This is a genomic window from Streptomyces sp. SudanB25_2051, from assembly GCF_964272635.1.
Taxonomy (GTDB): domain Bacteria; phylum Actinomycetota; class Actinomycetes; order Streptomycetales; family Streptomycetaceae; genus Streptomyces.
The window spans coordinates 4,763,415-4,819,868 of record NZ_OZ186787.1 but is presented as its reverse complement, the minus strand read 5'-3'; the positions used below and the strand labels follow the sequence as shown (position 1 = coordinate 4,819,868).

Genomic DNA, 56,454 nt, shown 5'->3' with positions numbered 1-56,454 from the left:
GGAGGGCGACGTCCGCCTCGAGCAGGGCGATCCGGATCTCACGGGCGGTGGCGTCGATGTCCGCCTCGCTGAGCCTCCCTTTGCCACGGAGGCCTTTGAAAGTGGCTGCAAGGCGGTCGGAGAGGGTATCGAACACGGCGGTCGCGGATCCTCGGGTCTAGGGAGCGGGCGGACAGTTGCCACCCAAGGGTATCGGGCCGGGTGGGCGAGCCGCCCCGCCCACCGGCGGCGGGCGGGGCGGGCCCGGTCACGACAGCGCCCGCTCCACGCCCCGTGCGACCTCCGCCGCCTCCGCGCCCGGCAGCGGCGCGCCGCCCGGCCCGGTCACGTACACGGTGTCCACCGCGTTGGCGCCCAGGGTGCTGACGTGGGCGCTGCGCACCCGCACCCCCGCGTCCTCCAGCGCCCGCCCGATCCGGAACAGCAGGCCGGGGGCGTCCTGGGCGCGGACCTCCAGGACGGTGGCGCGGGCGGCGGAGCCCGCGGGGGCGACCGTGACGCGCGGCGGCGGGGCCTGCACACCGCGGCGCCTGGGGTAGGCGGCGTCGCGTGCGGCGAGCCGGGCGGCCACGTCCAGGGAGCCGTCGAGGGCGCGGACCAGGTCGGCGCGCAGCCGGGCGGGCTGCGGGAGGGAGCCGTACTCGGCGGCGACGCGCCAGTTGAGGACCAGCACGGAGCCGGTGGCGCCCAGTTCGGTGGGCAGGTCGATGGCGCGCAGGTCGGCGGAGCGGACGGTGAGCCGGTGCAGGGCGAGGACGCCGGCGGCGGCGGGGAGGACGCCGGGCTGGTCGGGCAGGGCGATGAGCAGTTCGACGCCGACCGGTTCGGGTCCCCCGTCGTCGGGGGCGGTCTCGGCGTGCAGGCCCAGCACCGGCCCTCCGGTGCGCAGCGCCTCCATCGCCAGCCGCTCCTCCTCCGCGCCGGGCGCCGCGGGTTCGGCGGCGGGCGGGGCGTCCCCCGCGAGGGCGGCGGCCACGCGTTTGACCAGGTCGGCGACGAGCGAGGCGCGCCAGGTGGACCACGCGGCGGGGCCGGTGGCCAGGGCGTCGGCCTCGGTGAGGGCGTGCAGCAGTTCCAGGGTGGCGGCGGTGCCGACGACGCGTGCGACGGACTCGACGGTGGCGGGGTCGTCGAGGTCGCGGCGGGTGGCGGTCTCCACGAGGAGGAGGTGGTGGCGTACGAGGGTGGCAAGAACGGCGGCGTCCGCCTGGTCGAAGCCGACGCGGACGGCCACGTCGCGGGCGATGGTCTCACCGGCGACGGAGTGGTCGCCGGGCCATCCCTTGCCGATGTCGTGGAGGAGCGCCGCGACGAGCAGCAGGTCGGGGCGGCCGACACGGCGGGTGAGGGAGGAGGCGCGTACGGCGGTCTCGACGAGGTGCCGGTCGACGGTCCAGGTGTGGACGGGGTTGCGCTGGGGGCGGCAGCGTACGCGCTCCCAGTCGGGGATGAGCCGGGTGATGAGCCCTTCGGCTTCGAGGGCCTCCCAGACGGCGCGGGTGGGTTCGCCGGCTCCGAGGAGGGTGACGAGCTGTTCGCGGGCGTCGGCGGGCCACGGCACGGGCAGGGGGCGGGCGGTGGTGGCGAGGTGGCGTACGGCGTGCCGGGAGAGGGGCAGGCCGGCCTGGGCGGCAGCGGCGGCGGCCCGCAGCGGCAGGACGGGGTCGCGTTCGGGGCGTGCGGTGCGGGCCAGTACGGCCTCGCCGTCCATCTCCACGACGCCCTCGGCGAGCGGGGTGCGTTCGGGCTGCGGGCGGCTCGCGCGGGAGCCGAGGAGGGAGCGCAGGCGGGGGCGGGCGGAGCGGGCGCGCAGGACGCGGTGGACCTCGCGCCAGGTGACGTCGGAGGCGTACGCGATGGTGCGGGCGGCCTCGTAGACGTGGCGGAGCAGGGTGTCGGCGTCGAGGAGGCCGAGGGCGCGGGCGACCTGGTCCTGTTCCTGGAGGGCGAGGCGGTCGGTGGCGCGGCCGGTGGTGAGGTGGAGGGCGTCGCGTACGTCGAGGAGGGTGCGGCGGGCCTCGGCGAGGCCGTCGCGGGGGGCGTCGGCGAGCCAGGAGGCGGCGACGGCCCGCAGGGCGGTGGTGTCGCGCAGGCCGCCGCGGGCCTCCTTGAGGTCGGGTTCGAGGAGGTGGGGCAGTTCGCCGTGGCGTTCGGCGCGTTCCTCGCACAGTTCGCGCAGTGCGGGCAGGCGCCGGGGGGCCTGGTTGCGCCAGTCGGCGAGGACGGCGGTGCGCAGGGCGGCGACGAGGCCGAGGTCGCCGGCGAGGGGGCGGGCGTCGAGCAGCCCGAGGTGTGCCTTGAGGTCGTCGGCCGCGGTCCTGCGGGCCTCGGCGGGGGTGCGGACGGAGTGGTCGAGGGTGAGGCCGAGGTCCCAGACGGGGTACCAGAGGCGGTCGGCGAGCGCGGCGATCGCGGCGGGGTCGGCGGTGCCGTCGTGGAGGAGGAGCAGGTCGAGGTCGCTGCGCGGGGACAGCTCGCCGCGTCCGTAGCCGCCGACGGCGACGAGCGCGGTGCCGCGGGGCGGGTCGGCGGCCGCGTGGAGGGCGGCGAGCCAGTCGTCGGTGAGCCGGGCGAGGGCGGTACGGCGCGGCGGCCCGGGCCGCGTCTCCTGGTCCAGGAGGCGCAGCCGGGCCGCCGCGTAGCCTCCCCCGGGCTCTCGGCTTCGCTCGAGCTGGGGGGACCCCCAAGGTCCCGGGTCTTCCGTTGTGCGGTGGGGGTCGGTGCTCGTCACCCGGCTGCTCCTCTACAGTGCGTCGGGTCCGCGCTCGCCGGTGCGGACGCGTACGGCGGTGTCGACGGGGACGCTCCACACCTTGCCGTCGCCGATCTTGCCGGTGCGGGCGGCTTTGACGATGACGTCGATGAGCTGCTCGGCGTCGTCGTCCTCGACGAGGACCTCGATGCGGATCTTCGGTACGAGGTCGACGGTGTACTCGGCACCGCGGTAGACCTCCGTGTGGCCGCGCTGGCGTCCGTAGCCGCTGGCCTCGGTGACGGTCAGTCCCTGGACTCCGAAGGCCTGGAGGGCTTCCTTGATCTCGTCGAGCCGGTGGGGCTTGACGATCGCGGTGATGAGCTTCATGCGTCCACCTTCTTCTGCTGCGCCTTCTTCTGCTGCCCCGCCGCGGCCGTCTCGGCGGTGGCGGGTACGGCCTTGCGGGGAGCGGTGCCGCCGCCGGCGCCGCTGAAGTCGTACGCGGTCTCGGCGTGCTCGACCTGGTCGATTCCGGAGATCTCGTCGTCCTCGCCGACGCGCATGCCGATCGTCTTGTGGATGACCAGGGCGAGGACGGCGGAGACGACCAGGGAGTAGGCGAGGACGGCGGCGACGCCGATGACCTGCTTGACCAGCTGCTCGGCGCCGCCTCCGTAGAAGAGGCCCTTCGCCTCGGACTGGACGCCGCCGGTGGCGAAGAAGCCGACCAGTACGGAGCCGACGATGCCGCCGACGAGGTGGACGCCGACGACGTCGAGGGAGTCGTCGTAGCCGAACTTGTACTTGAGGCCGACGGCCATGGCGCACAGGACGCCGGCGACCGCGCCGATGGCGATGGCGCCGAGCGGGGAGCAGGAGCCGCCGGCGGGGGTGATGGCGACGAGGCCGGCGACGGCGCCGGAGGCGGCACCGAGGGTGGTGCAGGCACCGTGGCGGATCTTCTCGTACGCGAGCCAGGCGAGCATCGCGGCGGCGGTGGCGACCTGGGTGTTGACGAACATCACCGCGCCGACGCCGTCGTCGTTGCCGAGCCAGGAGCCGGCGTTGAAGCCGAACCAGCCGAACCAGAGGAGGGCCGCGCCGAGCATGACGAGCGGCAGGCTGTGGGGGCGCATGGGGTCCTTCTTGAACCCGACGCGCTTGCCGATGACGAGGATCACGCCGAGGGCCGCGGCGCCGGCGTTGATGTGGACGGCGGTGCCGCCCGCGAAGTCGATGACGCCCATCTCGAAGAGCCAGCCGCCGGAGCCCCAGACCCAGTGGGCGACGGGGAAGTAGACGACGGTGGCCCACAGGGCGATGAACAGGGCCCACGAGCCGAACTTCACGCGGTCGGCGAGGGCGCCGCTGATCAGCGCGGGCGTGATGACCGCGAACATCAGCTGGAAGACGGCGAAGACGAAGACGGGGATCGTGTAGCCGTCCCAGAGCTGGTCGCGGCCGATGCCGCTGAGGCCGACGTAGTCGGAGGACCAGCCGACGACCGATCCGGTGTCCGTGCCGAAGGCGATGCTGAAGCCGTAGAGGACCCACAGGACCGTGACGATCCCAAGGCTGATGAAGCTCATCATCAGCATGTTGAGGGTGCTCTTGACGCGGACCATGCCTCCGTAGAAGAAGGCGAGGCCGGGGGTCATCAGCATCACGAGGGCGGAGCAGATGAGCATGAATCCGGTGTTGGCGGCAGAGAGCGCGGGTGCTTCCTCTGCGGCGAGCGTCAGGATGCCTGGGGGCATCGGCGTCTCCTCGTCGTCGGTCGGCCTGTGCGGGGCGCGGAGCCGGGGCTGCGCGGCTGTGAGGGATGGCCGGTTATGACGCAGGAGATTCGCGCAGCGCCGTTTCGGACGATGCCGCCCGGTGTTTCTGCGCGGTGACGAAGGGGCGGGGCGTGTTACGCGGGGGTGAACCGCCGGTTCACGGGACCGTTGCGGGGATACCCTTCGCCGGGCGTGGACCGGCCGCGGCAGCCGCGCCCGTCGACCTGGCGGTGGGGGAACCGAATCGGACTGTACGGGCGGCTGCCGCGGCCGGGGTCTGGGGCCGGGGCGGGTGCTCGGATGCCGGTGCTCCGGCGGGTCGCCGGTGGCCGCTGTGCCGGCGGGTCGCCCGCGGGCGGTGCGCCGGTGGGGCGCGGGGCACGGCGCGGTGCGCGGGGCCGGGGGTGTGCGGTGACCCGGCGGGCGGGGTGTGTGCGGTTGCCGGGGGTGCGGCTCAGACGGCTTCGGCGGTCTCCGGGAGCGTCTTGGCGAGGAGTTCGGTGATGTCGGTGACCTCGGGGACGTCGCCGAAATCCCGTACGGCGGAGTCCACGGTCTTGCGGAGCCGGGTGTTCACCCGCTCGGAGCGGATCCGGCCGGCGACGGTGAGGGCCTGCCGCGCCTTGTCCATGGCCTGCTCGGGTTCGCGTTGGAGCAGGTGGACCGTGGCCATGCCGACGAGGTTGAGGGCGTAGGAGCGCTGGTGCTCCCGGTCGACGGCGAAGAGGTCGACGGCGCGCTGCATCACCGGTTCGGCGAGGGAGGCGTAGGCGGGGTTGCGCCCGGCGAAGTAGGCCAGGTCGCGGTAGGAGTGGGAGTTCTCGCCGTTGAGCTCCGCCTCGTTGAAGAAGCGGATCCAGTCGGGGTCCGGCTCGTCGTCGAGGCCCGCGTCGGCGAAGGTGTCCTCGGCCATCCGCACGGCCCGCTTGCACTTGCCGGGCTGGCCCATGTTGGCGTAGGCGCGGGCCTCCATCGCATACAGCATGGCCTGGGTGCGGGCGGTCGCGCAGTCGCGGCTGCCGTACTGCGCGAGGTGGATGAGTTCAAGGGCGTCGTCCGGCCGTCCCAGATGGATCATCTGACGGCTCATGGAGGACAGGATGTACGAGCCGAGGGGCTTGTCGCCGGCCTCCTTCGCCGCGTGCAGGGCGAGGACGAAGTACTTCTGGGCGGTGGGCTGCAGGCCCACGTCGTAGCTCATCCACCCGGCGAGTTCGGCCAGTTCGGCGGCGCAGCGGAAGAGGCGCTGGGAGATCGCCGCCGGCTGCGGCTCCTGGAGGAGGTCGGTGACCTCGTGGAGCTGGCCGACGACGGCCTTGCGGCGCAGTCCGCCGCCGCTCTGGGCGTCCCAGGTGCGGAACATGGCGGTGGTGGACTCCAGCATGTCCAGCTCGGCCTTGGACAGCCGGTGCGGGCGCCGGGCCGGCGGGGGCGGGTCGGCGCGGTCGGCGGCCGGGGTGGGGACGAGCCAGCGCTGCATCGGCTCGATGAGGGAGGGTCCCGCCGCGAGGGTGAGGGAGGTGCCGAGGAAGCCGCGCCGGGCCAGCATCAGGTCGCTGCGGGAGAACTCGCTGAGCAGGGACACCGTCTGCGGGCCCGCCCAGGGGAGGTCCACACCGGACACCGAGGGTGACTGGTGGGCGGCGCGCAGACCGAGGTCCTCGACGGCGACGACGGTGCCGAAGCGCTCGGAGAACAGCTCGGAGAGGATGCGCGGGATCGGCTCGCGCGGCTGTTCTCCGTCGAGCCACCGCCGTACGCGGGAGGTGTCGGTGCTGATGTGGTGCGCGCCCAGCTGGCGGGCCCTGCGGTTCACCTGGCGGGCGAGTTCGCCCTTGGACCAGCCGCTGCGCACGAACCACGAGGCGAGCTGCTCGTTCGGGCGCTTTCCGGCATTCGTACCGTCTGTGCCGCTGCCGCCCACTGGAAGGCCCCCATCCGCCGAATCTCCGTGTTGCCGAACCCTGGTCAGAATGCCGTGGATCGCGCCCCGCTGTCCGGGCTTCGCACGCTTTGGTACACGCCCGTCGGCGGACGCCGCATTGCCTCCGGCATACCCACGAGTGCGGACGCTACCCGGGGTTCGGGTACTGAAAGTAATCCTACGATCACCCGTCCCGCGAGGGCCTTCGCAGAAACGCCACCATTCGCCACCCCTTCGAACGAACTCGCCCGGCGCCGGGCGCGATTCACTTGACACATGACCCTCGCAGGCCCGACGCACTGAGGCACGGGACGGCGCACGGACGGGGCTCGCACCACCCTGCCGGCGCCCGTGCGCCGTCCGTACGGGTTACGGCGTGACGGTGTGTCACGTCGGCGCTCCGGGTCGTAACCACCGGCGAGTTCCACCCGTTGGAGGGGGCATGGGCTTCACGATCGGCGGCACGCGCATCCGGGGGATGCGGTCCGGGTGGACGGGTTTCACCGGCCTTGCCGGGTTGACGTTGTCGGGCTCCCGTCGTCGCGCCACGCGGGCGGCGGAGTGCACCGTGGTGGCGGAGTACACCGGCTTGTGGGGCTGGGACGTGGTGCCCGGCGCCCGCGCCGCGAACGGCGCCTGCTCCTGCGGTGACGCCGCCTGCGCGGCTCCGGGGGCGCATCCGCTGGGGTTCGCGCCGGAGGTGGCGGCGGGCGCTTCGCTGGACGAGGTCGCCGAGGTGTGGTCGCGCTTCCCCGGCGCGTCCCTGATGCTGCCGGTCGGGCGGGCGTTCGACGTGCTGGAGGTCGCGGAGCCGGCGGGGCGGAGGGCGCTGGTGCGGCTGGAGCGCATGGGGCTGCCGCTGGGGCCGGTGTGCGTGACGCCGACGGGGCGGGCGCGGTTCTTCGTGGCGCCCGGGGCTTCGCGGGAGCTGCCCGGGCTGCTGTACCGGATGGGCTGGGACGACGCCGAGCTGGACCTGCGGTGCCTGGGGCCGGGCTCCTGGATCACGGCGCCGCCGTCGGACATGGGCGGCCTGGGCCCGGTGCGCTGGCTGCGCCCGCCGTCCCCCGACGCCCCGCACACGGCGCCCCAGGCCCGCCTGCTGCTGGGCACCCTGGCGTACACCAGCCACCGGGTGGCGGCGGCCTGAGGCCCGCGGCGGCGCCGGTTCGCGGCGGGCCGGGGCCGGGCGTGGGGATCTTGCCGTTCGCGGCGCCGGGTGTACGACCCCGCTGGCGGCGGCCGGGCCCGGGCGTGCGGCGCTCCGCCTGTCGCGGCCCGCGACGGACTCGCGCCCTGGCGGTGGCCCCGGCAAACGGCAGCGGGGCGGCCCGTCGGCGCTGACGCACCGGGGGACGCCCCGCTCGCGGGAGGGGTGGGGTCAGGCCGGGTCGCCGATCAGTGCGTCGACGAAGGCCTCCGGCTCGAAGGGGGCCAGGTCGTCCGGGCCCTCGCCCAGGCCGACCAGCTTCACCGGGACGCCCAGCTCGCGCTGGACGGCGATGACGATGCCGCCCTTCGCGGTGCCGTCCAGCTTGGTGAGGACGATGCCGGTGATGTTCACGACCTCCGCGAAGACCCGCGCCTGGATCAGGCCGTTCTGGCCGGTCGTGGCGTCGAGGACGAGGAGGACCTCGTCGAGCGGGCCGTGCTTCTCCACGACGCGCTTGACCTTGCCGAGCTCGTCCATGAGGCCGGTCTTGGTGTGCAGGCGGCCCGCGGTGTCGATGAGCACGACGTCGGCGCCCTCCGCGATGCCCTCCTTCACCGCGTCGTACGCGATGGAGGCGGGGTCGCCGCCCTCGGGGCCGCGCACCGTGCGGGCGCCGACGCGCTCGCCCCAGGTCTGGAGCTGGTCGGCGGCGGCGGCGCGGAAGGTGTCGGCGGCGCCGAGCACGACGGAGCGGCCGTCGGCGACGAGGACGCGGGCGAGCTTGCCCGTCGTCGTGGTCTTGCCGGTGCCGTTGACGCCGACGACCATGACGACGCCCGGCGTCTCCAGGCCGCCCTCCGTCTTCACGGAGCGGTCGTAGTCGGTGCCGACGAGGGCGAGCAGCTCCTCGCGGAGGAGAGCGCGCAGCTCCTCGGGGGTGCGGGTGCCGAGGACGCGGACGCGCTCGCGCAGGCGCTCCACGAGCTCCTGGGTGGGGGTGACGCCGACGTCGGCGGTGAGGAGGGTGTCCTCGATCTCCTCCCAGGTCTCCTCGTCCAGGTTGTCCCGCGAGAGCAGCGTGAGCAGGCCCTTGCCGAGGGAGTTCTGGGAGCGGGCGAGCCGGGCGCGCAGCCGGACGAGCCGGCCCGCGGTGGGCGCGGGGATCTCGATCTCGCGGACGGGGGGCTCCGCGACGACGGGGTCCTCGACGGCGGCCGGCGTCTCGACGGCCTCCTCGGCCGTGGGCAGTCCGACTTCGTCGATGGTCCGGCGTTGCTCGTCGCGGGGTGTCTCCGCCTCCTCGCCGACGCGGGGCTCGGCTGGCGGGGCGGTGATGGTCGGCGTGGTCGAAGGGGCCTCGGGCGGCGGCAGCTTCTTCCGGCGTCCGCCGACGACGAGGCCGCTGATCACGCCGACCGCGACCAGGGCGATGACTACAGCAAGGATGACGAATTCCATGGTCCGTCCAGTATGCGCGACGCCCTTGCCGCGCCCCCGTGCCGGAATGCGGGGTTTCGGGGGTTACGAGGCGAGAAGCGCTGGTTCGGGGGCTTGAGCCCGGGAGGCCGGGGCCTGGGACGCGGGCCCAGGGGGCGTACAGAGGCCGGCTGCCCCGGTCCGCGCGGAAGGGGCGGGGCCGGGGCAGCCGGAAGTCGAGGAGAGGGGCAGCGGGGATTAGCCCATCTCCTCCAACGCCTTGCCCTTGGTCTCCTTGACGTACTTGAGCACGAAGGGGATGGAGAGCACGGCGAAGACCGTGTAGATGACGTACGTGCCCGACAGGTTCCAGTCGGCGAGCGACGGGAAGCTGGCGGTGATGAGCCAGTTGGCGAGCCACTGGGCGGAGGCGGCGACACCGAGGGCGGCGGCGCGGATCCGGTTGGGGAACATCTCGCCGAGGAAGACCCAGACGACCACGCCCCACGAGAGGGCGAAGAAGAGGACGAAGGCGTGGGCCGCGACCAGCGCGACGACGCCCTGGGTCTCGGGCAGCTTGCCGTCCACGAGGTCGGCGGAGAAGGCCCAGGCCTCGAAGGCGAGGGCGATGGCCATGCCGGCGGAGCCGACGAGGGCGAGCGGCTTCCGGCCGACCCGGTCGACCAGGACCATCGCGATCACCGTGCCGATGATGTTGATGATCGACGTGGTGAACGAGTAGAAGAACGAGCCGGACGGGTCGACGCCGACGGACTGCCACAGGGTGGCGGAGTAGTAGAAGGCGACGTTGATGCCGACGAGCTGCTGGAAGACGGACAGGCCGATGCCGACCCAGACGATCGGCAGCAGCGCGAAGCGGCCGCCCATCAGGTCCTTGAAGGTCGACTTGTGCTCGCGGCGCATGGCCGCCTCGATCTCGGCCACCCGCGCGTCGAGGTCGACGCTGTGGCCCTCGACCTCGCCGAGCACCTCGCGGGCGCGGTCCTTGCGGCCGACGGAGATCAGGAAGCGGGGCGACTCGGGGATCGCGAAGGACAGCAGGCCGTAGAGCAGGGCGGGGACGACCATGACGCCGAGCATCCACTGCCAGGCCTCCAGGCCGGCGATCTCGCCGCGCTGGTCGCCGTCGGCGAGGTTGAGGATCGCGTAGTTGACCAGCTGCGAGACGGCGATGCCGATGACGATCGCGGCCTGCTGGAAGGCGCCGAGGCGGCCGCGGTACGCCGCGGGGGCGACCTCCGCGATGTAGGCGGGGCCGATGACGGACGCCATGCCGATGGCGAAGCCGCCGACGACGCGCCAGAACGCGAGGTCCCACAGGGCGAACGGCAGGGCGGAGCCGATGGCGCTGACCGTGAAGAGCGCGGCGGCGATCTGCATGCAGCGGATGCGGCCGATGCGGTCGGCGATGCGCCCGGCGGTCGCGGCGCCGATGGCGCAGCCGATCAGGGCGACGGCGATGACCTGGGCGAGGGTTCCGGAGCCGATGTCGTAGCGGTCCCGGATGGCCTCGACGGCGCCGTTGATGACGGAGCTGTCGTAGCCGAAGAGGAAGCCGCCCATCGCGGCGGCCGCCGTGATGAAGATGACATGGCTGAGGTGGTCGGGGTGGGCCTGGCGGGCTCCCGACGCGGGGGGCTGCGTGGCGCTGGTCACGAGGTACTCCTGGGCCCGGCTCCGTCGCCGGGCGTGGGGGGTCAGCCCTTCCAGTGGCGCACAACCTCATGCCGCCCACCACTTGAAGGTGAATGAATCGGTGCCGAGACTATGCCTTCAACACCCGAAGTCAACAGTCCGAGTCGTGTGACGTGAAGCGCAATTCCGAAGGGATTGTGTTCAAGACTTGGACTTGATCATGCGGATGTTGATCAGCGGAGCCTCTGGCTCACGACCTTCGATACCCCGTCGCCCTGCATCGACACCCCGTACAGCGCGTCCGCGACCTCCATGGTCCGCTTCTGATGCGTGATCACGATCAGCTGGGAGCTCTCCTGGAGCTCCTGCATGATCCGGATGAGCCGCTGGAGGTTGGTGTCGTCCAGCGCGGCCTCGACCTCGTCCATGACGTAGAAGGGGCTCGGCCGCGCCTTGAAGATCGAGACGAGCATGGCGACGGCCGTCAGGGAGCGTTCGCCGCCGGACAGCAGGGACAGCCGCTTGACCTTCTTGCCCGGCGGGCGGGCCTCGACGTCCACGCCGGTGGCCAGCATGTCGTCCGGGTCGGTCAGGACGAGCCGCCCCTCGCCGCCCGGGAACAGCCGCGCGAAGACGCCCTCGAACTCGCGTGCCGTGTCCCGGAAGGCCTCCGTGAAGACCTGCTCGACCCGCTCGTCGACCTCCTTGACCACCCGCAGCAGGTCCGCGCGGGTCTTGCGCAGGTCGTCCAGCTGCTCGGCCAGGAACTTGTGCCGTGCCTCCAGCGCCGCGAACTCCTCGAGCGCCAGCGGATTCACCTTCCCGAGCTGCTGGTACGCCCGTTCGGCCGCCTTGAGCCGCTTCTCCTGCTCGGCGCGTACGAAGGGCCGGCCCGGCCCGGCGTCCCCAGTCCCGCCGTCCCCGGCATCGCCCGGCCCGCCCTCCCCGGTCTCGCGCGGTTCGCCGTCGGCGGGCGGCGGGGGCGGTACGGGCTGGTCGGGGCCGTACTCGGCGACCAGCGCCGCCGGGTCCACGCCGAGCTCCTCCAGGGCGCGGCTCTCCAGCTGCTCGATGCGCAGCCGCTTCTCGGCGCCCAGGACCTCCCCGCGGTGGACCGAGTCGGTGAGCTTGTCCAGCTCGGCCTTGAGGTCCCGGCCGCGGGCGCGGGCGGCGGCCAGGTCCTGTTCGCGGGCGGCCCTGGCGGTCTCGGCGGCGTTCCTGTCCTGTTCGGCGCGTACGAGGGAGACCTCGATGTGCGCGAGGAGCGTGCGGGCCCCGGAGGCGACGGCCGCGGCGACCTCCGCCTCGTGGCGCAGCCGGGCGCGGCGCCGCTCGGCGCGGGCGCGGGCCTCGCGTTCGGCGCGGGCGGCGCGGTCGAGGGATTCGGCGCGGCCGGCGAGGCCCTTGACGCGTTCCTCGTGGGTGCGCAGCTGGAGGCGGGCCTCCATCTCGGTCTGGCGGGCGTTGGCGCCGTCGGCGGACAGGCGGTCCCGTACGGAGGTGTCGGGCTCCTCCTCGGCGGGGGCCTCCTGGGCGACGCGCAGCCGTTCGGCCAGCTCCGCGGCCTCTTCGGCGGCCCGGTCGAGGGCTTCCCGGGCGCGGGCGACGGCGGCCGCGGCGCGTTCGGCCTCCCCCGCGGCGCCCCTGGCCTGCCCGGCGAGCCGGCCGAGGCGCTGGGCGACGTCCGACTTCTCCCGGTCGGCGGCCCGGCGCCGCTCCCCCAGCCCGGCCACGCGCGCGGCGAGGGTGCGGCGCCGCTCCTCGGCCTCGTCGTGGCGTGCGGCGAGCTCGTCGCACCGCACGGCCAGGTCGGCCAGCTCGGCGGCGGCCTCGTCGACGGACGCCTGGACCTCCAGGAGGCTGGGCGCCCCGGCGGAGCCGCCGTGCGCGAGGTAGGCGGACAGCAGGTCGCCGTCGCGGGTGACGGCGGTGAGGCCGGGGCGGGCGCGCACCAGCCGCTCGGCGTCCTGGAGGGTGGCGACGACCACGACGTCCCGCAGCAGGCGCCGTACGGCGGGCATCAGGTCGTCGGGGCCGCGCACGAGGCCGGCGGCGTGGAGTGCGCCGTCCGGGAGCGGGGGGAGCCCGTCGCGGGGCGGGGTGTCCGGGTGGTCGCCGGCGATCAGGAGGGTGGCGCGGCCGGCGTCCTGTTTGCGCAGGAGGCGCAGCGCGTCGGCGGCGGTGGCGGTACCGGTGACGGCGAGGGCGTCGGCGGCGGCGCCGAGGGCCGTGGCGAGCGCGGCCTCGTGGCCCGGCTCGACGGTGAGGAGGCCGGCGGCGGGGCCGAGCAGTCCGGTGAGCCGGTCGGCGGCGTCGAGGAGGGCGCCGGTGCCGTCCTTGCGGCGCAGGCCGAGGGCGAGGGCGTCGTGCCGGGCGCGGGTGGCGGCGCGGCGGCGTTCCGCGTCGGTCGCGGCCTCGCGGACGGCGGCGAGGGCGGCCTCCGCCTCGGCGAGCTCCTGCTGGGCGGCCTCGTGGGCCGCGGTGAGGGCGGCGTCGTCGGCGTCGAGTCCGTCCACTTCCGCCTGGAGCCGTTCGTACTCCTCCTGGGCGGCGGCGGCGCGTTCGCGGGCCTCGTCGTGCGCGGCGGTCAGCCGGTCGATCTCGGCCTGGGCCGCGGCGGCGCGGGAGCGGGCGGCGCCGACCTGCCCGGTGAGGCGGGCGAGGCCCTCGCGGCGGTCGGCGATGGCGCGGGCGGCGTCCCGGAGGCGGCGCTCCTCGTCGGCGAGGGCCCGCTCCAGCTCGGCGCGGTGGGCGACGGTGTCCTCCAGGGCGCGTTCGGCGGCCTCCAGCGCGGCGGTGAGCTCCGCCTCCTGTTCCCGTACGCGGGCGGCCTCGCGCTCCAGGTCCTCCGGGTCGCGGCCCCGGCGTTCCTCCACGGGCCCCTCGGTGGCGCTCCTGACGCGGGCGTCCGCCAGGGAGATCGTGCCGCGCACGCGTTCGGCGAGCCGTGACAGCTCGTACCAGGTGTGCTGGGCGCGTTCGAGGCGGGGCGTGAGGCGCCGCACCTCCTCCTCCAGGGCGGCTTCGCGCGCGGCGGCGTCCCTGAGCTCGGCCTCGGCCCGGTCCTTGCGCTCCTTGAGGGCGGCCTCGTCGGCGAGTTCGGCGGCGAGCGCCTCCCGGAGGCGTACGAGGTCGTCGGCGAGGAGCCGCAGCCGGGCGTCGCGCAGTTCGGCCTGGATGACGGCGGCGCGGCGGGCGACGGCGGCCTGCCGGCCGAGCGGCTTGAGCTGGCGGCGCAGCTCGTCGGCGAGGTCCTGGACGCGCGAGAGGTTGGCCTGCATGGCGTCGAGCTTCCGCAGCGCCTTCTCCTTGCGCTTGCGGTGCTTCAGTACGCCGGCGGCCTCCTCGATCAGGGCGCGGCGGCCCATGGGGTCGGCGTGGAGGACGGAGTCGAGCTGGCCCTGGCCGACGATGACGTGCATCTCGCGGCCGATTCCGGAGTCGCTGAGGAGTTCCTGGATGTCCAGCAGGCGGCAGGTGTCGCCGTTGATCTGGTATTCGCTGCCGCCGTTGCGGAACATGATCCGCGTAATGGTGACTTCCGCGTAGTCGATGGGCAGGGCGCCGTCGGAGTTGTCGATGGTGAGGGACACCTCGGCGCGTCCGAGGGGCGGCCTGCCGGTCGTACCGGCGAAGATCACGTCTTCCATCTTGCCGCCGCGCAGGGATTTGGCGCCCTGTTCGCCCATGACCCAGGAGAGCGCGTCGACGACATTGGACTTTCCGGAGCCGTTGGGGCCGACGACGCAGGTGATGCCCGGTTCGAACCGCAGGGTGGTGGCGGAGGCGAACGATTTGAATCCGCGCAGGGTCAGGGCCTTGAGGTGCACGCTCCCGGACTCTACCGGGCGGGTTTCGTTTGGCCGCTGAACAAGGGGGGCAGATCAGTCGGTAAGCATGTGGCGTCCGCTGGAGAACGCCCAGGTGAACACGGGGGGCGGTAAAGAAAGAAGGGACGCCGGAGCGTCCCTTGCATATCTGTTCGCGAGAGTGTTTCTCACCATCCCGCAGGCCCGAGTGCCACGGGGTTCCCTGGCGGGAGTCAGGTGAGCGCAGGCTCGCCCTTGGGTACGTCGATGTCGATGCCGTCGAGCAGCGGCTCGCGGTGAGCGGCGGCAGCGGCGAGCGCGTCCTTCTCGGACTGGATCCGGACCAGCTCGGATTCGAGGTCCTGGACGCGCTGCTGAAGCCGTCGCATCTCGGCGAGCAGTCGCGGGTCGGTACCGCCGACATAACCGAGAAGCGCCTTTGCCATGATGGATGGTCCTCCACACTGAGTGACCGACCGAAGCGGTGTGGGTCGTGAGGGATTTCCGCACCCGCGATGCCCGGCGGTGGGGGTGCCGCTGCGGTTCTTACCGCCGAACAACTAAGGTGCGCGGGGCTTCCAGGGTGTCACCAAAAAGTTTGACGGTCAACACGATCACGCCCTGGATCGACGGGCGACCGGGGGCGCCACGGCCGCGGAACGTGCGGCGGCGCCTCTCGCGCGGTACCCGGAGGGCTTGGAGATCATCCTTGCGCGCCGGGGTCCGCTTCACAACCCCTTCTCGGCAATCACCTGGTCATTTCTGTCTCCGCAGGCCGCGCGCACGGCTGCGGCAAGCGCCGTCTTTCGCCTCGCGCGCCCCCGGAATGGGGGACGCGTCAAGATCGCTTTCAGCGGACCTGGAATCCCTCGTATCCGCCGCGCGGCGTGTCCCAGATCTCAGTGACGCCGTCGACGCGTCCGGGTGTGTCGCCACCGCGCAGCCACTCCAGGAGACGGTGGCAATTCTCACGCGGGCCTTCGGCCACGACCTGGACGCGGCCGTCGTCGAGATTGAGGGCGAAACCGGTGAGACCACCGATCTCCAGTGCGTTCTCCCTGGTGAACCAGCGAAAGCCCACTCCCTGTACTCGTCCGCGTACCCATGCCGTGAGCCGTGCCTCGTCGTTCATGGCTGCACGCTAACCGGCCAATGGCTCCGGCGGCACGTCGCGCCCGGCGCCTCATGGCGTACAGTCCCGAGCCAATGAGCCTCACCCGTTCGGGGGAATCGACGGACGGCTCACAAGGGGACCGCACGACCGCCCCGGACGACCGGCACCGACCGGGCCTCGCGACCGGCACAGCAGGACCGACCCGGCCGGCGACCGACCCGGCCGGACAGCACCGACCACAGCACACAGCACACTGCACGACGCAGGAGCAGGGAGGCAGAGCAGATGGGACGCCATCGACGCTCCGGCGCCGCACCCGCCGCCGACGCGCACGCGGCCGGTGCCGCCGGGACGCCCCGCGGTCACCGCGGCGAGCGGCGCAGGAAGCGGGGGCTGCCGCTGCGCGGAGGGCTGCTCGGCGCCTCGGCCGCCATGGCGGTGGGCGCCGTCGCGGTGACGTCGGGCATCCTGCCCGGCGGCGAGACGTTCACGCTCGGCGGCGGCGCGACGCCGCAGGAGATACGTTCCAGCGGTCCGTCGGACCTCGACGCCCAGGGCCGCGCCGACGCCGTACCGAGCGCCGGGACGCCGTCCGCGCCGGCCGAGCGGAGCGCGGCGCCGTCGCTCGCGGCCCCCTCGAAGTCGCCCTCCCCCAAGCCGTCCACCGCCTCCCCGTCGCCGACGCCGACCAGGACCGCCTCCCCGGCCCCGGTGAAGACCAGGACGCCCGCGCCCCCGCCCCGCACCGAGGCGGCGCCCGCGCCGGAGAAGACGACCGAGACCCCGGTCCCCCGGCTCGACACCACCAGCAGGGCGGCGGCCGCCGAGGCGGCGGTCCTGGAGCTGGTCAACCAGGAGCGCGCGAAGGCCGGCTGCAGCCCGGTCCGCGCCTCTACCGAGCTGGGCGACCTGGCACGGGCCTTCAGCCAGGACATGGCCGCGCGGGACTTCTTCTCCCACACGGACCCCGACGGCGACGGCCCGTGGGAGCGGGCGGCGCAGGCGGGCGTCGAGGGCCTGGGCGGCGAGAACATCGCCCGCGGCCAGGCGGACGCGGCGGCCGTGATGGAGTCCTGGATGAACAGCGAGGGCCACCGCGCGAACATCCTGAACTGCGACTTCAAGCGCCTCGGCGTCGGCGTCCACATCGCCGGGGGCGGCCCGTGGTGGACGCAGAACTTCGGCTTCTGAGGTCCCGCACCGGCTCACGGCGCCTCCCCGGCGGCCTTGAGCGCCGTCACCGGTGGGATTCAGTCGTCTCCCCAGCCGCAAAACGTCCCCGAGCCGTCGGACGCGTCCGCGAAGTCGGCGAAGTCCAGATTCGCGATGGTCAGGTTGGCCGAGACCTCGGGGTACCACCGGGCCGGGACGCGGAACGTCCGTCCGGGCTCGTCGTAGAGGTCGACGGCCAGGAGCGGATGTGAGGGGTCGGTCATCGTCGCCGCGTCCGCCAGGAACACGTAGGTGAGCTTGTCGTCCTCCCCGGCGGCGGCCTCCTCGTCGATCAGCGCCCCGACGCCCGCGCCCGCGAAGCGGGGGTCGCTGACGTACGTGGCGTGCGGGGAGCCGTCCGCGGCGTCGATCGCCGCTCTCACCGCGGCCCAGGCCGCGTCGTCGCCGAAGTCGGTGCGCAGGACCGTCGACGTCAGGTCCTCGGGTGCGGGCAGGGGCATGCGGGCCATCCTGGCATCCGCACGCGCGGGCCGGAGTCCCGGCCCCCGCCGGTGCCGTGCCCGCGCGGGCACGCGTGTGGCCGCGGGTCAGGCGCGGGGTCTGGCGGTGGGACGCGGGGGGCGCTGGCAGCGGGGGCAGAAGTAGCTGGAGCGGTTCATCCAGGGGCGGCGGCGTATCGGGGTGCCGCAGCGGCGGCAGGGCTCGCCCTCGCGCCCGTACGCGTCCAGGGACCGGTCGAAGTAGCCGGACTCGCCGTTCACGTTGACGTACAGGCTGTCGAAGCTGGTGCCGCCGACCGCGAGCGCCGCGTTCATCACGTCCCGGACGTGCCCCAGCAGTTCGTACGAGCGGGGGCGGGTGAACAGGGCGGTGGGGCGGTCGTAGTGGAGGCGGGAGCGCCACAGCGCCTCGTCCGCGTAGATGTTGCCGACGCCGCTGATCAGGCTCTGGTCGAGCAGGGCGCGCTTGATGGTGGTGCGCCGCAGCCGCAGGGCCGTGTGGAACGCCGCGTCGTCGAACGCCGGGTCCAGCGGGTCGCGGGCGATGTGCGCGATGACGTCCGGCAGGCCGTCCGGGGTGTTGTCGTGCAGGGAGAGCCCGCCGAAGGTCCGCTGGTCGACGAAGCGCAGTTCGGTGCCGAGGGCGTCGGCGAAGCGGACGCGGATGCGCAGGTGCTTCTCGTCGGGGGCGTCCTCGGGCTGGACGAGGAGCTGGCCGCTCATGCCGAGGTGGCCGAGTACGGAGGCGTCCGTGTCCTCCAGCGGCAGCCACAGGTACTTGCCGCGCCGCCGGGCCGCGCCGATCCGGTGCCCGGTGAGCCGTGCCGCGAAGTCCGGGCCGCCGCCGATGTGCCGCCGCACGGCGCGCGGGTGCAGCACCTCGACGGCGGCGACGGTACGGCCGCTCACCCAGCGTTCGAGACCCCGCCGGACGACTTCGACCTCGGGCAGCTCGGGCACGGCACTCCTCGCGGGAAGGGAAGGCTGGGGCGGGAACGCGGACGCACCCCCGGTGGCGGCCGTCGGCGGCCACCGGAGGTGCGGCGGTTCGGGGACCGGGGGCGGTGCGCCCGGCCCCGGCGGTGATCAGGACATGGCGGTGCCGGCGGCGGCCGGCGTCAAGCCGTGGCCGATTCCGCCGTCGCGGAGCCCGTCGTCGCCGGGTCCGCCGCGGACGGCGTGTCCGCGGCCGCGGCGGACGAGGCCGCGGTGACCTCGGCTGCGACGGCTTCGGAGGACGCCCCGGTGGCGGCGGCCTCCCGTGCCGCCGCCTCGCGTTCGTCAGCGGCCGCGCGGATGGCCCGCCAGGCGGACTCCGCCGCCTGCTGCTCCGCTTCCTTCTTGCTGCGGCCGGTGCCGGTGCCGTACGAGACACCACCGACGCGGGCAGCAGCAGTGAAGGTCTTCTCGTGGTCCGGACCCGTCTCCGTGACGAGGTACTCCGGCACACCGAGACCCTCGGCCGCGGTGAGCTCCTGGAGACTGGTCTTCCAGTCCAGGCCCGCACCGAGGTTCGAGGACTTCTCGATCAGCGGGTCGAAGAGCCGGTGGACCAGCTCCGACGCCGCTTCGAGACCCTGGTCGAGATAGACCGCGCCGATCACCGCTTCGAGGGTGTCGGCGAGGATGGACGCCTTGTCCCGGCCGCCCGTGCCCTCTTCGCCCCGGCCCAGCCGGATGAAGGAGCCCAGGTCGAGGCCGCGGCCGACCTCCGCCAGCGCACGCGAGTTGACCACCGCGGCCCGCAACTTGGCCAGCTGGCCTTCGGGCAGGTCCGGGTGGGTGCGGTACAGCGTGTCCGTGACCACCAGGCCGAGCACGGAGTCCCCGAGGAACTCCAGCCGCTCGTTGGTGGGCAGGCCGCCGTTCTCGTACGCGTACGAGCGGTGGGTCAGCGCACGCACCAGAAGGGCGGACTCGACCTGGTAGCCGAGCCGCCCTTCCAGAAGCGTGTGGGACGAGGCCGTGTTGTCCGCCGGCTTCCTGGCGTCATCCGCCGTTGTGTGGCTAGACACGGTGCCTCTCACCTAGCCGCTCAGACCGCGAGGACCTGGCGCTTGTTGTACGTGCCGCAGCTGGGGCACGCGATGTGCTGCTGCTTCGGCTCCTGGCAACGCTCGCACGAAACCAGGGTGGGGACCGCAGCCTTCCACTGCGACCGGCGGTGGCGCGTGTTGCTGCGCGACATCTTCCGCTTCGGAACAGCCACGGCTACTTCTCCTGCTTCTCGTCGACGCCCGGTTCGGCGCCGCTCATGTCGTCCTTCTCGTCGGTCCCGAGTGAACCGGCGAGTCCCTGCAGTGCCGCCCAACGGATGTCGACGGCTTCATGGTGGTGGTCCGGGTCGTCGTTCAGGTTGACCCCGCATTCGGGGCACAGTCCCGCACAGTCCTCCCGGCACACCGGCTGCATCGGCAGTGCGAGCACCACCGCGTCACGCAGCACGGGCTCGAGGTCGAACATGCCGTCCTCGAGGGGGATGATGTCCTCGTCGTCCTCGGCATCGTCGCCGGATGCCGCGTGGCGGCCCCGGTCGTCGGTGTCGGGGTACGAGAACATCTCCTGGAAGTCCGCCACGACCTCTCGGCGCAGCGGCTCCAGACACCTTACGCACTCCCCCTCGGCCGACGCACGGGCGGTGCCTGTGACGAGCACCCCTTCCATGACCGACTCGAGGCGGAGTTCAAGCTCGACGGGCGAGCCCTCCGGTACGCCGATGACTCCGTCGATGCCGAGGTCGGCGGGGGCCGCCACCTCGCGGGTGAGCCGCTGGAGCGCACCGGGACGCCGCCCCAGCTCGTGCGTGTCGAACACGAGGGGGTTGCGGTGGTCGAGGCGCGTACTCAGGGCTCTTCCTGCTTTCGGAATCGTGGAGGGGGCCGCACCGGCCGTGCCATGGGGCCAAGCGGGCAGCCAGGATCGCGGACGTACTCGCGACCGAACAGCCAGGATACTGGACGCTTCGCCCAGGGCCCAATCGGGTCGGCCGCCGCGGGAACGGACGGCGCGGGGACGGCCACCCCGCGGGGCGTGGACGGCGCGGGGGTGGACGGCCAGCCCTCCCGCGGCGCGCCGGGCGACCCGCGCGGGCGGGCGGAATCCCGGGTCAGTGGCCCTGGCCGTGGCCCTGCTCGTACCGGCGCAGCTGATCCAGGTCGATCATGCTGGTGTCGAAGAAGCTGGTCTCGTCCAGCGCCGCCGACTGCTGGTGCGGCAGCTGGGGCTGCTGCGCGGCGGGCTGCTCGTGGGGCTGCTGGTAGCCGTACGGGTCCTGCGGGGCGCCGTAGCCCTGGGCGTAGCCGCCCTGGTCGTAGCCCTGCTGGTGGTACGCGTAGGGGTCCTGCTGGTAGGCGTAAGGGTCCTGCGGCTGGGCGGCCGGGTAGCCGTACGGGTCCGGCTGGTGGGCGGGCGGCGGCGGCGCCTGCGGGGGCATCTGGTGCTGGTGGGGCTGCTGGTGCGCGGCGGCCGGGGCCGCGGGCCGCGCCGGCGGTTGCGGCTCGGGGTCGGCCAGCTCGGCGAGGCCCGCCAGGTAGTCGGCGTCGCTGGTGTGGAGCTGGCGGGGGCCCGCGGCGTCCTGGGCGGCCATGTGCTCGCCGAGGTCGTCCGTGGCGGTCCGCCCGTGGAGCTTCTGGCGGCCGCGGCCGACGGCCTCCAGGGTCTTGGCGAGCACCGCCTCGAAGGCGCTCAGCTTGGCGTCCACGTACGCGTCGGCGCGCTGGATCAGGGTCTGCGGGTCGGCGCTGTACTCGGGGGCGTCCTCGTCGGCGTACCCCTGCTCGTCCAGGCCGGGGCCCCGGCCGAGGAGCTTCTCGCGGCCCCGGTCGACGGAGCCGATGGTCTTGGTGAGGACGACCTCGAAGTTCGCGAGCTTGGAGTCGACGTAGTCGTCGGCCTCGGCGCGGATCTCCTCGGCCTCCCGGCGGGCCTCCGCGAGGATGCGGTCGGCCTCCTCCTGGGACTGGCGGGCGATCTGGCTGTCGGAGATCAGGGAGCCGCGCTCGGCGTGGGCGGCGGCGATGATCCGCTCGGCCTCGCGGCGGGCCTCCTCGACCATCTGCTCGCGGCCGCCGATGAGCTCCCGGGCCTGGGCGAGGGAATCGGGGAGGGCCTGGCGGACCTCTTCGAGCATCGCGAGCAGTTCGGCGCGGTTCACCACGCAGGAGGCCGACATGGGCATGGACCGGGCGTTCCCGACCGCCTCGACGATGTCGTCGAGTTTCTTCTGCACGTCCACCGTGTGCTCGCCACTCTCTACAGCCGGATGGGAAGACGGACGGGACGACTCTACGGCCAGTCAGGCCCCGTCCGACACCGCTCCCCCGGCCCCGGTCCGGCCCGCCCGGGGGCCGGGCGGCGGTCCGTCAGGCGGTCACTTCTCGCGCAGGCGGGCGACCAGTGCCTCGTGCACGGCGGGCGGCAGCAGGTGGGAGACGTCGCCGCCCCAGGCCGCGACCTCCTTGACAAGCGAGGAGGAGAGGAAGCTGTAGGTGGGGTTGGTCGGCACGAAGAGGGTCTCGACGCCGGTGAGGCCGTTGTTCATCTGGGCCATCTGGAGTTCGTAGTCGAAGTCGCTGACGGCGCGCAGGCCCTTCACGATGGCCGGGATGTCGCGCTCCTTGCAGAAGTCCACGAGGAGGCCGTGGTGCGACTCGACGACGACGTTGTCGTACTCGGCGGTGACCTGGCGGATCAGGTCCATCCGCTCCTCGACCGTGAACAGGCCCTTCTTCGACTGGTTGATCATCACGGCCACGTGCACCACGTCGTACAGCTTGGAGGCGCGGGCGATGATGTCGAGATGTCCGTTGGTGATGGGGTCGAACGACCCCGGACAGACTGCTCGGCGCAACTGAAGTCCCTCGCTCTCCGGTCCGGTCATGGTGCGTCTTCGCACGTAGAGGCGGCGCGACCGTACCAAAACGTTCCCTCGCCGTAGCGACGGGCCCGCAGGGGCTCGAACCCCTCCGGCCAGCCGAATGCGCCGCCTCTGGTGCTGCGCTCCACGGTGACGAGGGCGTCGGCCGCGAGCCAGCCCTGGAGGCGGAGTGTGAGGAGTATCTCGCGAAGATCGTCGTCGGAGACGGCGTACGGCGGGTCGAGGAAGACCGCGTCGTACGGCTCGGCCGGCGGCGGGCCGGCGACGACCTGCTCGGCGCGGCCGGTGCGGACCTCGGCGCCCGGCAGGCCCAGCGCGCGGACGTTCTCGCGGACCGTGCGGGCGGCGCGGGCGTCGGCCTCGACCAGCAGGGCGTGGGCGGCGCCCCGCGAGAGGGCCTCCAGGCCGACCGCCCCGGACCCGGCGTACAGATCGGCGACGCGGATGCCGTCGAGGGTGCCCAGGAGCGACTGCCAGGTGGAGAACAGGCCCTCGCGCGCCCGGTCGGAGGTGGGCCGGGTGCCGTTGCCCGGCGGTACGGCCAGGCGGCGTCCGCCGGCCGCTCCGGCGATCACGCGGGTCATGTCAGTCCTTGTCGGTCGTTCGCGGGCTTGCCTCGACTCCACGATATGGGCTGGTGGGGCCCAAAGCGCCCGGGCCCTCCGCCCGGCGGGCCGCGCGGGGGCCGGTCAGCCCTTCTCCAGGTACCGCTCGCGCTCGGCGTCCAGCAGCGCGTCCAGGGCGGTGCGCAGCTCGGGGTGGCGCTCCAGGTCGGGGTCGGCGGCGACGACGGCGGTGGCCTCGGCGCGGGCGGCGGCGATGACCTCCTCGTCCTCGATGACGGTGAGCATCCGCAGGGAGGAGCGGACGCCGGACTGGGCCTGCCCCAGGACGTCGCCCTCGCGGCGCTGTTCGAGGTCGATGCGGGAGAGCTCGAAGCCGTCGAGGGTGGCGGCGACGGCGGCCAGGCGCTGCCGGGCGGGGGTCGCCTCGGGCATGTCGGTGACGAGGAGGCAGAGCCCGGGGGCGGAGCCCCGGCCGACGCGGCCGCGCAGCTGGTGGAGCTGGGAGACGCCGAAGCGGTCGGCGTCCATGATGACCATGGCCGTGGCGTTGGGGACGTTGACGCCGACCTCGATGACGGTGGTCGCTACGAGTACGTCCGTCTCGCCGGCGGCGAAGCGGCGCATGACGGCGTCCTTGTCGTCGGGGTGCATCCTGCCGTGCAGGATCTCCACGCGCAGGCCGGCGAGGGGGCCCTTGGCGAGCTGCTCGGCGACCTCGGTGACGGCGAGCGGCGGCCGCTTCTCCGCCGCGTCGGCTCCCGCGTCGTCGGCGGCCTCGTCGGCGCTGCGGGCCTTCTTCGCGGACTTGCCGCCCGCGCCGGTCTCGTCCTCGTCGTCCCCGATGCGCGGGCACACGACGTACGCCTGGTGGCCGTTCCCGACCTCCTCGCGGACGCGCTCCCAGGCGCGGGCGAGGAAGTGCGGCTTGTCGCGGGACGGCACGACGTGGGTGGCGATGGGCGAGCGGCCGGCGGGCAGCTGGTCGAGGACGGAGGTCTCCAGATCGCCGAAGACGGTCATGGCGACCGTGCGCGGGATGGGGGTCGCGGTCATGACGAGCAGGTGGGGCGGTTGCTTGCCCTTGCCGCGCAGGGCGTCGCGCTGCTCGACGCCGAAGCGGTGCTGCTCGTCCACGACGACGAGCCCCAGGTCGTGGAACTGGACCTTGTCCTCGATCAGGGCGTGGGTGCCGACGACGATCCCCGCCTCGCCGGTGACCAGGTCGAGCAGGGCCTGGCGGCGGGCGGCCGCGCCCATGGACCCGGTGAGCAGGACGACCTTGGTGGCGTGTTCGGCGCCGCCCAGCATCCCGCCCTGCGCGAGGTCGCCCATCATCTCGGTGATGGACCGGTGGTGCTGCTGGGCGAGGACCTCGGTGGGGGCGAGCATCGCGGCCTGTCCCCCGGCGTCGACCACGGCGAGCATGGCGCGCAGGGCGACCATCGTCTTGCCGCTGCCGACCTCGCCCTGGAGGAGGCGGTGCATGGGGTGGTCGGTGGCGAGGTCGTCGAAGATCTCCCCGGAGACGGCGCGCTGGCCGTCGGTGAGGGTGAACGGCAGGCGGGCGTCGAAGGCGTCGAGGATGCCGCCGGGGACGGGCTTGCGGGGTACGGCGGGCAGCTGGCTGTCGGCGTGGCGGCGGCGGGCGAGGGCGACCTGGAGGACGAACGCCTCGTCCCACTTGAGGCGTTCGCGGGCGTCGGCGATGTCGGCCTTGGTGCGCGGGCGGTGGATCTTGTGGAGGGCGTCGGGCAGGTCGGTCAGGCCGCGGCCCTCGCGCAGGGCGGGGGGCAGCGGGTCGACGGCGTCCTGGGCGCGCGGGAGGACCGCGTCGACGGCTTTGGCGATCTTCCAGGACTCCAGCTTGGTGGTGGCCGGGTAGATCGGGATGAGGGCGTTCGCCCAGCTGTCGACCGCCGTGTCGCCGTCGCCGCGCAGGAGTTCGTAGGCGGGGTGGGCGAGCTGGAGCTTGCGGTTGAAGAGGGAGACCTTGCCGGCGAACATCGCGCGGGTGCCCGGCAGGAGGTCCTTGTGGGGCTTGTGGACGCCCTTGCCGAAGAAGACCAGTTGGAGCCGGCCGCTGCCGTCGGTGATGGTCACCTCCAGCCGCTGGCCGCGCCCGCGCGAGCCGTTGTACGTGTGGAGGCGGGCGTCCGCGACCTGCGCGACGACCGTGACGTGCTCGTCCAGGGGGAGGTCGGCCAGGGTGGTGAGCTCGCCTCGCTCGGCGTACCTGCGCGGGTAGTGGTGCAGGAGGTCGCCGACGGTGTGCAGGTCGAGGGTCTCGGCCATCACCTTGGCGGTGGCCGGTCCGAGGACCTTCTTCAGGGGTTCGCTCAGCACGGCGGCCTCCTCCTTCCGTACCCCGTCCTGGTCGCATGCCCATTCCACACCACGCCACTGACAGCGGGCGGCAACCGGGCGGGCCCCGGCCGCCGCCGGGGCCGGGTCACTCGACCCCGATGAGGAGCGGTGCCCGCTGCCGGCCGCCGTGGTGGACGCAGGTGTCGACGGCGAGGTACCGCTCCCGCACGTGGCGCTCCAGGTCTTCGGCGAGGCCCTGGGGGGCGTCGGCGGCGAGGACCAGGGTGACCAGCTCGCCGCCCCCGGAGAGCATGCGGTCGAGGACGTCGCGGGCGGTGCCGGCGAGGTCGTGGCCGATCACGGCGACGTCGCCGTCGATGAGGCCGAGGACGTCGCCGGCCTGGCAGACCCCGGCGGAGGTGAACGACTGGTGCTCGGCGACGGCGAGTTCGCCGTAGCGGGTGGCTCCGGCGGCGGCGGTCATGGCGACGACGTCCTCGTCGAAGCGGCGGCCCGGTTCGTGGACGGCGAGCGCGGCGATGCCCTGGACGGCGGCACGGGTGGGGATGAGGGCGACGCGCACGCCTTCGGCGCGTGCCTGTTCGGCGGCCGCCGCCGCGGGGTGGCGCAGGTCGGTGGAGTTGGGCAGGAGGACCACTTCGCGCGCGTGGGCGCGGCGGATCGCGTCGAGCAGTTCGCCGCTGGCGGGCGGGCGGCCGGGCCGGGCGAGGACGGTGGTGGCGCCCGCCTCGGCGCACAGCGCGGCGAGCCCCTCGCCCGGTACGACGGCGACGACCGCCCGCTGGGCCCGTTCGGCGGGCCCGTCGCGGTCCTCCGTGCCGGAGCGCGCGGCGGATGTCCTCGCCGCGTCAGCGGCGAAGTGGGTGACGCGGATGCGGTACGGGCGTCCCGCCTCCACGCCGGCCTCCACGGCGGCGCCCGCGTCGTCCACGTGCACGTGGACGTTCCACAGGCCGTCGCCGCCGACCACCACCAGGGAGTCCCCGAGCCGGTCGAGGCGGTCGCGCAGCACCGCGACGGCCTCGTCACCGGCCTCCAGCAGGTAGATCACCTCGTACGCGGGCCCGCCCTCCCCGCACGGCCGGGCGGGGTCGTCGCCGGCGGGCCCGGCCGCGGGCGCGGCGCGCCGGGCGCGGGGCATGGGCAGCGGGGCCTGGCCGGACAGCGCCTCCACGAGCGCGCCGAGCACGGTGACGAGACCGCGCCCGCCCGCGTCGACGACCCCGGCGCGGGCCAGCACGTCCAGTTGCCCGGGGGTGTCCTCCAGCGCGGCGCGGGCGCCGTCGTACGCGGCCCTGGCGACCGTCTGGAGGGCGGGGCCCGCGTCGGCGGCGGCCCGCGCGGCGGCGGCGGCGACGCTGAGGATGGTGCCCTCGACGGGGTGGGCGACGGCCCGCCGGGCGGCGGCGGACGCGGTCCGCAGCGCCTCGGCCAGGTGGTGTCCGTCACAGCCGCGGGCCAGCACCTCGGCCATGCCGCGCAGCAGCTGCGCCAGGATGGTGCCGGAGTTGCCGCGGGCGCCGATCAGCGCGCCGTGCGCCAGGGCCCGCACGGTGTCGGCGCGGGCCGGGGCGGTGCCGTCCTCGTCGTGGGCGGCGAACAGGGCCTCCACGGCCTGCCGGGCGGCCTCCACGGTGAGGTACAGGTTGGTGCCGGTGTCCCCGTCGGCGACCGGGTACACGTTGATCGCGTCGATCTCCTCGCGCTCCCGGCCCAGCGCGTCCAGCGCCAGTGAGCACCAGGCTCGGACCGCTGCGGGGTCGAGGTCGCGTCCCGACTTCTCCGGCACCTGGTGATCCTCCTCGTATGGGCTGCACCGCAGGGTAGACCGAGGGAGGCGGGGAGGGCCGGGGCGGGGGCCCGGCGGTCCGTGGTAGTTTCGTTCTACCGAAGTGGCCGTTGTATGCTGCTCCGGTTGCCCGATGAAAGTCGGGCCGTTCCCCGGCAACGCCACTTCAGTCACCGACCTGTATGTCACCGATCTGATTCCGGCTCGCCGGATTTCACTGTAAGTGCATCTGAAGTCTTTGGAGTGACCCGTGGCTGCCAACTGCGACGTCTGCGGCAAGGGGCCGGGCTTCGGCAACAACATTTCGCACTCGCACCGCCGTACGTCCCGTCGCTGGAACCCGAACATCCAGCGCGTGCGTGCCGTGGTCGGTCGGACGCCGAAGCGGCTCAACGTCTGCACCTCGTGCATCAAGGCCGGCAAGGTCTCGCGCTAAAGTCGACGTTTCGTCGTAGCGCAGCCTCTGCGGTTGCCTTGGAAGCCGGTCCACCCTCGGGTGGGCCGGCTTTTCGCCGTACCCGGAGCCCTGTGGGGCCGCGCGGGCGGGGCGGGTACGGGAAAGGGGCGCGTCCGCTCCGGGATCGCGCCCCCTGTCCGCGGCGCCGTGGAAGCGCCGCACCGGGCCGGGCGGTCTCAGCCCCGCCACTCCCAGCCGTGGTCGACCGGGCCGATGCCGCCGCCCAGCGCGAATCCGGCGGCGATGGCCCCCGTCACGTACTCCTTGGCCCGCGCCACCGCGTCGGGCACCGCGAGGCCGCGCGCCAGGCCCGCGGCGACCGCGGAGGCCAGCGTGCAGCCGGTGCCGTGGGTGTGCCGGTTGTCCAGGCGCGGCGCCCGGTACCAGTGCTCCTCGCGGCCGTCGGTCAGCAGGTCGACCGCCTCGCCGGACAGATGACCGCCCTTGATCAGCGCCCAGCGCGGCCCGAACGCCAGGACCGCGTCGGCCGCACGCCGCATGTCCTCCTCGCGCTCCACCCGTACGTCCGTGAGCTGCGCCACCTCGTCCAGGTTCGGCGTCGCGACGGTCGCCACGGGCAGCAGCCGCTTGCGGACCGAGTCCAGCGCCGACGCGGCGAGCAGCGGGTCGCCGTGCTTGGAGACGCCGACCGGGTCCACGACGACCGGCGCGTCCGTCGCCGCGAGCAGTTCGGCGACGGTCTCCACCAACGTGGCCGAGCTGAGCATCCCGGTCTTCACGGCCTGGACGCCGATGTCCCCGACGACGCTGCGGTACTGCGCGCGCACGGCCTCTTCGGGCAGCTCCCAGGCCCCCTGGACGCCCAGCGAGTTCTGCGCGGTGACGGCCGTGAGGACGCTCATGCCGTGGACGCCCAGGGCGAGCATGGTCTTCAGGTCCGCCTGGATGCCGGCGCCGCCGCCCGAGTCGGAACCGGCGACGGTGAGCACGCGCGGCGGGGCCTGGCGGGCGGGCGCGCTCATTCGGCCTCCCCGTACGGTCCGCCGAAGTGGTCCCAGCCGCCGGCCGTGTGCCAGGGGGCGCCGTCGACGGTGACCTGGGGCAGCGCGGACGGGTGGAGGACCTCGCCGATGACCTTCCACCGGGCGGGCAGCTTCACGTCGGGCGGGAACGTCGCCACGATCGCGTGGTCCTCTCCCCCGGTGAGCACCCACTGCAGCGGGTCCACGCCGACGGCCTGCCCGATGTCGTTCATCTGCGTGGGGATGTCGATGGCGCCGGACCGCAGGTCGATGCGGACCTTGCTGGCCTCGGCGATGTGCCGGAGGTCCGCGATGAGGCCGTCGCTGACGTCGCACATGGCGGTCGCGCCGAGGTTCGCGGCGGCGGGGCCCGCGTGGTACGGGGGCTCGGGCCTGCGGTGCGCCTCGACGAACGCGCGCGGGGAGCGGAAGCCGCGGGACAGCACGGCGTACCCGGCGGCGGACCAGCCGAGCCAGCCGGTGTAGGCGACGACGTCGCCGGGCTGGGCGCCGCCGCGGGTGACGGGCTCGTGGTTGCGCAGGTCGCCCAGGGCGGTGATGGACACCGTGATCGTGTCGCCCCGTACGACGTCCCCGCCGACCACGGCGGCTCCCGCGACCTGGCACTCGTCGCGCAGCCCGTCCATCAGCTCGGTCGGCCAGGTGGCGGGGAGTTCGGCGGGGACGACCAGGCCGAGGAGGAGCGCGGTGGGCACGGCGCCCATGGCGGCGATGTCCGCGAGGTTCTGCGCGGCGGCCTTGCGGCCCACGTCGTACGCGGTGGACCAGTCGCGGCGGAAGTGGCGGCCCTCCAGCAGGATGTCCGTGCTGGCGACGACCCGGCGGTCCGGCGCGGCCACGACGGCGGCGTCGTCCCCCGGGCCGATCCGTACCGCCGGTGTGGTGGTGAGCCGGGAGGTGAGCTCCCTGATGAGCCCGAACTCCCCGAGCTCGCCGACAGTGCCCTTCACCGAGGTTCACCTCTCCATGTCGTCATGGGCTCACCGTACGACCGACTGGTCCTGGTGCGGTTGCGGTCGCGAGCCGTCACTGCTGTAGGTACGGTCAATGAGACGGACGAAGCCGTCAACTTCTGTCTCTCGTACGCCACGCTCCGGTCACCCCCGGCCCCGTGGTCTCCCCGCCGCACGTGGCGACGCGATACCGTGGCGTCCCTTTCTTCCCTGGGTCGGAACGAGCCCAGGATGATCCCCGCGGCCGCCCTGGAGGTTTCGTGGTACAGGCGTACATCCTGATTCAGACCGAGGTGGGGAAGGCGTCGCTCGTCGCCGACACCATCGCGAAGATCCCCGGCGTGATCCAGGCCGAGGACGTGACGGGTCCGTACGACGTGATCGTGCGCGCCCAGGCGGACACGGTCGACGAACTCGGCCGCATGGTCGTCGCCAAGGTCCAGCAGGTGGAAGGCATCACCCGCACCCTGACCTGCCCGGTCGTCCACCTGTAGCCCCCGTCTACGCTGAGCCGGTGAAGTCCACCCACCGGTTTCCCCGCCTGCCCGCCGCGGTCGGCGCCGTCGCCGGGGCCCTGCTGCTGGCGGCGGCCCCGGGGTGCGCCCTGACGGACCCGGAGACGCCCGTCCCGGCGCCCAGCCCGGCCGCCGAGGCGGCCGCGTACTGCCGGGCCCTGCACCGGGAGTTGCCGGACAAGGTCGCGGGGCTGGCCCGGGACGCGACACAGCCGCGTTCCGAACTGACCGCCGCATGGGGGGACGGGGCGATCGTACTGCGCTGCGGGGTTCCCCGGCCCGACCGGATGAGCGATCCGCAGGCGCAGGCGATCGAGGCGGACGGCGTCAACTGGCTGCTGGAGCAGCGGGAGGGCACCGGTCCGCGCTTCACCACCACGTACCGCAAGGCGTATGTCGAGCTGTCGCTCGACGAGCGGTTCGCGCACGACACCGGGCCGCTGGTGGACTTCGCCGGCCCGGTGAGCAGGACCGTCCCGCCCAGCGTCTGAGGCGCGGCGGGGCGGACCCGCGGCGGCGGGGCCCCGGGGGCGTCGGCCACCCGCGGCCCCGCCGTACGCGTGTGCCGCTCTACCGGCCCCCGGCTAGCGCAGCCCGGTCGGGCGGCGCAGGGCGGCCTGGATGAGGCGGTCGATCAGCTCCGGGTAGTCGACCCCGGACGCCTCCCACATGCGCGGGTACATCGAGATCGGCGTGAACCCCGGCAGGGTGTTGATCTCGTTGATGACGAACTCGCCCTCGTCGGTGAGGAAGAAGTCCGCGCGCACGAGGCCCTCGCAGGAGGCCGCCTCGAACGCCTCGATCGCCAGCCGCTGCACCTCGGCGGTCTGCTCCGGGGTGATCGGGGCGGGCACGACACCGGCCGCCGCGTCGATGTACTTGGCCTCGAAGTCGTAGAAGTCGTGGTCGCTGACGGGCGGGATCCACGCGGGGGCGCTGGCGCGCGGCCCGTCCTCGAACTCCAGGACGCCGCACTCGATCTCGCGGCCCGTGAGCAGCGACTCGACGAGGATCTTCGGGTCGTGGCGGCGCGCCTCGGCGATGGCCGCGTCGAGCCCGGACTCGTCGTCCACCTTGGTGATGCCGATGGAGGAGCCGGCGCGGGCCGGCTTCACGAACAGCGGCCAGCCGTGCTCGGCGGCGAAGTCGGTGACCTTGCGGCGGGCGGCGACCGGGTCGCGGTCCCACTCGCGGGGGCGGACGACCTCGTACGGGCCCACGGGCAGGCCGAAGGAGGTGAAGACCCGCTTCATGTACTCCTTGTCCTGGCCGACCGCGGAGGCGAGGACTCCGGCGCCGACGTACGGGACGCCGGCGAGCTCCAGGAGGCCCTGGAGGGTGCCGTCCTCGCCGTACGGGCCGTGGAGGACGGGGAAGACGACGTCGACCTCGCCGAGCGCCTTCGGCACGGAGCTGGGCTCCGTGTAGACGATCTCCCGCGTGGTGGGGTCGGCGGACAGCACCACGCTGCCCTCGGCGGACTCCGCGAGGTCGTCGACGCTGGGCAGCGTGCGTTCGGAGATGGCCATCCGCTCCGGGGCGTCGGCGGTCAGCGCCCAGCGGCCGTCGGTGGTGATGCCGATGGGCAGCACGTCGTACTTCGTCCGGTCGATGGCGCGCAGGACGGCGCCGGCCGTGACGACGGAGATGGCGTGCTCGGAGCTGCGTCCGCCGAAGACGACGGCCACGCGCGGCTTACGCCCGGGGCTGGTGGGGAGGTTCTCGCTGCTCATATCGCGATGAGCGTACCCGCTCGCCCCGGGTGCGTCAGCGCCGCTCGGGCTTGGCGCTCCGCGACATCAGCTCCTTGAGGGCCACCATCGGCGGCTTTCCCTCGTGGACGATGCCCACGACGGTTTCCGTGATGGGCATGTCGACGCCGTGCCTGCGGGCCAGGTCCAGGACGGAGCGGCAGGACTTCACGCCCTCGGCGGTCTGCCGGGTGACCGCGATGGTCTCCTCCAGCGTCATGCCCTTGCCGAGGTTGAAGCCGAAGGTGTGGTTGCGGGACAGCGACGAGGAGCAGGTGGCCACCAGGTCGCCGAGGCCGGCGAGGCCGGAGAAGGTCAGCGGGTCGGCGCCCATGGCGAGGCCGAGGCGGGTGGTCTCGGCGAGGCCGCGCGTGATGAGGGAGCCCTTGGCGTTGTCGCCGAGGCCCATGCCGTCCGCGATGCCCACGGCCAGGCCGATGACGTTCTTGACGGCGCCGCCCAGCTCGCAGCCGACCACGTCGGTGTTGGTGTAGGGGCGGAAGTACGGGGTGTGGCAGGCGGCCTGGAGCCGCCGGGCGACTGCCTCGTCGCGGCAGGCGACGACGGCGGCGGCCGGCATGCGGGCCATGATCTCCTTGGCCAGGTTGGGCCCGGTGACGACGGCGACCCGCTCGGCGGGGACCTGCGCGACCTCCTGGACGACCTCGCTCATCCGCTCGCACGTGCCCAGCTCGATGCCCTTCATCAGGGAGACCAGGACGGTGTCCGGGGCGAGCTTCGGCGCCCAGGCGGCGAGGTTGCCGCGCAGCGTCTGGGAGGGGATGGCGAGGACGGTGAAGTCGGCGCCCTCGGCGGCCTCGGCCGGGTCGGTGGTGGCGCGCAGGTTCGCGGGCAGCTCGACGCCGGGGAAGTACTCCGGGTTGGTGCGCGTCGTGTTGATGGCGTCGGCGACCTCGGCGCGGCGGCCCCAGAGGGTGACGTCGCAGCCGGCGTCGGCCAGCACCATCCCGAAGGCCGTACCCCATGAGCCGGTTCCGTAGACGGCTGCCTTGACGGGGTGTGTCACTTGGCTTCCTCCCCTGCGGCCTTGCGGCGCTGTTCGAGCCGGGCCCTGCGGTGGTCGTACGGCTCGGCGGGGGCCTTCTCGCCCCGGATGTCCTCCAGGAGCGCGGTGATGGCCCGCATGATCTCCTCGGTGGCCTCGCGCAGCACCTCGTTGGTGGGCTCCACGTCGTGGAACCGCGAGAGGTCCACGGGCGGCCCCGCGACGACCGTCAGCGTCTTGCGGGGGAAGAGGCGCAGCTTCTTCTCCTTGGCGTACGGCGGCATCGCCAGGTTGGCGCCCCATTGGGCGACGGGGATGACCGGCGCCTTGGTGAGCAGCGCGACGCGGGCGGCGCCGGTCTTGCCGGCCATGGGCCACATCGCGGGGTCGCGGGTGAGGGTGCCCTCGGGGTAGAAGGCGACGCACTCGCCCCGTTCGATGGCGGCGACGGCGGCGCGGAAGGCGTCCAGGGCGTTGGTCGTCTCGCGGTAGACGGGGATCTGCCCGGTGCCGCGGAGCATGGTGCCGACGAAGGAGCCCTTGAAGAGCCCGGCCTTCGCCAGGAAGCGCGGTACGCGTCCGGTGTTGTACTGGAAGTGCGCGTAGGACAGCGGGTCGAGATACGAGTTGTGGTTGACGGCCGTGATGAATCCGCCGTCGGCAGGAATGTGCTCCATTCCGCGCCAGTCCCGCTTGAACAGAACCACCAGCGGCGGTTTTGCGATGACCGCCGCCAGGCGGTACCAGAAGCCGATTCTGCGGCGGGACACGCGGACACCTTCCTGTGGGACTTGCTGTGGTACTGGTCTGGCCGGGGGTCAAGTGTCGCCCCATGCCCCTGGTCTGTCGAGAACACCGTACGCCCCGCCTTCCGCACCGGCCGTCCGGGTCACGGCCCGCCCGCGCCACAATGGCCCGGATGGAGAAGGACGGAGAGCGGGTCGCGGGCGGCGCCGCCGGCGGCCCGGACGCGCCGCGCTGGTCGCTGGTGGTTCCGCTGAAGCCCCTGGCGCTGGCGAAGACCCGGCTCGCGGGGGCGGTCGGCGCGGTGGAGCGGCGCCGGCTGGCGCTGGCCTTCGCGGCGGACACGGTGGCGGCGGCGCTGGCCTGCGCGGCGGTACGGGATGTGGTGGTCGTCACGGACGACCCGCTGGCCGCGCGGCGGCTGGGCGCCCTGGGCGCCGGGGTCGTGCCGGACCGGCCGGCGGCGGGGCTCAACGCGGCGCTCGCGTACGGGGCGCGCACCGTGCGGGCGCGCCGGCCCGGAGCGGCGGTGGCGGCGCTGAACGCCGACCTGCCGGCGCTCAGGGCGGCGGAGCTGGCGCGGGTGCTGGCGGTGGCGGGGCGTTTCCCCCGGGCCTTTCTGGCGGATGCCGCCGATATCGGGACGACGTTTCTGTCGGCGGCTCCGGGAATTGAATTGCGGCCCGCTTTCGGTGGTGCGTCGCGGCTCGCGCATTTGTCGTCGGGCGCGGCGGAAATTCTGCTCGGCGATGTCGCGTCCGTACGGCGGGACGTGGACACGGAGGCGGATCTGCGGGCGGCGCTGGAGCTGGGCGTGGGGCCGCGCACGGCCGAGCGGTGCCGGGCCGGGGGCCTCCGCGCGGGCAGCGGATAGGCTGCGGGGCATGCAGGCGACCGCGTACACGTACGACCCCGAGACCCGCAGCGGCAGTGTGCTGCTCGACGACGGCACGCCGGTGGAGTTCGGCGCGGAGGCGTTCGACGCGGGGGGTCTGCGGCTGCTGCGCGTGGGCCAGCGGGTGCGCATCGAGACCGAGGGCGAGGGCGGGGACCTGCGGATCACGCTGGTGACGCTGCAGACGTTCTGAGCCGGGCGGGGTGGCACGGCCCCGGCTCGGATGCCGCGGCTCGCGCTGCGGCCCACGGGCGGGTCCGGCGCCGGGGCTTCGGGCCGGGCGTTCCAGGTCGCGGCGTACGGCTCCGGGGCTCCGGGTTCGTGTTCCGGCTCGCGCGTACGGCTGGCTCGGGTGTTCCGGCTCGCGCGTACGGCTCCGGCTTGTGGCGTACGGGTTCCGGGCGGCGGGCGCGGTGGGGCCGCTGGTGCGAGGGCGTCGCGTGTGCGCGCCGCGGGGCGCATCTCCGCCGGGCCGCCCCTGCGGTCGTCGCGCGAGATCCCGGGCGACCCCGGCCTTGGCGCGGGAGGCCCTCGGCACGCCCGGCCCCGTCACGCGGCGCGCGGGACGTGCGTGTGCCGGCGGTTCGCGGGGGCGGACGCGAGGGTGAACGGTGACACGAAGCCACCGGGGCCTGGACGCGCCGCGGGCCGGGCTCCCCGGAGGGAGCCCGGCCCCGCGTGTGAGTGCCGCGTGCGGGTGGCCGTGTGGGGGCGGCCCGGTGGGCGGTCGCGCCGTCGCCGGTGAGTGTCTCCTCGCCGTCGTGCCGCTTACTTGTTCCTCGGCGTGGCGGTCTTCTTGGCCGCGGTGGTCTTGCGTGCCGTCGTCTTCTTGGCGGGGGCCTTCTTGGCGGTGGCCTTCTTCGCGGGCGCCGTCGTCTTCTTCGCCGTGGTCTTCTTGGCGGTCGCCGGGGTGGCCTTCTTCGCGGGCGCGGTCTTCTTCGCGGCGGCCGTCGTCTTCTTCGTGGCCGCGGAGGTGGTCTTCTTCGCCGTGGTCTTCTTGGCGGCGGCGGCAGTCGTCGTCTTCTTCGCCGGCGTGGCCTTCTTGGCGGCGGCCTTCTTCGCCGCGGCCTTCTTGGTGGCGGCCTTGGCGATGGTGGGCGGGGCGCCGGTGAGGCTGCCCTTGGGGGCCTTCTTCACGGCGACCTCGCCGCCCTTGGGCAGCTTCTTGGTGCCGCTGACCAGGTCCTTGAAGCCCTGGCCGGCGCGGAAGCGCGGAACGGAGGTCTTCTTGACCCGGACACGCTCGCCGGTCTGCGGGTTGCGGGCGTAGCGGGCCGGACGCTCGACCTTCTCGAACGAGCCGAAGCCGGTGACCGAGACCCGGTCCCCGGCGACCACCGCACGGACGATCGCGTCGAGTACCGCGTCGACGGCGTCGGCGGCCTGCTGCCGGCCGCCCATCTTGTCGGCAATCGCTTCTACGAGCTGCGCCTTGTTCACGTCTTCCCCTTCGGAGACATTGCCGGAACGAAAGTGTTCAAGCGTTTTCGCACGTTAGGCAGATATATACCGCAAATCAAACACGAAACGGGCTAATCACCCTTGTGCCGCAACGCAGTAGCCGTTCGCGGACTTCCGGGCGGTCAGTCCCCTTCAGGGAATCGGCCCTCGTCGAGGTCCTTCATCAACCGGTCGAGACGCCTTGCCGCGTCCGCGAGATCGTGCTTCGCCGCGGCCGTGATGACCAGCAGCTTCCGGGACAGCGCCATCCTTACGCCCTCCGGGACTTGCAGTGCGCGCACTCGGGAGTGCGCTTCTTTCAGCCGGGTTGCGACCGCCTCGTAGAGCTCGAGTTGGCTGTCGCGTTCCATGCACCGATTGTGCCATCTGGGGCGAGTTGTCGCCTGCGTAGGGGGTAACTGGCGTGCTCCAGAGGCGTTTCGGGGTGCTCCCGGGCGTCTTCCTCACGGCACCGTCCGTCTGCCCAACGGCCCAGGTAGTAAACCGAGTTGGGGCTGATTCGGCGGTCGCCGGGATGCCGTGCGGACGGTTTGGGCTTATGGTGCGCGGCGTCAGCCGGATGGCGGCGAGGCACTCTGGCGGGGGTGTTCCGCGAGGGTCGTGAGGGTCGTTTTCACGCCAGTTGAAGACGGCGGTGCCCCCGGTCGCCGAGGCGGCCGGGGGCACCGGATGGTATGCGGGGCGACGGCCCCGGACGGGTCAGACGGGGAGGGTGCGCGGCTTGTACGAGGGGCGCTTGGCCTCGTACGCGGCGATGTCCGCCTCGTTCTGGAGGGTGATGCTGATGTCGTCGAGGCCGTTGAGCAGCCGCCAGCGGGCGTTCTCGTCGAGCTCGAAGTCGGCGGTGACGCCTTCGGCGCGGACCTGGCGGGCGACGAGGTCGACGGTGATCTCGGCCTGCGGGTCGGCTTCGGTCAGCTCCCACAGCGCGTCCACGGTCTTCTGGTCGAGGACCACCGTGAGCAGGCCGTTCTTCAGCGAGTTGCCGCGGAAGATGTCGGCGAAGCGGGAGGAGATGACGGTTTTGAAGCCGTAGTTCTGCAGGGCCCACACGGCGTGCTCGCGCGAGGAGCCGGTGCCGAAGTCGGGGCCGGCGACGAGGACGGTGGCCCCCTGCCGTTCGGGGCGGTTGAGGACGAACTCGGGGTCCTTGCGCCAGGCCTCGAAGAGCCCGTCCTCGAAGCCGTCGCGGGTGACCTTCTTGAGCCAGTGCGCGGGGATGATCTGGTCGGTGTCGACGTTGCTGCGGCGCAGCGGGACGGCGCGGCCGGTGTGCGTGGTGAAGGCTTCCATGGTGGTTCAGACCCCCGCGGGCGTGGTGGCTTCGGCGTCGGACAGGTCGGCCGGGGAGGCCAGGTGGCCGAGGACCGCGGTGGCGGCGGCGACCTGCGGCGAGACGAGGTGGGTGCGGCCGCCCTTGCCCTGCCGCCCCTCGAAGTTGCGGTTGGAGGTGGACGCGGAGCGCTCGCCGGGGGCGAGTTGGTCCGGGTTCATGCCGAGGCACATGGAGCAGCCGGCGTGCCGCCATTCGGCCCCGGCCTCCTTGAAGACCTTGTCCAGGCCCTCGTCGACGGCCTGGAGGCCGACACGGGCGGAGCCGGGGACGACCAGCATCCGTACGCCGTCGGCGACCTTGCGGCCTTCGAGGATCGCGGCGGCGGCGCGCAGGTCCTCGATGCGGCCGTTGGTGCAGGAGCCGACGAAGACCGTGTCGACCTTGATGTCGCGCAGGGGCTGTCCCGCTTCGAGGCCCATGTACTCCAGGGCCTTCTCGGCGGCGAGGCGCTCCGATGCGTCTTCGTACGAAGCGGGGTCGGGGACGTTCGCCGAAAGCGGGGCTCCCTGGCCGGGGTTGGTGCCCCAGGTGACGAACGGGGAGAGCTCGGCGGCGTCGATGACGACCTCGGCGTCGAAGACGGCGTCGTCGTCGGTGCGCAGGGTCTTCCAGTACGCGACGGCGGCGTCCCAGTCGGCGCCCTCGGGGGCGTGGGCGCGGCCCTTGAGGTACGCGAAGGTGGTCTCGTCGGGAGCGATCATGCCCGCGCGGGCGCCGGCCTCGATGGACATGTTGCAGATGGTCATGCGGGCTTCCATCGAGAGCTTCTCGATGGCGGAGCCGCGGTACTCCAGGACGTAGCCCTGGCCGCCGCCGGTGCCGATCCGCGCGATGATCGCGAGGATGAGGTCCTTGGCGGTGACGCCGTCGGGCAGCTCGCCGTCGACGGTGATGGCCATGGTCTTGGGGCGGGCCATGGGCAGCGTCTGGGTGGCCAGGACGTGCTCGACCTGGGAGGTGCCGATGCCGAAGGCGAGCGCGCCGAAGGCGCCGTGGGTGGAGGTGTGGGAGTCGCCGCAGACGACGGTCATGCCGGGCTGGGTGAGGCCCAGCTGCGGGCCGACGACGTGGACGACGCCCTGCTCGACGTCGCCGAGCGGGTGGAGCCGCACGCCGAAGTCCGCGCAGTTCTTGCGCAGGGTCTCCAGCTGGGCGCGGGAGACCGGGTCGGCGATGGGCTTGTCGATGTCGAGGGTGGGGGTGTTGTGGTCCTCGGTGGCGATGGTCAGGTCGAGCCGCCGCACCTGGCGGCCGCTCTTGCGCAGGCCGTCGAAGGCCTGGGGGCTGGTCACCTCGTGCAGCAGGTGCAGGTCGATGAAGAGGAGGTCGGGCTCGCCCTCGGCGCGCCGGACGACATGGTCGTCCCAGACCTTCTCCGCGAGTGTCCTACCCATCGCTTTCCCTCCGGCCGGCGGGTGAGCCGGCGATCTAGAGACATCCGCGCCGGCGCCCGGTCTCCCCGTGATTCCACGTGCTGGACGGCGGCAGCGGACCGTGGATCGCGGCCCGCCCCACCAGGTTGGCAAGATCCCGGGAAAATTGAACTTGCGTTTCACAGAGTGAGACGTGAGTATCGTTGCATGGACAACTCTAGCGGCGTCGGCGTTCTCGACAAGGCGGCTCTGGTTTTGAGCGCTCTGGAGTCCGGTCCGGCCACCCTCGCCGGGCTGGTCGCGGCGACCGGGCTCGCACGACCCACGGCCCACCGGCTGGCCGTGGCCCTGGAACACCACCGCATGGTGGCGAGGGACATGCAGGGCCGGTTCATCCTGGGTCCGCGGCTGGCCGAGCTGGCCGCGGCGGCCGGTGAGGACCGCCTCCTGGCCACGGCGGGCCCGGTGCTCACGCATCTGCGCGACGTGACGGGCGAGAGCGCCCAGCTCTACCGGCGCCAGGGCGACATGCGGATCTGCGTGGCGGCGGCGGAGCGGCTCTCGGGCCTGCGGGACACGGTCCCGGTCGGCTCGACGCTCACGATGAAGGCCGGCTCGTCGGCGCAGATCCTGATGGCCTGGGAGGAGCCGGAGCGGCTGCACCGCGGCCTCCAGGGCGCCCGTTTCACGGCGACGGCCCTGTCGGGCGTGCGGCGCCGCGGCTGGGCCCAGTCGATCGGCGAGCGCGAGCCCGGTGTCGCCTCCGTCTCGGCGCCCGTGCGGGGCCCGTCGAACCGGGTGGTGGCCGCCGTGTCCGTGTCGGGTCCGATCGAGCGCCTGACGCGCCACCCGGGCCGGATGCACGCCCAGGCCGTGATAGACGCGGCGTCCCGGCTGACGGAGGCGCTGCGCCGCTCGGGCTGAGCCGCCGGCTCGTACGTGTCCATGGTCCTTCTGCCAACTCCGGCTCACCGCTTCAACGCCGCAGCGGTGGGCCGGAGTTGTGTGCTGCGGCCGCCGACGTGCGGCATGAGGAAAACGAGGAAGCCCTCCCCTGCTGGGGAGGGCTTCCTCATCTGTACCCCCGACCGGATTCGAACCGGCGCTACCGCCTTGAGAGGGCGGCGTGCTAGGCCGCTACACAACGGGGGCGTGGATCACTTGCGTGAACCCGCTGGCCTACCTGGACTCGAACCAAGACTAACTGAACCAGAATCAGTCGTGCTGCCAATTACACCATAGGCCACTGGTGGTTTAGACCAGTTGGTACCCCCGACCGGATTCGAACCGGCGCTACCGCCTTGAGAGGGCGGCGTGCTAGGCCGCTACACAACGGGGGCCCTAGCGATCCTGCATCGAGATCATCGGGTGCGACCCTGATGATCCCGCGGGAAGGATCTGTACCCCCGACCGGATTCGAACCGGCGCTACTGCCTTGAGAGGGCAGCGTGCTAGGCCGCTACACAACGGGGGCTTTGCAGATAAGCTCTGCGAGCTGGCCTACCTGGACTCGAACCAAGACTAACTGAACCAGAATCAGTCGTGCTGCCAATTACACCATAGGCCACCGGAACGCAAACCCCCGAGGGAGATCTTGTTCGGCTTGCGCTTCGGGGCTCCGGCCTTTCGGCCCGCTCCCCTCGGCGCAGGAAGAACATTACCCGAAGGTGTCCGACGCTCCAAAACGGGTATCGCCGCGGAGCAGCGCGGGGAGCTGGTGGAGGTCGGTGATCCGGGTCAGGCCGGGGCGTCCGCCGAGTCCCGCGCGGTCCAGCCAGACCCCGTGGAGGCCCGCCTCGACGGCCCCGCGGGCGTCGATGTCGGGGTGGTCGCCGACGTACACGACCTCGTCCGGGGGCAGGCCCAGGGCATCGCAGGCGGCGTGGAAGGCGGCGGCCTCGGGCTTGGAGACCCCGATGTCGGCGGCGCACAGGACGGCCTCGAAGCGGTCCCGTACGCCGAGGACGCGGAGCTTGCGGTCCTGGTTGAGGAGGGACGAGTTCGACAGGACGGCGTGCCGGTACCCGGCGGCGAGGACGTCCAGTACGGGGAGGGTGTCCGGGAAGAGGGCCCAGGCGGCCTCGTAGTGCGCGAGGTAGCGCTCGAACCAGGCGTCGGCCTCGTCGTCGCCCAGGGCGGTGCCGAGGAAGGTCCTGACGCGGTCGCGGCGCTGCTCCTCCCAGGTGGTCTCGCCCGCGGCGAACCTGGCCCAATGCAGGGCGGTGGCCTCGCGCCAGCGGCGCAGGGCGTCCTCGACGCCGCCGGAGCCGGCGGCGAGGCCCTCGTCGCGCAGGTGGCGGCGCATTCCGGCGCGGTCGGCTGTGGCGTAGTCGAAGATCGTGTCGTCGATGTCCCAGAGGACGGCGCGGATCGCCATACGCCGAAGGTACCGCCGTGCGGCGGCCATGGACCGGGCAACCACGAAACCCGCCCACCTCCGGCCCCCGGGCCCGCCGGGAACCCGCACCCCCAGCGCCTCGGCACGCCTGGGCCTGGTCCACCCCGCGCCCCGGCGCCCCCTGGGGAGGGTGGGCACAGCGGGGCGCCCCCGCCCGGGAGGGTGCCCACAGGTGCGGTACGCACAGGAAGCGGCACCCGCCAGGGTTCCGCTGTGCCCACCCGAGGAACGCATGCCCACAGCGGTGGCAGCGGCCCGCCGCAGTGCCAGGGGCGGCGCGGGGCGAGTCGGGGGCATGGGAGACCGGCCGCGCGGCAGTGCGCGTCTCCTGCATGGGATGTGCCGACCAGGGCGAGGTGCGGGACGGCTGGTCGCCAGAGGGCGGGACGCCCAGGCCCGCGGCCAAGCTATGGGGCCACGGGCGTGCCGGCGCACGGGACGGTCGGGTCGCCGGGCTGCGGGAGCTCGGGCGCGTACCGGAGCAGCCGGGGGGCGGGTCGCTGGAGGGTCGGGGTGCCTGGCAGGGGCCCAGGGGCCGGAGCTGGGCGGGGGCGGCGCAGGACAAGGCGGCTGCGGGTCCGCGGGGTGTGCCCGCGTAGCAGGGGAGGCCGGGCCGCCCGGGGGGGGAGGCTCGGGCACGAGGGACCGGGGGCGGGGTGCGGTGGGGGCCCGGGGGGCGGCGGGTTGTGGCGCCGCCCCCGGGGGCGTCAGGCTGCGAGCTTGGCCAGCGCCGCGTCGATGCGGGCGAGGGTCTTCTCCTTGCCCAGGATCTCCAGGGACTCGAAGAGCGGCAGGCCCACCGTGCGGCCGGTGACCGCCACGCGGACCGGGGCCTGGGCCTTGCCGAGCTTCAGGCCGTGCTCCTCGCCGGCCTTCAGGACGGCGTCCTTCAGGGACTCGGGGCTGGTCCAGTCCGCCGCCTCCAGCTTGGCGCGGGCCGTCGTCAGGAGCGCCGCCGGGTCGCCCTTCATGGCCTTCTGCCAGGACGCCTCGTCCTCGACCGGCTCCTTCAGGAACAGGAAGTCGACGTTGGCCGTGATGTCCGACAGGACCGTCAGGCGGGTCTGGGCGTGCGGGGCGATCCGCTGCCACGCCTCGCGGTCGAAGTCCTCCGGCGCCCAGGGGGCGTGCGGGGCCTGCAGCCAGGGCTCGCAGGCGTCGATGAACGCCTGCTCGTCCAGCATGCGGATGTGGTCGGCGTTGATCGCCTCGGCCTTCTTCAGGTCGAAGCGGGCCGGGTTGGCGTTGACGTCCGCGATGTCGAACTTGGCGACCATCTGCTCGACCGTGAAGACGTCCTGGTCGGCGGAGAACGACCAGCCGAGGAGCGACAGGTAGTTCAGCAGGCCCTCGCGGAGGAAGCCGCGCTCCCGGTAGAGGTTCAGCGACGACTGCGGGTCGCGCTTGGAGAGCTTCTTGTTGCCCTCGCCCATGACGTACGGCAGGTGGCCGAACTCCGGGATGGCCTTGGCGACGCCCAGCTCGATCAACGCCTTGTAGAGGGCGATCTGCCGCGGGGTGGAGGACAGCAGGTCCTCGCCGCGCAGCACGTGGGTGATCTCCATCAGCGCGTCGTCCACCGGGTTGACCAGCGTGTACAGCGGGGCGCCGTTGGCGCGGACGATGCCGTAGTCCGGGACGTTGTCCGGGGTGAAGGTCAGCTCGCCGCGCACGAGGTCGCGGAAGGTGATCGGCTGGTCGGGCATCCGGAAGCGGACGATCGCGGAGCGGCCCTCCGCCTCGTACGCGGCGATCTGCTCGGCGGTCAGCTCGCGGCAGTGGCCGTCGTACCCGGAGGGCTTCCCGGCCGCGCGGGCGGCCTCGCGGCGCTCGTCGAGCTCCTCGGTGGTGCAGTAGCAGTGGTAGGCGTAACCGCCCTTGAGGAGCTTGTCGGCGACGTCACGGTAGAGGTCCATGCGCTGCGACTGGCGGTACGGCGCGTGGGGGCCGCCGACCTCGGGGCCCTCGTCCCAGTCGAGGCCGAGCCAGCGCATCGCGTCGAGGAGCTGGCGGTACGACTCCTCCGAGTCGCGTGCCGCGTCGGTGTCCTCGATGCGGAACACCATGGTGCCGCCGTGGTGCCGGGCGAAGGCCCAGTTGAACAGGGCCGTACGGACGAGGCCCACGTGCGGGTTGCCCGTCGGGGACGGGCAGAAGCGGACGCGGACGGGGGTGTTAGCCACGCTTGATCACCTTGTTGGTGAGAGTGCCGATGCCTTCGATGGTGACGGCGACCTCGTCGCCGACGTTGAGGGGGCCGACCCCGGCGGGGGTGCCGGTGAGGATCACGTCGCCGGGGAGCAGCGTCATGGCCTCGCTGATGTGGACGACCAGGTCCTCGATGGAGCGGATCATGTCGCTCGTACGACCCAGCTGGCGCTGTACGCCGTTGACCGTGCACTGGATGGCGAGGTCGCGCGGGTCGAGGTCGGTCTCCACCCAGGGGCCGAGCGGGCAGGAGGTGTCGAAGCCCTTGGCGCGGGCCCACTGCTTCTCGCGCTTCTGGACGTCGCGGGCGGTGACGTCGTTGGCGCAGGTGTAGCCGAAGACGACGTCCTTGACGCGCTCGCGCGGGACCTCGCGGCACATGCGGCCGATGACGACGGCGAGCTCGGCCTCGTGGTGCAGCTCGTTCGAGAAGGAGGGGTACTCGATCGCGTCGCCCGAGCCGATCACCGACGTGGTGGGCTTGAAGAAGGCGACGGGGACCTCCGGGACCTCGTTGCCGAGCTCCGCGGCGTGCTCCGCGTAGTTGCGGCCGATGGCCACGACCTTGTTGGGGAGCACCGGCGGCAGGAGCCTGACCTTGCTCAGCGGGACCTTGGTGCCGCTGAGCTCGAAGTCGGTGTACGGGATGCCCTTGATGATGTCGAGGACGAGGTCACCCTCTGCGCCGGGGGCGCTTTCACCCTCGACCGCGCCGAAGGCGACATTGCCGTCGATGGAGAATCTGGCGATGCGCACGGATGCGTGTGCCCCTCACTGAGCTGGCTGGAGTCTGACGCTCCAGGCTAACGCGGCAGGGGGGCGCGACCTGCCGTACGCCGGTGCGCGAGGGCCGTACGGCGGTGCGCGGGCGGCCGTACGGCGGTGCGCGCGACCCTGGAGCGGGTCGCGCGCACCGGCGGGGGCATCGCTACGCGGGTGTGACCGCGCGGGGTGTTACTGCGCGGGGGCGGCGGCCGGGGCCTTCATCAGGACCGTGCGGCGCGGGTTGGCGGTGACGTTGGGCAGCTCGGCCGTCTGCTCCGGGAGGGCGCCGCGGTCCAGCCGGGCCGCGTCCGCGAGGTGCGCGAGGGTGGTGCGGCGGGGGTTGGCGGTGCTGCGGATCGTCATCGTCGTCTTCACGGTGGCTTCAGACCTCGTTGCTCGGCTCGGGTGGGCGGCGGGCGCCCTTGACGGTTGGCCCATCCCTGTAAAGCGTCAGGCTAAACATCGTGTTCCCCGCCAATACCGCGAACAGGCCTTCATTGTCATGTGAGTTTGCTCACCACCGACCACGCAAGTCGGGCATTCCCGGCGGGCGTTGGGGGTGTCGATATCGGACATTACGCCACTGAACCCTTTATTCCGCCGCTGATCATCTCGACTGGGGCACCCTCCACGCGTAAGCGACTCGCTAGGGAAAGTCCGCTTTCTCCCGGATCGCTTTCTACGAGCGGTGAGGGCATGATCACAAGCGGTGACGCGGTCCACGGGCCGGACCACTGCCCTTGTTGGAGATCCGGCACTGTGCTGGAATTCCACGCACCGCCGCGATGGAGACCGGCGAGCTGGGGCGCAAGGCAGCGCCGAGCGGCGGTGGGGAAGGGGGGATTCCGCGCCGGTCACCGACGACCACCGAGGGGCGCACTCGCGCTCCCACGACGCCGACACCGTCCCGTTCCGCTCGCGCGGAGGGACGCCTGGTCCAGAGGTTGCGACGCTAGTGCAGGGACGTTTCAAGAGGGATGGCAGCGCTGCGGCGGAACAGGAGCCGCGCGGCGGGACCGACCGCGGCTCCTCGCCCCAGCACACCCAGAACGCGGGACCGGCGACCGCCGGCGACGGCGGCGAGCACGCCGGCCGCGCCGCGGGCGCCGCGGCCGGGTCCGAGGCGGCAGGTGCGGCAGGTGGTGGCAAGGGCGTGAAGCCCGGACGGCGCGACAAGGCGGGCAAGTCCGCCAAGCCGGGGAAGGAACCGAAGGCCGCCGCGCCCGGTGACACCGGCTCGCGAATAGCCCTGCGCAACTGGCGCATCAGCACCCGGCTCGTCTCCCTCCTCGCCCTCCCCGTGGTCGCCGCGACCTCGCTGGGCGGACTCCGTATCCAGGAGTCGATGGAGAACATGGAGCAGCTGGACCACATGCAGCTGCTCACCAAGCTGACCCGTGAGGCGCACCACCTCGCCCAGGCCCTCCAGCAGGAGCGCGACCAGTCGGCCGGCCCGATGGCCAACGCCGCCGGCGAGAACCACCACATGGTCAAGGCCCCGCGCGACAAGACCGACGCGGCGCAGCGGGCCTTCCTCGACGCCACCGACGAGATCGGCGACACGCAGGACGACGAGGCGCTCGCGAGTATCCGCGCCAACGTCACGCAGATCGCCAACCAGGTCATCACGCTGGGCACGATCCGCAAGGACGCCTACAAGGAAAAGCAGATGAGCTCGGCGACGGTGAGCAAGTACAACCGGCTCATCACCTCGCTGCTCACCCTGTCGCAGGACATGGCGCAGGCCACCAGCAACCCCGAGATGATCAAGCGCACGCGTGCGCTGGCGGCGTTCTCGTCCGCCAAGGAGTACGCGTCCATGCAGCGCGCGGTCATCGCCGCCGCCCTCCCGGACACCCCCCGGGGCAAGACCGACCTCAACGAGTTCGACCGGCAGTTCGCCTGGGACGCCCACGTCAACGAGGGCTCGTCGCTGAAGTCGTTCCGGTCCATCTACGAGTCGGCCGGCGGCGACGCCACCGAGCTGCTCGGCCCGCTGAACTCCGGCAACCCCGCGATCCAGGCCGCCGACCAGTACGCCGACCGTGTGCTGCGCGAGCAGAACAGCCTCAGCCGCGCCCCGGTCCGTACGTACCTGGACTGGACCGAGGAGGCCGAGACCAAGCTCCGCGCGATGGAGACCATCGAGGCCACGCTGCTGGGCGAGATGGAGAGCAAGGCCCGTGACCTGCGCCAGGAGGCGCAGCGCGACGCGATCATCAACGGTGCCCTGATCCTCCTCGTCCTCGGCGTGTCGCTCGTCGGCGCCTTCGTGGTGGCCCGCTCCATGATCACGTCGCTGCGGCGGCTCCAGGACACCGCGACGCGGGTCGCCCAGGAGCGCCTGCCCGAGCTGGTCAAGCAGCTGTCCGAGGCCGACCCGCAGGACGTCGACACGTCCGTGGAGTCCGTCGGCGTGCACTCGCGCGACGAGATCGGCAAGGTGGCCGCGGCCTTCGACGACGTGCACCGCGAGGCGGTCCGCCTCGCCGCCGAGCAGGCCCTGCTGCGGGGCAACGTCAACGCGATGTTCACCAACCTCTCGCGCCGCTCCCAGGGTCTGATCCAGCGTCAGCTGTCGCTCATCTCCGAGCTGGAGTCCCGCGAGGCCGACCCGGACCAGCTGTCGTCGCTGTTCAAGCTCGACCACCTCGCGACGCGCATGCGCCGTAACGGTGAGAACCTCCTCGTCCTCGCCGGTGAGGAGCCGGGACGCCGGTGGACGCGGCCCGTGCCGCTCGTCGACGTCCTGCGCGCCGCCGCGTCCGAGGTGGAGCAGTACGAGCGCATCGAGCTGGCCTCCGTGCCGGCCACCGAGGTCGCGGGCCGCGTCGTCAACGACCTCGTGCACCTCCTCGCCGAGCTGCTGGAGAACGCCACGTCGTTCTCCTCGCCGCAGACGAAGGTGCGCGTCACCGGTCACGCCCTGCCCGACGGGCGGGTGCTGGTCGAGATCCACGACACCGGTATCGGCCTCTCCCCCGAGGACCTCGCCGCGATCAACGAGCGGCTCGCGTCGCCGCCGACCGTGGACGTCTCCGTCTCCCGCCGCATGGGCCTGTTCGTGGTCGGCCGCCTGTCGCTGCGCCACGGCATCCGCATCCAGCTGCGCCCCTCCGACTCGGGCGGTACGACCGCGCTGGTCATGCTGCCCGTGGACGTCACGCAGGGCGGCAAGAAGCCCGGCGGCCCGGGTGGCCCCGGCGGCCAGGGCGGTCCGCAGGGCGGCCCCGGCCAGGGCGGCGGCCGCGGTGCCGGCCAGGGCGGTCTGCCCGGCGGGCGCTCCGGTGGCGCCCCGCAGAACCGGCTCGCCGCGGGTCTCGCCGCGCGCGGCCAGGTCGGCTCCGGTGCCCGCGCCGCGCTGCCCGACCGCGACGACCTGGGCGGGCGCCCGGGCGGTGCGCCGCAGGGTGGCGGCCAGGGCGGCGCGCCGCAGGGCGGCGGGCTGTTCGGCGGGCCGCAGGGCGGTCAGCCCGGCCGGGGCGTGCGCCAGCAGGACGGCCGCGGCCAGGGCGCCGGGTTCCCCGGTGCGTACGGCGACCAGGGCCAGGTCCCGCAGGGCGGCGGCCACCAGGGCGGCCAGCCCCAGGGCGGTCAGGCTCCGCAGGGCGGCCAGCCCCAGGGCGGCATTCCGACGCGCTCCGACGTGTGGGCGGGCCAGGGCGGCCAGGGCCAGCGGGGCGGCCAGGCGCCGCAGGGCGACCAGGGGCAGCAGCGCCAGCAGCAGCTCCCGGCCCCGGGCGGCCCGCGCGCCGAACTCCCCGGCGGCCCGCAGCACGCGGCACGCCCGCAGCAGGGCGGCTGGACCGGCGACCAGGGCGGTCGGCGCTCCCCGCTGGACGCGCCGCGCGGTCACGAGGAGCACGAGGCGACCGGCCAGTTCGCGCGCCCGGCGGCTCCGTCGGACCACCAGGGCCCCGGCTCCACGGCCGAGTTCCCGCGCCCCGACTTCAACGGCCCGCGCCCCGACGGCCGGCAGGCCGGCCAGGCCCCGCAGGCTCCCCAGGCCCCGCAGGACCCGGCGGCCACGGCCGCGATCCCGCGCCCCGACTTCGGAGCGCCGCGCCAGCCGGCCGGCAGCCTGCCGCCCGCGGGCGCGGGTGACGGCCGCACGCCGCTGTTCGACACGCTGGAGAACAACTGGTACCAGCAGCAGGGCCAGTCCGGCGGCGCGCAGCAACAGGGCGGCCACGGGCAGGGCCAGCCGCAGAACCAGGGCCGTCCGGGCGGCGACGCCTACCCGGCGCACGACCAGACGATGCCCACCCCGGTCGTACCGCAGCAGCCGCAGCCCGCCCAGCCGCAGCAGCCCGCGCACGGCCGTCCGGTCCCCGCGGCCGGTCAGGGCCCCGGCGGCCGCGAGCCGGGCCAGGGCTTCGGCCAGAGCGCGGCCCAGAACCAGGGCCGCGGCTCCGACGCCTCGTCGGGCTGGCGTACGACGCCCAACGACGAACTGGTGCGCCAGGCCGAACGCGTGCGCAAGCCCGCGGCCGGCGGCGTCACGACCTCCGGCCTCCCCCGCCGGGTGCCGCGCGCCAATCTGGTGCCGGGCACGGCGCAGGAGCAGCCACTCCAGTCCGGTCCGCAGGTCTCCCGGGCCCCCGACGACGTACGGGGCCGTCTGACGAACCTGCGGCGAGGTATCCAGCAGGGACGGCAGGCCGGGTCCGGGAACACCGGCAGCTTCCAGGTCGGCCCCACTCACCAGCAGGAGCGTGAGTTTTGAGCGCGATGAGCCAGGCGGCGCAGAATCTGAACTGGTTGATCACCAATTTCGTGGACAACACCCCCGGGGTGTCGCACACGGTGGTGGTCTCCGCCGACGGACTCCTGCTGGCGATGTCCGAGGGTTTCCCGCGTGACCGTGCCGACCAGCTGGCGGCGGTGGCGTCCGGTCTGACCTCGCTGACGGCGGGCGCGTCCCGCATCTTCGAGGGCGGCCCGGTGAACCAGACCGTGGTGGAGATGGAGCGCGGCTTCCTCTTCATCATGTCCATCTCGGACGGCTCCTCGCTGGCCGTGCTCGCCCACCCGGAGTGCGACATCGGCCTCGTGGGCTACGAGATGGCGCTGCTGGTGGACCGCGCCGGCACCGTCCTCACCCCGGACCTCCGCGCGGAGCTCCAGGGCAGCCTGCTCCACTGATCCCGGCCAGGCGGGTACGCCCCTCCGTACCCGCCTGTCGCCATGTGTGCCATCCGTCCGTCCCACTCATCTACCGTCGGCCGCCCCACCCGGCCCCCCACCGGCCCAGTCAGACGGCACGCAGACCACCTGCTGTCACGACCGGAGGATTCATGACCCCGCCCCCCGCCTCTCACGATCCGTACGGCGCGTCGCTCGACGACGCCTCGTACGGGTATGAAGGCGATCAGCCGCTGGTCCGTCCGTACGCCATGACGGGCGGCCGGACGCGACCCCGGTACCAGCTCGCCATCGAGGCGCTGGTGTCGACCACGGCCGACCCGGCGCACCTCGCCGGGCTGCTCCCCGAGCACCAGCGGATCTGCCACCTGTGCCGTGAGGTGAAGTCCGTGGCCGAGGTGTCGGCGCTGCTGTCGATGCCGCTCGGGGTGGCGCGGATTCTCGTCGCCGACCTGGCGGAGGCGGGCATGGTGGCGATCCACCAGCCAGGAAACGGAGAGGCCGGCGGCACGCCGGATGTGACGCTGCTCGAAAGGGTGCTCAGTGGACTTCGCAAGCTCTAGCGGCGGTGCGGCCGCCGGAGGACGGTCGACTACCAGCGCGAAGATCGTGGTGGCGGGCGGCTTCGGCGTGGGCAAGACCACGTTCGTCGGCGCCGTCTCGGAGATCAACCCGCTGCGTACCGAGGCCGTCATGACGTCCGCGTCCGCGGGCATCGACGACCTCACCCACACCGGCGACAAGACGACGACGACCGTCGCCATGGACTTCGGCCGGATCACCCTGGACCAGGACCTGATCCTCTACCTGTTCGGCACCCCCGGACAGGACCGCTTCTGGTTCATGTGGGACGACCTCGTACGCGGCGCCATCGGAGCCGTCGTACTCGTCGACACCCGACGCCTCGCCGACTGCTTCCCCGCGGTCGACTACTTCGAGAACAGCGGCCTCCCCTTCGTCATCGCCCTCAACGGCTTCGACGGACACCAGCCCTACACCCCCGACGAAGTACGCGAAGCACTCCAGATCGGCCCCGACACCCCCATCATCACCACCGACGCCCGCCACCGCGCCGACGCCAAGAGCGCACTCATCACCCTCGTCGAACACGCCCTCATGGCGCGGTTGAAGTAGGGCCGGGCGCCCCTCCCGCGGCGGACTCCCGGTCCGCCGCGCGAAGTCGATCAACAAGTGGACGAAGAAGTACGGCAGTTGCCGTAAGGATCCGGTGAGCGGGCTGTGTCGTCTGACACGGCCCGCCCGGACGTTCATAACGTTTCGACAGAGAATTGCGACCCTTCGGACACGACACGCATCCGATCGGTGTCACTGTGCTCACCTGAGCCCCACTTTTTGGCGGGTCCTGCTCTTTATGCCCGTTTTATCTGTCGTGCGCGTCCTCGGGAATCGCCCGATCGGGCTGTTTGGAACGCGGCCGCTTTACGTGCTGCAATGCACGAACTCCTGAGTAGTACGGCTCTGAAGCAGAAGAACGGCACATCGTAGGTGCCGACGCCGAGAGGTTGTTGGTCGAGTGAGGCGAAGCACGAATAGCGCCGCGGAGCAGCAGGCGCGGGGGAACTTCACCCCGCCCGCGCGCAACGAGGCGCCGCCTGCGGATGCGCCCGTAACGCCCCCGGCCGGTTCCGCCGCCGGCGGGAACCCCAGCCGGTTCTCCCCGCGCCACTGGCACGTCGCGACGCGTCTGAACGCGATCCTGCTGCTGCCGGTGCTGATCGGCCTGATCATGGGCGGCTTCCAGGTGAAGACGTCCGTCGACACCTGGCAGGAGGCGCGCGACGCGGAGAAGACCGCGCGCGTCGTCCAGGCCGCGTCCGACTACGGCCAGGCCCTGCTCAACGAGCGCGACCTCACCGCGGAGCCGCTGCTCACCGCGAACAGCGACTCCGACCGCCAGGTCGGCGTCGTCACCGACGCGTACGCCGCCACGGACGCCGCGAAGGCGAAGTTCGACGAGGCCGTCAAGGACATGCCCGCGGGGCAGGGCCTCGAACGCCGCCTCACGCTGTTCCGCAAGGAGGAGCCGCAGCTCCAGGAGCTGCGGAAGGCCGCCTACACCAAGCTTCTGGACCCGGTGAAGACCGAAGAGGGCTACACCAAGGTCCAGCACGTGCTCATGGAGTTCTCCAACGAACTCGGCCTGGGCACCGGCAACGTCACCAGCTTCGGCCGCACGGTCTACGCCATCCAGCTGTCCAAGGCGGCCGCGTCGCTCCAGCGCTCGATCGGCATGCACCTGCTGCTGCGTCCGAGCAAGGACGACGAGGTCTTCAAGGCGCAGTCGAAGGCGTTCAACTCGTACAAGTACCTGGAGAACATCGCCATCGGCGAGTTCGTCTCCGGCGGTACGCAGGAGGACGTCGACCGGCTCACCGAGGTGATGACCCGCAAGGCCCAGGACGGCGCCAGGGAGTTCGCCGCCGCGGGCGTGCAGCCGCCCGTCGCGGAGACCGCCACGGGTGAGAAGTCCGTCTTCGAGGGCATGACCAAGGAGATCGGCGAGGCCGAGGACGCCGACGAGATCAAGGCCCTCGTCAAGCGCAAGCAGAACGGCGTCACCCCCGAGACCTGGATGGCCGTCTCCACGGCCAAGTTCGACGGCTACACCGAGGTCGAGAAGGAGCTGCTGACCCAGGCGCTCAACGAGGCGACCGAGATCGCCGACGACGCCCGGACCGACGCCTTCGTCAACGGCGGCATCGTCGTGGTCGCCCTGCTTGCCGCCTTCATCCTGGCCGGCCTCATGGCGCGCCAGATGAGCCGCTCCATGCGCCGGCTGCGCCACGCCGCGCTCGGTGTCGCCGAGCAGCGCCTGCCGATGCTGGTCGACCAGCTCTCGCGCACCGAGCCGGGCAAGGTCGACACCCGTGTCGAGCCGATCCCGATCGACACGCAGGACGAGATCGGCGAGGTCGCCCGCGCCTTCGACCAGGTCCACCGCGAGGCCGTCCGGCTCGCCGCCGAGCAGGCCCTGCTGCGGGGCAACGTCAACGCGATCTTCACCAACCTGTCGCGGCGCAACCAGTCCCTGATCGAGGGCCAGCTGACCCTGATCACGGAGCTGGAGAACAACGAGGCCGACCCGGACCAGCTGGAGAACCTCTTCAAGCTGGACCACCTGGCCACGCGTATGCGCCGCAACGGCGAGAACCTCCTGATCCTCGCCGGCGAGGAGCCGGGCCGCCGCTGGGACCAGCCGGTCCCGCTGGTGGACGTCATGCGCGCCGCCACCTCCGAGGTGGAGCAGTACGAGCGCATCGAGCTGTCCGGCGTGCCGGACGCCGAGATCCACGGCCAGGCCGTGACCGACCTCGTGCACCTGCTCGCCGAGCTGCTGGAGAACGCCACCACCTTCTCGTCGCCGCAGACCAAGGTGCGGGTGACCGCGACGCGTCTGCCCGACGGCCGGGTGATGGTCGAGATCCACGACAAGGGCATCGGCCTCACCGCCGAGGACTTCGCCGACATCAACCACAAGCTGGCCAACCCGCCGACCGTGGACGTCGCGATCTCCCAGCGCATGGGCCTGTTCGTGGTCGGCCGCCTCGCCGACCGGCACGGCATCCGCGTCCAACTGCGCCCCTCGGGCGAGCAGGCCGGTACGACGTCGCTGGTCATGCTGCCCGACGCGATCACCCACGGTGGCGGTGGCGAGCCGCTGCAGGAGGACTTCACGGTCTCCCAGATCATCCCGGAGCAGAAGGCGTTCGAGCCGGCGCCGCTGCGGACCGCCGCGGAGCTGGGCTTCGACGACTCCCGGTACGAGCAGCAGCAGGACGGCCCCGCGCTGGACTCGCTGGGCCGTTCCCGGATGCGCGAGGAGCGCCGTGCCGCGCTCGGCGCGCAGCTGCAGGGCGGTCCGTCGCAGGGCGAGCAGGACCAGGAGCGGTACGAGGGCGGCTACGAGGCCCCGTACGAGCGGCAGGACGCCCAGGGCGGCTACGAGCAGGGCGGCTACGAGCCGCAGCCCGGCTACGGCGGTTTCCAGCCGCAGGAGGGCTACCAGGGCGACGGCGCGGGCTACCGCGACGGCGACGGCTACCAGAGCGGCGGCTACCAGGGCGGCGACTATGAGCGGAACGGGTACGGAAACGGCGGCGACTATGCCACCGGCGAGTACCCCGGTCCCGCGTATGCGGAAGGAGGCATGCCGGGTGGCGACACCCAGCAGCCCTCCTACGACAACCAGTTCGACGCCCAGCCCGACCAGGGCGGGTGGCCGGCGCAGAACACGTACCAGGGCGGTTACGACGGCGGCTACGCCGGCGAATCGGAATCTTCGCCCGGCGCTCCCGCGAACGAGCGGGACCGCGTAGGCTTCGACCGTCCGGGTTCCGTGCCGGACGCCGACCACCAGCTGACAGACGCGGGTCTGCCGCGCCGTGGCAGCCAGCGGGAGGCGGAGCGGCCGAGCCTGAACCGGGACCACCAGCAGGACTCTCCGGACCAGCACGCCCAGCAGGTCCGGCAGGCTCCGCAGAGCGACACCGGCTCGACCGATGACTGGCGTTCGGCCAACGACGAACGCTGGCAGCGGGCCGGGAAGCTCAAGGAGCCGAAGGCCGGCGGGGTCACGGCTTCCGGGCTGCCCCGACGGGTTCCCAAGGCGAACCTGATCGAGGGAACCGCGGAACAGACCCCGCAGGGCGGCCCACAGGTCTCCCGCGCCCCCGAGGACGTCCGCGGCAGGTTGAGCAACCTGCGGCGGGGTGTCCAGCAGGGGCGCAGCGCGGGAACGGACATGAACGGATCGGCCACTTACGATCAGCACAGTGGCCCGGGTAGTACCTACAACCAGGAGCGTTAGTGTGAGCCCGATGAGCCAGGCGGCGCAGAATCTGAACTGGTTGATCACCAATTTCGTGGACAACACCCCCGGGGTGTCGCACACGGTGGTGGTCTCCGCCGACGGACTCCTGCTGGCGATGTCCGAGGGTTTCCCGCGTGACCGTGCCGACCAGCTGGCCGCCGTAGCGTCCGGTCTGACCTCGCTGACCGCGGGCGCGTCCCGCATCTTCGAGGGCGGGCTGGTCAACCAGACCGTGGTGGAGATGGAGCGCGGCTTCCTCTTCATCATGTCCATCTCGGACGGCTCCTCGCTGGCCGTCCTCGCCCACCCCGACGCCGACATCGGCCTCGTGGGCTACGAGATGGCGCTTCTCGTGGACCGCGCGGGCACCGTCCTCACCCCGGACCTCCGCGCGGAACTGCAAGGCAGTCTTCTCAACTAGCAGAACGACCGTGCGTTTCTCGCCACCGCGCCTTAAGGTGCGGTGGCGCGGCTCCACAGGGACATGGACCGGCGAACGGCAGTCGGAGGAGGAAAAGTGGCTACACCCCCGGGCGGACACCACCCGTACGAAGGTGCTCACCAGGTGCAGGGTGGCAACGCCCAGAACCACTACGACTTCCCGATGGCGCCAGGCGGGCAGGGCGGCTACCAGCAGCCCTACCAGCAGCCGCAGATGCCGCGCAGCCAGCCTGCGCAGCATCAGCGCCGCCGTCCCGAGCCGGCCGCGGGCGCGGGTGGGGGTGCCCACAACCCGCTGGTCCGTCCGTACGCCATGACGGGCGGCCGGACGCGACCCCGGTACCAGCTCGCCATCGAGGCGCTGGTGTCGACCACGGCCGATCCGTCGCGGCTGCACGGGCAGTTGCCCGAGCACCAGCGGATCTGCCGGCTGTGCTTCGAGATCAAGTCGGTGGCCGAGATCTCGGCACTGCTCTCCATCCCCCTCGGCGTTGCCCGGATTCTCGTCGCCGACCTGGCCGAGGCCGGACTTGTCGCCATTCACCAGCCCGGCGGCGACGAGGCCGCCGGCGGCCAGCCAGACGTGACACTGCTCGAAAGGGTGCTCAGTGGACTTCGCAAGCTCTAGCGGCGGTGCGGCCCGCTCAACCACCAGCGCGAAGATCGTGGTGGCGGGCGGCTTCGGCGTGGGCAAGACCACGTTCGTCGGCGCCGTCTCGGAGATCAACCCGCTGCGTACCGAGGCCGTCATGACGTCCGCGTCCGCGGGCATCGACGACCTCACCCACACCGGCGACAAGACGACGACGACCGTCGCCATGGACTTCGGCCGGATCACCCTGGACCAGGACCTGATCCTCTACCTGTTCGGCACCCCCGGACAGGACCGCTTCTGGTTCATGTGGGACGACCTCGTACGCGGCGCCATCGGAGCCGTCGTACTCGTCGACACCCGACGCCTCGCCGACTGCTTCCCCGCGGTCGACTACTTCGAGAACAGCGGCCTCCCCTTCGTCATCGCCCTCAACGGCTTCGACGGACACCAGCCCTACACCCCCGACGAAGTACGCGAAGCACTCCAGATCGGCCCCGACACCCCCATCATCACCACCGACGCCCGCCACCGCGCCGACGCCAAGAGCGCACTCATCACCCTCGTCGAACACGCCCTCATGGCGCGACTGCGGTAAGACGCGGGACGTCCCCCCGCGCGCCGCGCTCCGGCAGGCCCGCCGCACCGTCACCGGTGCGGCGGGCCTTCGCCGTTGGCGTGAATTCGCCGTCCGGGGGCATGCCGGAGCATGCCGAAGGGCCCCGCACTCGGGAACGAGTGCGGGGCCCTTCGGCATGCTCGGCGGCCCGTGTGGCCGTGTGGCCGGGCGTGGCCGGTGTGGCCGGGTGCGGTCAGCGCTGCCAGGAGTGGGCGGCGCGGAAGCCGGACTGGCGCTCCAGACGGCGCCAGCCGACCGTGGAGCGGGGGCGGTGCGCCGGGGCGGCGGCGGGGCGGGCGTTGGCGCGGGCCAGGAGGACCGCGGTGAGCGCGGCGAGCTCCTCGGGCGCGGCATGGCCCTTCTCGACGCGCAGGAGGGAGGGGTCGGCCAGGGGCGTGGTCACGTGTGTGGGCTCCTCTTACTGCGGCGGGTTGCCGTGCTTGCGGGACGGCAGGTCGGCGTGCTTGGTGCGGAGCATCGCGAGCGAGGTGATGAGGACCTCGCGGGTCTCGGCCGGGTCGATGACGTCGTCGACGAGGCCGCGCTCGGCGGCGTAGTACGGGTGCATCAGCTCGGCCTTGTACTCCTTGACCATGCGGGCGCGCATGGCCTCGGGGTCCTCGGCGTCGGCGATCTGGCGGCGGAAGATGACGTTCGCGGCGCCCTCGGCGCCCATGACGGCGATCTCGTTCGTCGGCCAGGCGTAGGTGAGGTCGGCGCCGATGGACTGGGAGTCCATGACGATGTACGCGCCGCCGTACGCCTTGCGCAGGATGAGCGAGATGCGCGGGACGGTGGCGTTGCAGTACGCGTACAGCAGCTTCGCGCCGTGGCGGATGATGCCGCCGTGCTCCTGGTCGACGCCGGGCAGGAAGCCGGGCACGTCGAGGAACGTGAGGATCGGGATGTTGAACGCGTCGCACATCTGGACGAAGCGGGCGGCCTTCTCGGACGCCTCGATGTCCAGGACCCCGGCGAGGGTCTGCGGCTGGTTGGCGACGATGCCGACGACCTGGCCGTCGAGGCGGGCGAGGGCGCAGATGATGTTGCGCGCCCAGCGCTCGTGGATCTCCAGGTAGTCGCCGTCGTCGACGATCTCCTCGATCACCTTGTGCATGTCGTACGGGCGGTTGCCGTCGGCGGGCACGAGGTCCAGCAGGACGTCGCCGCGCCGGTCGGCGGGGTC

The 56,454-nt window shown here is 72.8% G+C and carries 51 protein-coding genes and 5 tRNA genes (2 of these 56 running past the window's edge); 16 read left to right on the top strand and 40 right to left on the bottom strand.

Annotated features, from left to right (window positions below):
* From ffh to nsdA, 5 genes are all read right to left on the bottom strand, one after another.
* A protein-coding gene (gene ffh, locus ACSUPT_RS21760; protein WP_351966341.1) for a signal recognition particle protein crosses the window boundary here: on the bottom strand, positions 1–136 show its 5' portion. It extends 1,418 nt beyond the left edge of the window; only the first 136 of its 1,554 coding nucleotides appear in the window; its start codon is at positions 134–136; its stop codon lies off the left edge, out of view.
* Positions 137–247: 111 nt separating this feature from the next.
* Positions 248–2,731: a [protein-PII] uridylyltransferase gene (locus tag ACSUPT_RS21755; protein ID WP_436945329.1), complete on the bottom strand. Its 2,484-nt coding sequence runs from the start codon at positions 2,729–2,731 to the stop codon at positions 248–250.
* A 12-nt stretch (positions 2,732–2,743) separates the two neighbouring features.
* Positions 2,744–3,082, bottom strand: coding sequence for a P-II family nitrogen regulator (locus ACSUPT_RS21750; RefSeq protein WP_315878923.1), 339 nt, complete (start codon positions 3,080–3,082; stop codon positions 2,744–2,746).
* Positions 3,079–4,452: an ammonium transporter gene (locus ACSUPT_RS21745; protein WP_351966344.1), complete on the bottom strand. Its 1,374-nt coding sequence runs from the start codon at positions 4,450–4,452 to the stop codon at positions 3,079–3,081. Before ACSUPT_RS21745 ends, ACSUPT_RS21750 begins: the two co-directional genes overlap by 4 nt.
* 475 nt (positions 4,453–4,927) lie before the next feature.
* On the bottom strand, positions 4,928–6,397 hold the full coding sequence (gene nsdA, locus ACSUPT_RS21740; RefSeq protein WP_351966345.1) for a transcriptional repressor NsdA: 1,470 nt from the start codon (positions 6,395–6,397) through the stop codon (positions 4,928–4,930).
* Between the two features lie 442 nt (positions 6,398–6,839).
* On the opposite strand from nsdA, the gene ACSUPT_RS21735 reads away from it, so the two are divergent.
* The gene (locus ACSUPT_RS21735; RefSeq protein ID WP_436945328.1) at positions 6,840–7,547 is read left to right on the top strand and encodes a bifunctional DNA primase/polymerase; all 708 of its coding nucleotides are present in this window, start codon (positions 6,840–6,842) and stop codon (positions 7,545–7,547) included.
* Between the two features lie 231 nt (positions 7,548–7,778).
* Here ACSUPT_RS21735 and ftsY read toward each other — a convergent pair whose 3' ends face one another.
* From ftsY to ACSUPT_RS21710, 5 genes are all read right to left on the bottom strand, one after another.
* Positions 7,779–9,008: a signal recognition particle-docking protein FtsY gene (gene ftsY, locus ACSUPT_RS21730; RefSeq protein ID WP_351966347.1), complete on the bottom strand. Its 1,230-nt coding sequence runs from the start codon at positions 9,006–9,008 to the stop codon at positions 7,779–7,781.
* 216 nt (positions 9,009–9,224) lie between these two features.
* Complete coding sequence (locus ACSUPT_RS21725; RefSeq protein WP_351966348.1) at positions 9,225–10,643, bottom strand: sugar porter family MFS transporter; 1,419 nt, start codon at positions 10,641–10,643, stop codon at positions 9,225–9,227.
* Between the two features lie 212 nt (positions 10,644–10,855).
* Positions 10,856–14,452, bottom strand: coding sequence for a chromosome segregation protein SMC (gene smc / locus ACSUPT_RS21720; RefSeq protein ID WP_436945327.1), 3,597 nt, complete (start codon positions 14,450–14,452; stop codon positions 10,856–10,858).
* A gap of 212 nt (positions 14,453–14,664) precedes the next feature.
* The gene (locus tag ACSUPT_RS21715; protein ID WP_010472387.1) at positions 14,665–14,877 is read right to left on the bottom strand and encodes a hypothetical protein; all 213 of its coding nucleotides are present in this window, start codon (positions 14,875–14,877) and stop codon (positions 14,665–14,667) included.
* Between the two features lie 404 nt (positions 14,878–15,281).
* Positions 15,282–15,563 (bottom strand): acylphosphatase, encoded by a 282-nt coding sequence (locus ACSUPT_RS21710; RefSeq protein ID WP_023586343.1) that lies wholly within the window; start codon positions 15,561–15,563, stop codon positions 15,282–15,284.
* Between the two features lie 267 nt (positions 15,564–15,830).
* On the opposite strand from ACSUPT_RS21710, the gene ACSUPT_RS21705 reads away from it, so the two are divergent.
* Positions 15,831–16,736, top strand: a complete 906-nt coding sequence (locus ACSUPT_RS21705) for a CAP domain-containing protein (protein ID WP_436945326.1) — start codon at positions 15,831–15,833, stop codon at positions 16,734–16,736.
* A 59-nt stretch (positions 16,737–16,795) separates the two neighbouring features.
* Here the strand turns inward: ACSUPT_RS21705 and ACSUPT_RS21700 are convergent, their stop codons facing one another.
* The 10 genes from ACSUPT_RS21700 to ACSUPT_RS21655 all read right to left on the bottom strand — a co-directional run bounded on the left by ACSUPT_RS21700 (position 16,796) and on the right by ACSUPT_RS21655 (position 26,774).
* Positions 16,796–17,218 (bottom strand): DUF6924 domain-containing protein, encoded by a 423-nt coding sequence (locus ACSUPT_RS21700; RefSeq protein ID WP_436945325.1) that lies wholly within the window; start codon positions 17,216–17,218, stop codon positions 16,796–16,798.
* An 87-nt stretch (positions 17,219–17,305) separates the two neighbouring features.
* On the bottom strand, positions 17,306–18,178 hold the full coding sequence (mutM, locus tag ACSUPT_RS21695) for a bifunctional DNA-formamidopyrimidine glycosylase/DNA-(apurinic or apyrimidinic site) lyase (RefSeq protein ID WP_436945324.1): 873 nt from the start codon (positions 18,176–18,178) through the stop codon (positions 17,306–17,308).
* Between the two features lie 158 nt (positions 18,179–18,336).
* Positions 18,337–19,245 carry a ribonuclease III gene (gene rnc, locus ACSUPT_RS21690; RefSeq protein WP_436945323.1) on the bottom strand — a complete coding sequence of 303 codons (909 nt, stop codon included), beginning with the start codon at positions 19,243–19,245 and terminating at the stop codon, positions 18,337–18,339.
* Positions 19,246–19,253: 8 nt separating this feature from the next.
* Positions 19,254–19,427 (bottom strand): 50S ribosomal protein L32, encoded by a 174-nt coding sequence (rpmF, locus tag ACSUPT_RS21685; protein ID WP_003957604.1) that lies wholly within the window; start codon positions 19,425–19,427, stop codon positions 19,254–19,256.
* A 2-nt stretch (positions 19,428–19,429) separates the two neighbouring features.
* On the bottom strand, positions 19,430–20,032 hold the full coding sequence (locus ACSUPT_RS21680; RefSeq protein ID WP_351966354.1) for a YceD family protein: 603 nt from the start codon (positions 20,030–20,032) through the stop codon (positions 19,430–19,432).
* A gap of 292 nt (positions 20,033–20,324) precedes the next feature.
* Positions 20,325–21,452: a cell division initiation protein gene (locus tag ACSUPT_RS21675; protein WP_436945320.1), complete on the bottom strand. Its 1,128-nt coding sequence runs from the start codon at positions 21,450–21,452 to the stop codon at positions 20,325–20,327.
* A 135-nt stretch (positions 21,453–21,587) separates the two neighbouring features.
* Positions 21,588–22,067, bottom strand: a complete 480-nt coding sequence (gene coaD, locus ACSUPT_RS21670; RefSeq protein WP_351966383.1) for a pantetheine-phosphate adenylyltransferase — start codon at positions 22,065–22,067, stop codon at positions 21,588–21,590.
* 26 nt (positions 22,068–22,093) lie between these two features.
* Complete coding sequence (rsmD, locus tag ACSUPT_RS21665) at positions 22,094–22,678, bottom strand: 16S rRNA (guanine(966)-N(2))-methyltransferase RsmD (protein ID WP_351966356.1); 585 nt, start codon at positions 22,676–22,678, stop codon at positions 22,094–22,096.
* Positions 22,679–22,783: 105 nt separating this feature from the next.
* Positions 22,784–24,952 carry an ATP-dependent DNA helicase RecG gene (gene recG, locus ACSUPT_RS21660; protein ID WP_436946248.1) on the bottom strand — a complete coding sequence of 723 codons (2,169 nt, stop codon included), beginning with the start codon at positions 24,950–24,952 and terminating at the stop codon, positions 22,784–22,786.
* A gap of 157 nt (positions 24,953–25,109) precedes the next feature.
* Positions 25,110–26,774 (bottom strand): DAK2 domain-containing protein, encoded by a 1,665-nt coding sequence (locus ACSUPT_RS21655; protein WP_351966358.1) that lies wholly within the window; start codon positions 26,772–26,774, stop codon positions 25,110–25,112.
* 250 nt (positions 26,775–27,024) lie between these two features.
* Between ACSUPT_RS21655 and rpmB the strand changes: the two genes are divergently transcribed.
* Positions 27,025–27,210, top strand: coding sequence for a 50S ribosomal protein L28 (gene rpmB, locus ACSUPT_RS21650; protein WP_003957616.1), 186 nt, complete (start codon positions 27,025–27,027; stop codon positions 27,208–27,210).
* Positions 27,211–27,407: 197 nt separating this feature from the next.
* Here the strand turns inward: rpmB and thiD are convergent, their stop codons facing one another.
* Both thiD and ACSUPT_RS21640 read right to left on the bottom strand, forming a co-directional pair.
* Positions 27,408–28,214 carry a bifunctional hydroxymethylpyrimidine kinase/phosphomethylpyrimidine kinase gene (gene thiD / locus ACSUPT_RS21645; RefSeq protein ID WP_436945317.1) on the bottom strand — a complete coding sequence of 269 codons (807 nt, stop codon included), beginning with the start codon at positions 28,212–28,214 and terminating at the stop codon, positions 27,408–27,410.
* Entirely contained in the window at positions 28,211–29,185 is a 975-nt protein-coding gene (locus ACSUPT_RS21640) for a thiamine-phosphate kinase (RefSeq protein ID WP_436945315.1), read from the bottom strand. Before ACSUPT_RS21640 ends, thiD begins: the two co-directional genes overlap by 4 nt.
* 263 nt (positions 29,186–29,448) lie before the next feature.
* Here ACSUPT_RS21640 and ACSUPT_RS21635 point away from each other — a divergent pair, with 263 nt between their 5' ends.
* Both ACSUPT_RS21635 and ACSUPT_RS21630 read left to right on the top strand, forming a co-directional pair.
* A complete protein-coding gene (locus ACSUPT_RS21635; protein WP_023586356.1) occupies positions 29,449–29,682 on the top strand; it encodes an Lrp/AsnC family transcriptional regulator in 234 nt (77 codons plus the stop codon).
* Between the two features lie 20 nt (positions 29,683–29,702).
* On the top strand, positions 29,703–30,194 hold the full coding sequence (locus ACSUPT_RS21630) for a DUF3515 domain-containing protein (RefSeq protein ID WP_351966361.1): 492 nt from the start codon (positions 29,703–29,705) through the stop codon (positions 30,192–30,194).
* A gap of 93 nt (positions 30,195–30,287) precedes the next feature.
* Here the strand turns inward: ACSUPT_RS21630 and ACSUPT_RS21625 are convergent, their stop codons facing one another.
* The 3 genes from ACSUPT_RS21625 to ACSUPT_RS21615 are packed head-to-tail and all read right to left on the bottom strand — an operon-like array spanning position 30,288 to position 33,230.
* Positions 30,288–31,436, bottom strand: coding sequence for a D-alanine--D-alanine ligase family protein (locus ACSUPT_RS21625; protein ID WP_351966362.1), 1,149 nt, complete (start codon positions 31,434–31,436; stop codon positions 30,288–30,290).
* Between the two features lie 34 nt (positions 31,437–31,470).
* Positions 31,471–32,481: an NAD(P)H-dependent glycerol-3-phosphate dehydrogenase gene (locus ACSUPT_RS21620; RefSeq protein ID WP_351966363.1), complete on the bottom strand. Its 1,011-nt coding sequence runs from the start codon at positions 32,479–32,481 to the stop codon at positions 31,471–31,473.
* On the bottom strand, positions 32,478–33,230 hold the full coding sequence (locus ACSUPT_RS21615; protein ID WP_351966364.1) for a lysophospholipid acyltransferase family protein: 753 nt from the start codon (positions 33,228–33,230) through the stop codon (positions 32,478–32,480). The genes ACSUPT_RS21620 and ACSUPT_RS21615 overlap by 4 nt, the downstream gene beginning before the upstream one ends.
* 149 nt (positions 33,231–33,379) lie before the next feature.
* Here ACSUPT_RS21615 and cofC point away from each other — a divergent pair, with 149 nt between their 5' ends.
* Both cofC and ACSUPT_RS21605 read left to right on the top strand, forming a co-directional pair.
* Positions 33,380–34,078 (top strand): 2-phospho-L-lactate guanylyltransferase, encoded by a 699-nt coding sequence (gene cofC / locus ACSUPT_RS21610; RefSeq protein ID WP_399219691.1) that lies wholly within the window; start codon positions 33,380–33,382, stop codon positions 34,076–34,078.
* A gap of 10 nt (positions 34,079–34,088) precedes the next feature.
* On the top strand, positions 34,089–34,292 hold the full coding sequence (locus tag ACSUPT_RS21605; RefSeq protein WP_351966366.1) for a hypothetical protein: 204 nt from the start codon (positions 34,089–34,091) through the stop codon (positions 34,290–34,292).
* Positions 34,293–34,867: 575 nt separating this feature from the next.
* Here ACSUPT_RS21605 and ACSUPT_RS21600 read toward each other — a convergent pair.
* From ACSUPT_RS21600 to leuC, 4 genes are all read right to left on the bottom strand, one after another.
* Positions 34,868–35,539 carry an HU family DNA-binding protein gene (locus ACSUPT_RS21600; RefSeq protein ID WP_351966367.1) on the bottom strand — a complete coding sequence of 224 codons (672 nt, stop codon included), beginning with the start codon at positions 35,537–35,539 and terminating at the stop codon, positions 34,868–34,870.
* 143 nt (positions 35,540–35,682) lie between these two features.
* The gene (locus tag ACSUPT_RS21595) at positions 35,683–35,910 is read right to left on the bottom strand and encodes a hypothetical protein (RefSeq protein ID WP_351966368.1); all 228 of its coding nucleotides are present in this window, start codon (positions 35,908–35,910) and stop codon (positions 35,683–35,685) included.
* A 349-nt stretch (positions 35,911–36,259) separates the two neighbouring features.
* Positions 36,260–36,853 carry a 3-isopropylmalate dehydratase small subunit gene (leuD, locus tag ACSUPT_RS21590; RefSeq protein WP_351966369.1) on the bottom strand — a complete coding sequence of 198 codons (594 nt, stop codon included), beginning with the start codon at positions 36,851–36,853 and terminating at the stop codon, positions 36,260–36,262.
* A 6-nt stretch (positions 36,854–36,859) separates the two neighbouring features.
* Positions 36,860–38,290, bottom strand: coding sequence for a 3-isopropylmalate dehydratase large subunit (leuC, locus tag ACSUPT_RS21585; protein ID WP_351966370.1), 1,431 nt, complete (start codon positions 38,288–38,290; stop codon positions 36,860–36,862).
* Between the two features lie 186 nt (positions 38,291–38,476).
* On the opposite strand from leuC, the gene ndgR reads away from it, so the two are divergent.
* Positions 38,477–39,193, top strand: a complete 717-nt coding sequence (gene ndgR / locus ACSUPT_RS21580) for an IclR family transcriptional regulator NdgR (protein ID WP_023586367.1) — start codon at positions 38,477–38,479, stop codon at positions 39,191–39,193.
* Positions 39,194–39,348: 155 nt separating this feature from the next.
* Here ndgR and ACSUPT_RS21575 read toward each other — a convergent pair.
* From ACSUPT_RS21575 to ACSUPT_RS21535, 9 genes are all read right to left on the bottom strand, one after another.
* A tRNA-Glu gene (locus ACSUPT_RS21575) sits at positions 39,349–39,421 on the bottom strand.
* A 22-nt stretch (positions 39,422–39,443) separates the two neighbouring features.
* Positions 39,444–39,515: transfer RNA gene (locus ACSUPT_RS21570), tRNA-Gln, on the bottom strand.
* An 18-nt stretch (positions 39,516–39,533) separates the two neighbouring features.
* Positions 39,534–39,609, bottom strand: a tRNA-Glu gene (locus tag ACSUPT_RS21565).
* A gap of 61 nt (positions 39,610–39,670) precedes the next feature.
* Positions 39,671–39,743 (bottom strand) — tRNA-Glu (locus ACSUPT_RS21560).
* 21 nt (positions 39,744–39,764) lie between these two features.
* A tRNA-Gln gene (locus ACSUPT_RS21555) sits at positions 39,765–39,836 on the bottom strand.
* A gap of 90 nt (positions 39,837–39,926) precedes the next feature.
* Positions 39,927–40,646, bottom strand: a complete 720-nt coding sequence (locus tag ACSUPT_RS21550) for an HAD family hydrolase (protein WP_436945310.1) — start codon at positions 40,644–40,646, stop codon at positions 39,927–39,929.
* 728 nt (positions 40,647–41,374) lie between these two features.
* The gene (gltX, locus tag ACSUPT_RS21545) at positions 41,375–42,850 is read right to left on the bottom strand and encodes a glutamate--tRNA ligase (protein ID WP_399219692.1); all 1,476 of its coding nucleotides are present in this window, start codon (positions 42,848–42,850) and stop codon (positions 41,375–41,377) included.
* On the bottom strand, positions 42,843–43,631 hold the full coding sequence (locus tag ACSUPT_RS21540) for a fumarylacetoacetate hydrolase family protein (RefSeq protein ID WP_365726215.1): 789 nt from the start codon (positions 43,629–43,631) through the stop codon (positions 42,843–42,845). Before ACSUPT_RS21540 ends, gltX begins: the two co-directional genes overlap by 8 nt.
* A gap of 198 nt (positions 43,632–43,829) precedes the next feature.
* The gene (locus ACSUPT_RS21535) at positions 43,830–44,015 is read right to left on the bottom strand and encodes a hypothetical protein (RefSeq protein WP_351966374.1); all 186 of its coding nucleotides are present in this window, start codon (positions 44,013–44,015) and stop codon (positions 43,830–43,832) included.
* A gap of 580 nt (positions 44,016–44,595) precedes the next feature.
* On the opposite strand from ACSUPT_RS21535, the gene ACSUPT_RS21530 reads away from it, so the two are divergent.
* The 8 genes from ACSUPT_RS21530 (at position 44,596) to ACSUPT_RS21495 (ending at position 55,247) form a co-directional block, all read left to right on the top strand.
* On the top strand, positions 44,596–48,366 hold the full coding sequence (locus tag ACSUPT_RS21530) for a nitrate- and nitrite sensing domain-containing protein (protein ID WP_436945309.1): 3,771 nt from the start codon (positions 44,596–44,598) through the stop codon (positions 48,364–48,366).
* A gap of 5 nt (positions 48,367–48,371) precedes the next feature.
* A complete protein-coding gene (locus ACSUPT_RS21525) occupies positions 48,372–48,785 on the top strand; it encodes a roadblock/LC7 domain-containing protein (protein WP_023586374.1) in 414 nt (137 codons plus the stop codon).
* A gap of 152 nt (positions 48,786–48,937) precedes the next feature.
* Complete coding sequence (locus tag ACSUPT_RS21520; RefSeq protein WP_351966376.1) at positions 48,938–49,348, top strand: DUF742 domain-containing protein; 411 nt, start codon at positions 48,938–48,940, stop codon at positions 49,346–49,348.
* A complete protein-coding gene (locus ACSUPT_RS21515; protein WP_290111326.1) occupies positions 49,329–49,919 on the top strand; it encodes a GTP-binding protein in 591 nt (196 codons plus the stop codon). Before ACSUPT_RS21520 ends, ACSUPT_RS21515 begins: the two co-directional genes overlap by 20 nt.
* Before the next feature lie 400 nt (positions 49,920–50,319).
* Positions 50,320–53,613 carry a nitrate- and nitrite sensing domain-containing protein gene (locus ACSUPT_RS21510; protein WP_436945307.1) on the top strand — a complete coding sequence of 1,098 codons (3,294 nt, stop codon included), beginning with the start codon at positions 50,320–50,322 and terminating at the stop codon, positions 53,611–53,613.
* Positions 53,614–53,623: 10 nt separating this feature from the next.
* Positions 53,624–54,037: a roadblock/LC7 domain-containing protein gene (locus ACSUPT_RS21505; protein WP_351968490.1), complete on the top strand. Its 414-nt coding sequence runs from the start codon at positions 53,624–53,626 to the stop codon at positions 54,035–54,037.
* A gap of 96 nt (positions 54,038–54,133) precedes the next feature.
* Positions 54,134–54,685 (top strand): DUF742 domain-containing protein, encoded by a 552-nt coding sequence (locus ACSUPT_RS21500; protein ID WP_351968488.1) that lies wholly within the window; start codon positions 54,134–54,136, stop codon positions 54,683–54,685.
* Positions 54,666–55,247 carry a GTP-binding protein gene (locus tag ACSUPT_RS21495; RefSeq protein WP_069978110.1) on the top strand — a complete coding sequence of 194 codons (582 nt, stop codon included), beginning with the start codon at positions 54,666–54,668 and terminating at the stop codon, positions 55,245–55,247. The genes ACSUPT_RS21500 and ACSUPT_RS21495 overlap by 20 nt, the downstream gene beginning before the upstream one ends.
* Before the next feature lie 214 nt (positions 55,248–55,461).
* On the opposite strand, the gene ACSUPT_RS21490 is transcribed toward ACSUPT_RS21495, so the two are convergent.
* Positions 55,462–55,671 carry an acyl-CoA carboxylase epsilon subunit gene (locus ACSUPT_RS21490; RefSeq protein ID WP_351966747.1) on the bottom strand — a complete coding sequence of 70 codons (210 nt, stop codon included), beginning with the start codon at positions 55,669–55,671 and terminating at the stop codon, positions 55,462–55,464.
* 15 nt (positions 55,672–55,686) lie between these two features.
* Positions 55,687–56,454, bottom strand: partial view of an acyl-CoA carboxylase subunit beta gene (locus tag ACSUPT_RS21485; RefSeq protein ID WP_351966748.1) — the end only. Its footprint extends 816 nt past the window's final position; only the last 768 of its 1,584 coding nucleotides appear in the window; the start codon falls outside the window, past its right edge — the gene reads right to left on this strand; its stop codon occupies positions 55,687–55,689.

What these genes read in the sequence shown, in the direction of transcription:
- ftsY (WP_351966347.1), bottom strand. Translation starts at nt 9,008, where the DNA reads ATGGAATTCGTCATCCTTGCTGTAGTCATCGCCCTGGTCGCGGTCGGC.
- ACSUPT_RS21705 (WP_436945326.1), top strand. Translation starts at nt 15,831, where the DNA reads ATGGGACGCCATCGACGCTCCGGCGCCGCACCCGCCGCCGACGCGCAC.
- ACSUPT_RS21700 (WP_436945325.1), bottom strand. Translation starts at nt 17,218, where the DNA reads ATGCCCCTGCCCGCACCCGAGGACCTGACGTCGACGGTCCTGCGCACC.
- ACSUPT_RS21550 (WP_436945310.1), bottom strand. Translation starts at nt 40,646, where the DNA reads ATGGCGATCCGCGCCGTCCTCTGGGACATCGACGACACGATCTTCGAC.
- ndgR (WP_023586367.1), top strand. Translation starts at nt 38,477, where the DNA reads ATGGACAACTCTAGCGGCGTCGGCGTTCTCGACAAGGCGGCTCTGGTT.
- ACSUPT_RS21605 (WP_351966366.1), top strand. Translation starts at nt 34,089, where the DNA reads ATGCAGGCGACCGCGTACACGTACGACCCCGAGACCCGCAGCGGCAGT.
- ACSUPT_RS21750 (WP_315878923.1), bottom strand. Translation starts at nt 3,082, where the DNA reads ATGAAGCTCATCACCGCGATCGTCAAGCCCCACCGGCTCGACGAGATC.
- cofC (WP_399219691.1), top strand. Translation starts at nt 33,380, where the DNA reads ATGGAGAAGGACGGAGAGCGGGTCGCGGGCGGCGCCGCCGGCGGCCCG.
- ACSUPT_RS21525 (WP_023586374.1), top strand. Translation starts at nt 48,372, where the DNA reads ATGAGCCAGGCGGCGCAGAATCTGAACTGGTTGATCACCAATTTCGTG.
- ACSUPT_RS21505 (WP_351968490.1), top strand. Translation starts at nt 53,624, where the DNA reads ATGAGCCAGGCGGCGCAGAATCTGAACTGGTTGATCACCAATTTCGTG.
- ACSUPT_RS21745 (WP_351966344.1), bottom strand. Translation starts at nt 4,452, where the DNA reads ATGCCCCCAGGCATCCTGACGCTCGCCGCAGAGGAAGCACCCGCGCTC.
- leuD (WP_351966369.1), bottom strand. Translation starts at nt 36,853, where the DNA reads ATGGAAGCCTTCACCACGCACACCGGCCGCGCCGTCCCGCTGCGCCGC.
- ACSUPT_RS21710 (WP_023586343.1), bottom strand. Translation starts at nt 15,563, where the DNA reads ATGAACGACGAGGCACGGCTCACGGCATGGGTACGCGGACGAGTACAG.
- rsmD (WP_351966356.1), bottom strand. Translation starts at nt 22,678, where the DNA reads ATGACCCGCGTGATCGCCGGAGCGGCCGGCGGACGCCGCCTGGCCGTA.
- ACSUPT_RS21520 (WP_351966376.1), top strand. Translation starts at nt 48,938, where the DNA reads ATGACCCCGCCCCCCGCCTCTCACGATCCGTACGGCGCGTCGCTCGAC.
- ACSUPT_RS21625 (WP_351966362.1), bottom strand. Translation starts at nt 31,436, where the DNA reads ATGAGCAGCGAGAACCTCCCCACCAGCCCCGGGCGTAAGCCGCGCGTG.
- ACSUPT_RS21595 (WP_351966368.1), bottom strand. Translation starts at nt 35,910, where the DNA reads ATGGAACGCGACAGCCAACTCGAGCTCTACGAGGCGGTCGCAACCCGG.
- leuC (WP_351966370.1), bottom strand. Translation starts at nt 38,290, where the DNA reads ATGGGTAGGACACTCGCGGAGAAGGTCTGGGACGACCATGTCGTCCGG.
- recG (WP_436946248.1), bottom strand. Translation starts at nt 24,952, where the DNA reads ATGGCCGAGACCCTCGACCTGCACACCGTCGGCGACCTCCTGCACCAC.
- ACSUPT_RS21715 (WP_010472387.1), bottom strand. Translation starts at nt 14,877, where the DNA reads ATGGCAAAGGCGCTTCTCGGTTATGTCGGCGGTACCGACCCGCGACTG.
- ACSUPT_RS21735 (WP_436945328.1), top strand. Translation starts at nt 6,840, where the DNA reads ATGGGCTTCACGATCGGCGGCACGCGCATCCGGGGGATGCGGTCCGGG.
- thiD (WP_436945317.1), bottom strand. Translation starts at nt 28,214, where the DNA reads ATGAGCGCGCCCGCCCGCCAGGCCCCGCCGCGCGTGCTCACCGTCGCC.